We start from the raw sequence: 57,671 nt of genomic DNA on the forward strand, positions 1-57,671 counted from the left end.
GCATCTTGCCTGTGAAATCCTTGTGGCACAGGCATCTTGCCTGTGAAATCCTTGTGGCACAGGCATCTTGCCTGTGAAATCCTTGTGGCACAGGCATCTTGCCTGTGAAATCCTTGTGGCACAGGCATCTTGCCTGTGAAATCCTTGTGGCACAGGCATCTTGCCTGTGAAATCCTTGTGGCACAGGCATCTTGCCTGTGAAATCCTTGTGGCACAGGCATCTTGCCTGTGACTGAAGCTTGGGCGGGCAAGATGCCCACCCCACAAGAAATTCAGCAGAGGCTAAACTTCATACATTTGCCAGAAAAAAGGATATTCCTCTGGAGTCAGTGAAAGACCAGCTTTGACAGGATTTTGCCTAATATATTCCCAAAAAACCTGAAATTCTCGTTCATCTCTGACAATGTGGTCATGTCTCTCATCCTGCCAGACAGTACCAATATGCTTCATCACCTTGGGAATTTGTTTAGAACTGTAGCTTTTCATACTGTGCAGAATGCTGCTGAGCGACCAGAATTTATTATCCGACTTTGCTAAAGGCTGCATTAGCATATGCACATGATCAGGCATTACAACTAAGCAAAAGATTTTATACCTTTGCCTATCAAAAAACTGGCAAGCATTGAGGACAACTTTCCTCGCATCCGGAGTTAATTCCAGCTTTTCCCAAGTATTAAAAGTGATGAAATAGACCGCTCCTTCTAACTCCCAATGAGGTAAATTTCTGTAAGTAACTTTTAATTGAGCATCTCTGAGTTTAAGCGGCAGACTAGAAGCCTGTCCCACAAAAAACTGATATAGGCCTGTGGAGTGGGCATCCTTCCCGCCCAAATCCTGATTGCTTGCCTGACTAAAATTTTCGCGAATCATATCACTAAGTACAACCGCAACTTAGTATAAAATAGCCTAAAAAAAGCCAAATTTCAAGACCCTTACCGAGGTTTTTTGTAAAGTCTTTAAGTATTGTGGGGTGGGCCGAAGAGCCCGCCCCAAATATGCAAGTTAAATGGTCACAACTCCTCTCATATTCAAAATCTTCTCAGCAGCACTTTCAGATACCGGCATCACCGATAACCGATTGCCTTTCCTCACCACCAAAATCTCATCAGCGCTAAACTTTTGTTTCAGTTCATCCAAAGATATTAACTTAGCAAACTCCTCAACAAACTCAACTCTCACAGTTTGCCAGCGAGGAGCATCAAACGGCGATTTAGGATCGTAATATTCGCTATTCATATCGAACTGACTCGGATCAGCAATCCCAGCTTCCACGACGCGCACTAACCCCACGATTCCCGGTATTTTAGTATTAGAATGGTAAAAAAATACTAAATCTCCCCGACTCATTTCTCGCATAAAATTGCGAGCTTGATAGTTGCGAACGCCATCCCAAATGGAAGTGCGATCGTGCTTCAAATTCGCAATACTATAAACATCTGGTTCCGACTTCATCAGCCAATAATTCATACAATCAATTCGCTTGGGTTAGCCAAATATTCTTGAATATTATCTAAACACTGCTGCATAGCTTTTTGCATAAAAACCTGAACTAGCAACAACCCAAGCGGATAGAATACCGGAGAAGTCAGCATAAAATAAAACTCCCAATCAATCCGAGTTCCCTTTGCTGTAGCAGTGAAATTCCAATCTCCGCCACCAGACTCAATGAGTAGAGAAATCGGAAACTTAAACCCTCTAACCAGTCGGTAGCTTTGTCTTTCTGGCTTTTTGAAAGTAATGATTTCTTCCTCAATCACCGAAGTGTCGGAATTTTCTATCCGCCGCACGCCGCCTTCACGCATCTCTCCACCATCTGCCATCTCAGCTTTAATAATTGCTGGAATTGGGCCATATCCGCGAAAGACTTTGGGCAGATTTGACAGGGACGTAACAAAATCAAAAACTACTTGAGGCGATGCAGCAATTTCTACTACTGCGTTGGTTTTAACTAACATTTATCTCTCCCATGATCTAATTTGATAATGAACTGTGAGTTAAAAAGGCGTAATTTTAATTATAAAATATCCTTCCGCTTCTGCAACCACAGAGTCAACATCAAATAAACCAAAATATGCACGCACAAAATACCCCAGTTTAAACCCAAATTTTCCCAGGTTGGATCGTAAACAGGAGTAGGCTCAAACGGCTGGGGAAGCGTACTCCCATCCGGTAATATAGTAGGTGCGGGTACCATCCCATTCACATTAACTAAAGAGCCGTAAGCACCCACAGACCAGCGGCTTAACATCAGCCAAGAAAATGTGCTCGCCGCACCTTCCATCTTAAACAAAACTCCCGAAAAAATAATCTGAGGCAGCAATAATAGAGGCAAAGCGCTATTAGCTTGAGAGCTATTTTTAACAATCGCGGAAACGACTAATCCAAGGCTTATGCAGCTCATTAAAGTTAGGAAGGTGGTAATACTTGCTCCCACAGGCCAGGAAATAAAACTAGGTTCGGGGGATTTAAAAGCAATCAGAATAACTCCTACCATTAACAGTGTTTGCAATACTGCCAAACCAGAAAGTATAAAAATTTTTGAACCTAAATAAGCAAACAATCCTAAATTGACCAAACGTTCGCGCAGATAAATAGCAGATTCTTTGACAATTTCTTGCAGAGAAGTTGCCAGCCCTACCCAAATCGCCGCACAGGTAAATACAAATAAAACTCTGAGCGCCAAAGGTGCTAAAGTTGCCTCCGGCGCTCCAATTAACGGGTCTTTATCTCTGACGGCTAGCCGCAGCAAACTAATGCCGATCGGAGCCGTTAAAAGAGCTAAACTCAAGTTAACTAAGTCGCGGGAAACGAGTTGAAAATAGCGCTGCGCGAGCAAAACGAGTTGTTTTACAAAAGATTGAGATTTTGCTGCAGAAGGTGCAGAAGGTATTTTTGCATTAGCCTTGCCTGTGCTGAAGTGGTTGACAATATAGCGCTGATAGTAGGGAGATTTATTAAACTTTTCTGCCCAGCTTTGAACGTTGGTTTCTCCTGTTTCTAATTCGTTGTAAATGTCTGCAAAATCGCCAGTTTTGACATCGAAAAAATCGAGGGCTTCCCTAGGGGGGCCGAAGTAACAAAGGCGTCCGCCGCGACCCATAAACACAATACGATCGCACATCGTGATATTTGCCGTCGCGTGAGTCACCAGAATCACCGTCCGGCCTTGATTTGCCAACTTTCGCAGCAGTTGCATCATCTTCTTATCCAAACCCGGATCGAGTCCTGAAGTCGGTTCGTCTAAAAAGAAAAGTTTCGGGTCTGCTAACAGTTCGACTCCGATGCTGACCCGCTTTCGCTGTCCGCCGCTAAGCTGTTTTACCAAAGCCTTGCGACGGTGATTCATTTCAATATCTTCTAAAGTTTTTGCGACTACCTGCTTGACATCTGTATCGGGAGGTAAGCGCAATTTAGCTGCATAACTCAAGACTTCTTCTACGGTCAAATCTGCGTGTACAATATCATCTTGAGGCACGTAACCGATTTGATTGCGGTAAATATTGAAGTTTTGGCGCAGGTTGTCGCCGTTGAGAAACACAGCGCCGTTAGTAGTTTTTTCGATGCCTAAAAGCGTCCGCATTAAAGTAGATTTGCCAGCGCCGCTACCGCCGACTAAAGCCACAAACTGCCCGGGTTCGATCGCCAAAGTGATGTTATCCAAACGCTTCGGAATCACCAGACTGTCAGCATCCAAACGAATTTGATGGCCGGAGTCTTGCATCTGCAACTCACCGCTGCGGTAAGTTAGAGTAAACGGGCCGATCCGAATAGCATCTCCCTCGGACAATTGTACAGAATTTGTCACTCGCTGACCGTTAACAAAAACCCCGTTAACGCTGTAGTCTCGCAAAATATAATTACCGCGACTGTCTTGGTCGATTGTGGCGTGGCGTCTAGAAACAAGCGGCGCATCTAATTGCAGCGAAGCGTTTGGATCGCGACCCAACAAAACCGACCGATTCTTAAGAAGAATTGACTGCTTGCTAGGGACAGCAACCTGATTCGCCAGCGGATTAAAATAACTCAGCAAAACTTGATTTTGAGGATCGAGACCGATTTTAATTTCTGTGCCGTTTTTCAGACAATAACCGTCATTGGGAGTGATGCGAGTGCGATCGACAAATAAGCCATTAGTGCTCGACCGCTGGCCGTCACCGTCGTAAATCCAGTAATTATCCCCAATTTGGCGCAAAACAGCGTGAACGCCCGAAACTGCGCGCCAGGGTTCGGGAATGACTAAATCAGCACGAGTCCCATCGCGCCCCAATACGTGCTGCTGCTGTTTTAACTCTAACTGTAAAACCTCGCCTTGATTGCTTAATACTATATAAGGTCGATCGCTTAAAGCAGTCAGTTGTCCTATATTGCCTGTCATACTTCAATCGCGGTTTTTGCACTCACTTTTGTCAGCATATCAAAAGTAGGACAACAATACACTTATATTAAGCAAGTCTACTTAGCAACAACCGACAAACTACGAAGCCGATTAATTGCTGCAGCTAATTCAAACCGTCGAAACATGGCAAAATCCCCTTCAGGAAAAGGCGATAAAATATCCATGCCCTGCGCGTCAATATCTGCCATCACCAAATCTATGATTTCCGACAAAGTGCGTTTCCCGTCCATGTATTGCTGCTTAGCATAAACCATTGCCGCAGCGATCGCCCTTAACTGTCCGCTGTCCACAATTTGTTCAACAGCACCCAAATCAATCTCCTCAGTTCCAAAAGCCAATTCATCAACATCCCGCACCTTCACCCGCACATCTCGCCGTCCGCGACTCGGATCTAAACTAGCAGGAATCGGCACTCTTTGAGTAATCTCACCAAAATTTTCTCCCCCTTCAGCAGCACGGCTAATCGAGTAATTTTTAGCAATTTCTTTAGCTTCTTTCGTCACATTATATGCTTGAAAATTTTCCATTGCAATCACAGTATCCGCCACATCAAAATAATCGCCACTTCCGCCCATTACTAAAATAGTCGATACGCCATAATCTGCATACAACTGTTTAACTTTATCAATAAACGGCGTAATCGGTTCCTTATCCTTAGCGATGAGTTCCTGCATTCGGCGATCGCGAATCATAAAATTCGTCGCCGCCGTATCCTCATCCACCAATAAAACAGGCACTAAATCCTGTTCCTTTTTCCTTCTCTCCTGTTCCTCATTCCCTCTTCCTTCTTCCTTCTTCCGACTTCCATCGGACTGACATCCGTTAAATCCGTTACATAATCCGTTGCCGAACTTCCTTCTCCCCACTTCCAAAGCCTCAATAATATTAGCAGCTTGCGACGTGCTACCGCTCGCATTTTCTGTATAAAATTGTGCAGTATCTCTACCTTGTGGCAAGTGGTTAATAAAAGGCGAAATATTTACTCCCGCTACACTTCTGCCATCTTCTGCTCTAATTTTAACCCCGGCCGCACTTGTCACCACAAATTCCCGACCATCTCCCGGAATTCGGTTGTAAACTCCCAACTCAATCGCCTTGAGTAAAGTGGATTTGCCGTGATAACCGCCCCCAACAATCAAAGTAATACCAGCGGGAATACCCATACCGGAAATCCAACCGCGATTCGGACAATTAAACTCAACTTTTAACGACGGCGGCGATTGAAAAGCCACAGCATTATTTAACAAAGGGCGATGGTCAACACCGCTGCGGCGGGGTAAAATAGAACCGTCAGCAACAAACGCAACTAATCCGTTTTGAGCTAACTGCTGCCGCAGCCAGTCAGCATCTTCTACAGTTTCAACATGACGGCGACATTCAGCAGCATTTAAGTTAGCATACTTCAGAGAATTGCTGACAATTTGCGGAATATCTTCGCACAGCATTTCAGCAGCTTGTCGCCCTAAGATACTGCGCCCTCCCGCTGGAAGTCCGACGGCAAATCGCAGTTCAACTCCTCCTAAATCTCCGATATCGGATGTATTTGAGGAAAGGATAAATGCGGAAGTTCGTTCTAAAACTTCTTGTCCGAACCGAGTCACTGCAATCATACCGCTTTTGCCAGTGCCGCGTTTGCTGCTGATGCTGTGTGCTGCTTTGTCAAACTGGCGAGTTAGGTAATCTCGCAAGGCTATTTCTCGACTGCGAGAGTTAAAAAGTTCGCGGGGAATTTGAGCAATGTTGGGCGGAACTCTGACTCTAAATTTACTGGGAGATGCAAAGGGATCTCCCTGCACGTAATCAATAATTAATGTGAATTCAGAAAAGTCGTAATTACCTTGAATGTCTTTGTATGCTTTGTAGCCTCGATTGTCTAGTTGCAATAAATGCCGTTGCAGGCTTTCTTTGTTAGTCATTTGTTATTAATTATTAGTTATTAGTTATTAGTTATTAATTATTAGTTATTTAGCTGGTTCATAGGCTGTGCCTAGGAACCGATGTCCAGAGGCTCTGCCTCGCTTGCTTGGCGTGGGAAAATTGGAGGCAGAGCCTCCGGATATGCGTTACCAGGCAGAGCCTGGTAACGAGTAGATTACCGAATTTCCAATAATTTAGCCGTGGCATTAACAACAATTTGAGCAGAACCGGCGAAAAAAGCTCGATCGATAGTTGCTAATGTATCGCTAGATTGGTGATAGTGGGGCGATCGCAAATTTGCAGTATCCGTCACCAACACAGCACCAATTCCTTTATACCAGAAAGGCGCGTGGTCGCTGCGTAAAACATCGGGAGTCAGCAACCCTTTCAGGGGAACCGGTAGCGCCACCACGGGCGGCAAACCGGCTTTTCCAGACTCCGCAAAACTTTTCAATAGCAGCGGATGTTCCGCATCCCCAATCACAGCGATAAACTCGCCTTTGTCGGGAGATGTTACCCCCGATGCTTCTAGAAAAGGTTGCGCTGTCAATCCTTCGGGATATTGCTGGCATCCGGGCGTGCGGCAGGCATAACCTACCATATCCAGGACGATCGCTCCTTGCAAATTTTTTAACCGCGCCTCGCTACCGGTGAATGCTAAACTGCCTAAAAGTCCGATTTCTTCCCTGTCAAAAAATGCTACTTGCAGTGTCCGAGGCGTGGGGCGAGAACCCAGCAATCTTGCTACTTCTAAAACTACTGCAACTCCCGTCGCATTGTCGTCAGCGCCTGGGGAGTTTGGTACAGTATCGTAGTGTGCTGCGACTAAAATTGCACCGGCGTTTGAGTCAGTACCTTTTCTCTCAGCGAAGACATTAATTCCGCGATCGAACGGCTGGAACTCTTGGGAAATTCCTAATGTTTGCAGTTGTTTAGAAATGTAGTCTCTAGTAAAAGAGCGAGCTCGTTCTGCATCGCGTTCTCCTGCTAAAGTCTCGACGTGTTTCCACAACCGGGACTGGTCAATTTGGGGCAGATAAACTGCATTTTTTTCAGCAGGAAGCGGAAAGGGAGACGGGTTTTGGGAAGTGTGGATATTGCGATCGAGTCCAACTTCTGGTACAGCCGACAACCGCTGCCACGAGTGAGAACCCCAACCCGCCGCCGTCACCGCAACCACAATAAATAGCGCTATCCAAATCAATTGTTTCATTAGTAAGTCTATTGGAAATTTTAGACAGGGCTTACGCACTCCTCACTCCCATCTACCGGGTTTTTTAGCGGAAGCGATGGCTGCCACAAAGTCTTTTCGTAAAACCCGGTTCATGCGTCCAGAACTGTTATATTTTAGATTTTAGATTAACACCAGAGTTAAAAATAAACCTGTTTCAAAAAATGAAACTCAAAAATCTTAAAATTAGCTGCGCCAGAGGCAGTTTTGTACTTTTTATCTGAAAAAGCAGGTAAAAGCCTTGGGATGTTGCCGTCGAATCTGTCTTGCTTATTGGAGCATTCGACGGCGACATTCTAATCACTAATTTACATTCAAAATTAACAAAATAAAACTACTTTCTGTCCCACTCAATCTCCTTATTTTCCAATATCAACCCGCTGCTGCTGGGAACAGCGTAAGGAATAGTTGTGGCTGAAAATTTTACTATTTCAGTTGGTTGTTGAAACCACTCGGAATAACTGGGATTGAGTTGGTCGTACAGTGCTTTTAAAGCTTGGATTTCGGCCTCTAGCTGCGCTGCTGCTTGATTGATTCTGCGAGCTTGTGTTTGCAAGCGCTTTTCCCCGGTTTGAACTTTGTTTTCTAGTTCTTGCCAGTGCTGTCCTGCCGCCAATTTATCTATTTCAGCTTGTTTGTAGGACAGTAAAGCCTGTTTTTGTTGCAGTTGCTTTTCAGTAATTTTAGTCTCTCGGTCAATTTCCTGGATTTGCTGCAACCACTGCTCCCCAAAAGCAGCAGTTTGCTGGTGGAACTCGGCAATAGCTTCAGGAGTATTATTTTTGGGAAAACTGACTGCCACTCTGCACTCAGAGCGCTGTACGCCAAGTTTTTCCAGCGACTCTTGCAGGGCGGTAACTTCTGCTTGCAGCGCGCGGACTTCTTTTTGGAGTTCTGGGATGGTCTGACTCATGGGTTCAATTAGTGGACCTCTGCACCGATTTTAAGCTAATTGTTTATTTTTCTAACAAATCCCGATCGCCTCCTTGCGGGAATTATCTAATTTTAGCGCGCTCCCACCCGGTGTCTAGGCAGAATGGCGGATAATTTGTGGCACAATGGCTGATGACACATTTTAAATTAAATTAAGATTAAAATTATAATTAGTTATAAAGCTCAATTATTAGCTTGGTAAAATTTAATTTACAAATCCACATAAATTAATGGTGGCTGGGTTTTCCTATGGCCGAGAAAGTTCTGCTAAAGTTTTTTAGATTTATGGTTCCTCCAAAAAATATTTGGGAGTAGGAAATAGAGCAAATGAAAATAATTTTTCAATTAATGTTGGGATATTTCGCGGTTGCTATTTTTGGTGTGGAATGTGGCATTAATCCAAAAATATTACCGACAAGCCTAGGAGATGGGAACGGCAATCGCCCTGTAGAAGGGATTTTGATTGGCTATCAGAAACATAGCTATTTGCGATCGGCATCTCGCCCCCTTACTTCTGCAAGCGCCACATTATTTTTGGATAAATTATCCCAAATTGCACCAGTAAAAATACCTACTTACAATTATATACAATCTCAGGAAACTCCTAGAAAAGAACCTACTATTAGGTTAACAATAATCGGTTATTCTCTGGTTTGTATTTGTTTAGTAATCTCATTATCGATCAGGGGGAAGACAGTAAATAGCTTATCCAAGACGATGGGGTTAATCAAGCCGAAGTCTGAAACAGAGAATGACAAGCTACCAAAAGGAGAAAAAGTGTTGTATCCAAAAAAAGAACAGGATATCTGGCATACTATTGCCCAAATGACCCAAGATTTGCAGCAAACTGCCGAATATGCCCTCGATATTTGCGAGGAAATGAACGTCTCGATAATTGCGACTACCCCTGGCGGTCATATCCTGTCGTTAAACCAAGCTACCTGTCAACTTTTGGGATACTCTAAAAAAGAGTTGTTAGGCAAACCAATAGCCGGACTTTTTAAGAAAAGTGAATCACCTGCACAGGAGTTAGAGTTAGCAAGTTTAACAGCCGAAGGATCAGTCCACAACGTGGAAAAACTCTACCTTTCCAAACATGGAAAAAAAATAATTGTACTGCTTTCTATTTCAACTATTCGCGACGGCAAAGGCAAGGTCAGCGGCAAGTTATATATAGCACAAGATATTACTGATAGCAAGCGGGCTGAAAGAAATTTGCGGCGCAGTGAAAAAAAGTTTCGCCAACTGATAGAAACGGTTAATGCTGCTGCATTTATCTATAACCGCAGACAGTTGCGCTATGTCAATGCTCAGACAGAAGCTCTGACAGGATATACTCGTGAAGAATTGCTAGCGTTGGATTTATACGATTTAATTCATCCAGATTTTCGAGAAATAGTTAAAAAATGGGGTAAATCCAGCCATGCGCGCTCAACGGCAGGCTCAAAATATGAATTAATAATACTCACGAAAACTGGAAAAATGCGCTGGATTGAAGCAACGGTAGATATTATAAAATTTGAAAAAAAAGCCTCAATATTAATCACAGCGTTTGACATCAGCGATCGCAAATTAGCAGAGTTAGAACTAGAAACATCTCTTTCGTTGCTTCAAGCAACCATTGAATCTACTGCTGACGGTATTCTGGCGGTTGACAGTGGAGGAAAAGTTGTCAGCTTTAACCGTAAATTTGCCGAAATGTGGCAGTTGCGGGATTTGCAGGTGGATTCGAGAGATAACAACCCAATTTTGGGGTTTGGAATCAACCAGTTAAAATACCCGGAAATATTTCTCAACCGTGCTAAAGAATTGTCCGATCGCCCTGCAGCAGAAAGTTACGATCTCATCGAGTTGACAGATGGCAGAATCTTCGAGCGCTACTCGTTGCCCCAGCGCACGGGAGGCAAAATTACTGGTCGAGTATTCAGCTTTCGGGATGTAACGGAACGGGTGCAATCCGAAGAAAAACTACGCAAAAGCGAAGAACGCTTTCACCTGCTGACGCGGGCGACAAATGATGCCGTATGGGATTTTGATTTGTTAAAAAATGAGTATTGGTTGAGCGCAGAGTTTGAAAAAGTTTTTGGATACAAACTCAACGAAACTCAGACGATAGAATTAGAATCTTGGTGGCTAAATATTCATCCCGAAGAACGGGAAAGAGTGATGTCAAGCTTCTACGAAACAATGAGCTCAGACGCTCAATGTTGGTCGGAGGAATACAGCTTTCACCGCGCAGACGGGGGATATGTTTTTGTGCTCGATCGCGGCTATATCATCCGCAATGAAACTGGCAAAGCAGTAAGGGCGATCGGCACGATCATGGATATCACTCAGCGCAAGCAAGCTGAAGAAATTATTCGGTATCAAGCTGTTTATGACCAACTCACCGGTTTACCGAACCGGATACTTTTTAACGAGAGGCTGCTGGCGTCCTTAAAACAAGCTAAAAAAACCCAAAAGATGCTAGCTGTGATGTTTTTAGACTTGGACAGGTTCAAAAAGATTAATGATACACTAGGTCACGCTGCGGGCGATCGCCTGTTAGAAGGTTTTGCCGGACGCATCAGCGACACTTTGCGATCGACTGACACGGTTGCCCGCTGGGGAGGCGACGAATTTACCATACTGCTTCCCGACATCAATTGCTTAGAAGATGCAGTTAAAACAGCTCAAAGAATACTCAACAATTTAAAGCCACCATTTAAACTAGAAGGACAACCGTTTCATGTTAGCAGCAGCATCGGCATTGCCCTTTATCCCGATGATGGTGAAGATGCCGAAACTTTAGTCAAAAATGCCGATGCTGCCTTGTACTACGCTAAAGAAATGGGAAGAAATAACTATCAGTTATATACTTCCACAATTAATCCCCACGGCAGCCATTTACTAACTATAGAGCACAGACTGCACGAGGCTTTAGAACAGGGAGAATTTGAGGTTTTCTACCAGCCAAAAGTCAATATTACTACTTGGGAAATTCAGGGTATGGAAGCCCTGCTACGCTGGCAACATCCACAATTAGGTTTAGTTACTCCCGCGACATTTATTCCGATCGCCGAAGAGAACGGACTCATTGTACCTATTGGGGAATGGGTGCTGCAAACAGCCTGCACTCAAAATAAAGCTTGGCAGGATACTTTGCAGCCTGATTTGCGGGTAGCAGTCAACGTTTCGGCTCGGCAGTTCCAGCAATTTAATTTATTAGAAATGGTAGCGAAATGCTTGGAAAAAAGCGGTTTAGCACCCAAGTATTTAGAGTTAGAAATTACCGAGACTACAGCCATGCAAGATGTGGATTATACCACAAAAGTTCTCAGGGAGTTGCAGAATATGGGCGTGCAAATTGCGCTGGACGATTTCGGCACGGGTTATTGTTCTCTAAATTATCTCAAAAAGTTTCCCTTGAATATCTTAAAAATAGACAGGTCGTTTGTCAGCGGATTGACGACTGATCCGTGCGAACTGGCGATCGCCAAGGCTGTAGCGACCTTGGGGCGAGATTTGAACTTGAGCGTGGTAGCCGAAGGAGTAGAAACTAAAGAGCAGTTGGAGTGTTTGCGATCGCTCCACTGTCAAGAAATTCAGGGTCACTATTTCAGCCCTGCACTATCAGCCAATGATGCTAGGAAGCTATTGGTAAATTCTCAGTTGCAAAAAGTAAAAATTGCTTAATTAGTCATTAGTCATTAGTCATTAGTTATTAGTCATTAGTCATTAGTTATTAGTCATCAGTCAATTGTAGGGTGGGTGAGGCGCGGTTCAAGATTTATCTATTGGTGACAATAGTTAATCGGCGCGCCTCACCCACCAACAGGGATCAGGTGCTTCGTGCGCCCCCGAAAGTTATAGTTCTTGACCGCGAATCTTAGTCTCCCGACTTATTTTCCTGCGCTGCACCCCCAACATCATCACTGCTAGAGCGCTTCGGCGGGCCTAAGTTGTCGGGCAATTCGTTAAGATTCTTGCCCAAAGCGTGACACAGCGCTTTAACTTGAGGAATTGTCAGCTCAGGCACATCAAGCCCTCGCTCCCAATTGCTAATAGCCTGTCGAGTTAAAGTTTTTGCTCCTGTTTTATCGGGGATTTGCTTTGCTAAAGCAGCTTGGGGTAAACCAGCAGCTTCCCGCAAAATGTGCAGTGCTGGTATGTCTTTCGGGTCTTGAGCTTGTTTCTTTCTAGGCATCCGACTGGTTTTCCGGCGCGAGGCCATCCTCAACATCATCACTGCTAAAACGCTTCGGCGGGCCCAAGTCGTCGGGCAACTGATCGATTGAAATGCCTAGCGCTCTGCACAGTGCCTTTATCTGAGGAACTGTTAGCTCTGGCTCATCTTTGCCCGTTTCCCAGTTACTGATAGCTTTTTGGCTTAAAGTCTTTTTTCTGGTTTTGTCGGGGATTTGCCTTGCTAGCGCAGATTGAGTTAGCCCAGCAGCCTCCCTCAGTATTTGCAGTGCTGGCATCTTTTCTGGATCTTGAGTTTGCTTCTTTCTAGACATACGATCGCACAAGTTAGAAGCATACTTCTTGACAGCCGAGCCATTAAGAAGTATGCTTCTAAATAGGCACAACAAAAGGCGGCAGGGCGGGCCTGACATTGGGTGTTTAGCTTGCTAAAACCGCCTTAACAATAGTGTCTCCCATTAGTGCAAGTGTTTTGACATGAAACACCTGCACACCCCTTAACCTGCTGGGGTTTGGACTTGCAGAACCAAGCCCCTTTCTCTCACAAGCCTTAAATCAGGAGTGAAAATCCAATGAAATCAGCGGCACAAAATCAGGTACTGCATCAGCTCAAGCTCATGGAAACCAACTTGCGCGAAATTCAGTGCAAGCTAGTTAAAACCTCCGTTTTAAACTTGTGGCAAATAGTTTTGCCCGATGGAAAGAGAATTTTGCTGGAACACGCGGGCGGCGGACACTGGATTTTTCGGTCTAACGGTATTGAGAAATCTCATCCAGAAGTGCGAAAAGCTGTTTTGCGGGCGATCGGCATTTGCTCGGCCCACCGCAGTTAAGGTAACAGCCGATCGCCCCCCGCAGCTTAAAACTTAAAATAGTGTGCAGAATAACGGACTTGTACCTAAAGACAGAGGAAAATATCGCTACCCCAACATAAATGCTTTGTCTATGCAGCCAATTCGCACATTTAACGTTTCCCCCTCGCTACCGACAATTCTCGAACCCCTACGCAAGCTTGCCTACAACTTGCACTGGGACTGGAACGTCGATACCAAAGACCTCTTCCGCCGCCTCGATCGAGACCTCTGGGACTCCAGCAACCAAAACCCGGTGCTGATGCTCGGAACCATATCTCAAGAGCGACTGCAAGAAATGGCAGAAGACGAAGGCTTCATTGCCCAAATGAACCGAGCAGCCCAGCAGTTAGACGATTATCTCAAAAACCGCGCCTGGTATCGCAAACAGCGCGGCACCGAGCAACAAGAATGCTACGCTTACTTTTCGATGGAATTCGGCTTAGTTAAAGCCCTACCCATCTATTCAGGCGGTTTGGGCGTGCTCGCAGGCGACCACCTCAAATCAGCTAGTGATTTGGGCTTGCCCTTAGTCGGTGTCGGCCTACTCTACCAAGAAGGTTATTTTTCGCAGTATCTCAACGCCGACGGCTGGCAGCAAGAACGCTATCCGCTCAACGATTTCTACAATATGCCGCTGCACCCAGAACGCAATCCCGACGGTTCGGAATTGCGGATTGAGGTGGACTATCCCGGCCGCAAGGTGTATGCCCGGATTTGGCGAGTACAAGTGGGAACGGTTCCTTTGTACCTGATGGATACAAATATTGAACCTAACAGCCGCTATGACCAAGATATTACCGACCAACTGTATGGCGGTGATAAAACTCTGCGGATGCACCAAGAAATCATGCTGGGCATCGGCGGCGTGAAAATGCTCAAAGCATTGGGGCTGACAGTTACGGCTTATCACATGAATGAAGGCCACGCAGCTTTCATGGCTTTGGAACGCATTCGGATGCTGATGGAGGAATATCACCTGAGTTTCGTAGAAGCGGAACAGGTGGTGGTTTCGAGCAGTATGTTTACGACTCACACGCCGGTGCCTGCTGGGTTTGACTTGTTCGAGCCGGATATGGTGATGCACTATCTAGGTCAGTATCCCAAGATGTTTGGCTTGTCGCAAGATCAGTTTTTAGGATTGGGCAGGGAGAATACTGGCGATTTGTCCGCACCTCTGAATATGGCAATTTTGGCAATTAAAATGTCGAGTTTTGTCAACGGGGTGGCGGCTTTGCACGGCGTGGTGTCGCGCCCGATGTTTCAGGGTTTGTGGCCGGGTTTGCCACAGGAAGAAGTACCGATTACTTCGATTACCAACGGGGTGCACGCTCGCAGTTGTGTGGCGAAGTCTACTCAGGAGTTGTACGATCGATACCTCGGCCCGGATTGGGAAATGACTCGCAAGGACGATCGACTCTGGGATCGGATGTCGTCGATTCCTGATGAGGAACTGTGGCGCAATCACGAACGCTGTCGATCGGAGTTGGTGGTGTTCGCGCGGGAGTGGCTGCAAAAGACTTTGCGCGAGCGCGGTGCGGCCCAAACGGAAATCGAACACGCGCGGGAGGCTCTCGATCCGAAGGTGCTGACGATCGGGTTTGCCCGCCGCTTTGCTACTTACAAGCGGGCGACGCTGTTTTTGCGCGATGTCGATCGAATTATGCGGATCATGCGGGACAAAAACCGCCCGGTGCAGTTTGTGATTGCTGGGAAGGCTCACCCGATGGATATTCCAGGTAAGGAATTGATTCGGGATATCGTTCACTTCATCCGCGAACACGACACGATGAGTTCGATGGTGTTTTTACCGAACTACGACATTAACGTCGCTCGGATGATGGTATCGGGCTGCGATGTGTGGTTGAATACGCCGCGCCGCCCCCGTGAGGCTTCGGGTACTTCGGGGATGAAAGCTTCGATGAATGGTTTGCCGAATCTCAGCATCCTCGACGGATGGTGGGATGAGGCTGATTATGTTCGCACCGGTTGGCCGATCGGACATGGCGAGTTTTACGAAGATACTAAGTATCAGGATGAGGTAGAGGCTAATGCTTTGTACGACTTGATGGAGAAGGAAGTTGTACCGCTGTTTTATAACCGGGATGCTGATGGCATTCCCCGCGGTTGGACGGAGAAAATGAAGGATTCAATTCGCTTGAACTGTCCTTTCTTCAATACTGCTCGGATGGTGAAGGATTACGCGCGGCGGGCATATTTCCCCGTGAGCGATCGCTACCACACCATGACTTCGGATAATTGCGCTCCCGCCAAGGAGTTGTCTCACTGGAAGAAGCACGTTCTCGCGAAGTGGCACGATATTAAGATTGAGGCTGTTGATATTTCCCAGGATAAGGAAGTTAAGGTCAATCAGTCGATCGCTGTTAAATCTCGGATTAATCTGATGGGATTGACCCCTGCGGACGTGCAAGTCGAACTTTATCAAGGTTCGGTTGATGCTAACGGAAATATCATCGGCGGCGTACCCGTAGTGATGGAGTATTTGGGAGAAGATTCTCACAATGCTAGCCTTTATACGGCTGACATTACTTATACTTCTAGCGGTTTGCAAGGCTTGTCGTTGCGCGTTTTGCCGAAGCACGATAATCTCAGCAGTCCTTATGAAGCTGGCGTGATTCTCTGGGCACATTAGTCAGTAGTCAGTAGTCAGTAGTCAGTAGTCAGGAGAATAAAGGAATATTTTCCTAATTCTCCCTCTCTCCGACTCTCCCACTCTCCTTATCGAACTTGGGGAATGACTATTTAGCCGATTGTGCGATCGCCCAATACCACATTCCGCCTATTCCCCAGTACCAGCAGTGATATCATGTCCGATCGAGTTACCGCGATTAAAAGCGATTAAAAGGGCGGGTTTTTGAGATTGTCAATTATTGGCAAATATTTTTCGTGAACCCGCCCCTACCGTATTAGGGGTAATCGACCGGACATAATATGAGCGCGTATATAAGCGTATAGCAAGGCATCTCGCTGTTCTTTTAAGGCTTTGAGGGTGGCAACACGGGTGGGGCTTTCGGGGAGGTTTGAACCACCGATGAACGCTGATTCTTATGCGGAATATTTGCGAAATTCAGACTGGGTTCGAGGATTGATAAATATCTACAATATACTGGCAGAATTTCATCAATTAGAGTTGACATTCTGCCAGTTTTCCTTATTTTTGGTGTTGCTGAATACAGGTATAAATTCAAGATTTCGGAATTTTTATAAGCCCAGTATGGTGAGTTTTGTAACATCAAGTGAAAAGTTGATTAATACCGTGAATCAGCAAGGCCCAGAATCTATATCCATCCATAGGAAAGCCGCCGAACAAAATAGTGGTTGCACAATAGTCACACTTTTTCATACTGCGATTTCATAAAATTGAAGGGAACCTTGAGACACCTCTATAGCGCTTCTCAAAAAAGTGAGGTATGCGCTATGCCCTATGCGCTATGCCCTATGCCCTATGCCCTATGCCCATGAGTACCTCATCTTTCTGAGAAAGGCTATAGTTTAGCTTATTTACCAACACCCGCTGGCTGCTGACGGTTTCGCACTTCCAGAAAAATCAACAAAGCATTAACATCAGCGGGATTTACCCCACCAATTCTGGCCGCTTGGCCAATCGTCAGCGGTTTCACCTTAGCCAACTTTTCCCGCGATTCTTTCGAGAGAGTTGTAATTGCCATGTAATCCAAATCTGCAGGCAATTGTCGGCGTTCATGTCTGACAATTTCATCAATTTGATTTTGCTGTTTTTGCAGATAGCCCGAATATTTGATATCAATTTCCGCACCATCTTTCTCAGCCAACTTCAGACTAGAATTGCCTAAATTGTACCGTTCCAAATCGACATAATGAAAACCCGGACGACGCAACAAATCAGCCAGAGTAATCGAACCTTTAATCGCTTGTTGAGTATCAGCCAAAATTGCCTTGCCAATCTCCTCGTGTTCTTTCACCCGCGTCGAGTACAAGCGTTCCTTCTCTGCCACAATATTAGCTTTTTTCCGCTCAAATAACTCCCAGCGGCGATCGTCAATCAAACCAATTTCCCGTCCCAGCGGCGTCAAGCGTTGGTCAGCATTGTCCGATCGCAATAATAGCCGATATTCCGATCGCGAAGTCAACATTCGGTAAGGTTCCCGCAAATCCTTCGTACACAAATCATCTATCAGAGTCCCGATATAACTTTGCTCGCGAGGAAACACAATCATCTCCTGATTTTTCGCAAACCTGGCCGCATTAATCCCCGCCACGAGCCCCTGTGCAGCAGCCTCCTCATATCCAGTTGTACCGTTCACTTGACCCGCGCAAAACAGCCCTTCGATCTTCTTAGTCATCAGCGTTGGAAAGCACTGAGTTGCCGGCAAATAATCATACTCCACCGCATAAGCAGGGCGCATCATCTCGCACTTTTCCAAACCCGGAAGAGTCCGCAGCATTTGCAACTGCAAATTTTCCGGTAAACCAGTAGAAAATCCTTGGATATAAAGTTCAGGAATATCTCTACCTTCCGGTTCAATAAAAATCTGGTGACTTTCCTTATCCGCAAACCGCACAATCTTATCTTCAATACTCGGACAATAGCGCGGCCCCTTCGCATCAACCCAGCCGCCGTAGACTGGAGAAAGGTGCAAATTGTCTCTAATTAACTGGTGAGTTTCCGGCGTAGTTCGAGTTAAATAACAAGGCATCTGTTCCCGTTCGATCCAAACTTCTGGATCGAAACTAAACCAGCGAACCTCTGCATCTCCCGGCTGCGGTTCCAGGTTAGTGTAATCGAGAGTACGTTTGTCAACTCTTGCCGGAGTTCCTGTCTTCAATCTGCCTGTTTCAAAGCCCAAACGATTGAGAGTTTCCGTCAAGCCAACGGCGGCAAACTCTCCCGCACGTCCGGCGGGCATCGACTTATTGCCCACCCAAATCGTGCCACCTAAAAAAGTACCTGTAGTCAGAATTACTGCTTTGCATTCAAAAGCGACGCCGAAGTATGTTTCAACTCCGATTACTTCTTCGTTTTTGCCCAAAACTAAGTCTGTTACCATCGCTTCGCGGATGGTCAAATTCTCTTGATTTTCGACAATATTATTCATTACAGCGGCGTATTCCCGCTTGTCTGTCTGTGCTCGCAGGGCCCACACTGCGGGGCCTCGTGAAGAGTTGAGGATGCGCTTTTGTAGATAAGTGCGATCGGCCATTTTGCCAATTTCCCCGCCTAACGCATCAACTTCGTTAGTAAGTTGGGTTTTAGCCGGGCCGCCGACAGCCGGATTGCAAGGTTGCCACGCAATTTTGTCGAGGTTGAGGGTGAGGAGAAGGGTGCGACAGCCGAGGCGAGAAGTGGCGAGGGCGGCTTCGCAGCCGGAGTGTCCGCCACCTACTACGATGATGTCGAAACTGTCTTGGAATTGTACGGATGTTTGTGCAGTCATTCGATTTTAGATTTTAGATTTTAGATTTTAGATTGAAGGATTAATTCCCTCTTGAGTCGGGGAAGTAATTAATCCGGGAGCTTGTTTATTGGATACCATTATATAGTATAATTCAAAATCACTCGTCAAATACAGACATAAGCAGCAGTTACGCCTGCCGTTTAAAGGAAATAACGAAAATGAAAATGGAAAATCAACTATTTTACGGTGACAATCTTGATGTCTTACGCAGACACATCAAGGATGACTCAATCGATTTGTGCTATATTGACCCGCCTTTTAACTCAAAACGCAACTACAACCAAATCTATAATAACATTGGCAAGGAAGACCAAGCCCAAGCACAAGCTTTTATTGACACTTGGACTTGGGACGATTATGCAAATCAGGGTTTAGCTGAAATCTTGGAAAATTACCAAGGAAAATTTACATCACAAAGTATTGATTTAATCGCTGGTTTAACCAAGGTCTTAAGCAAAGGCAGTTTATTGGCATATTTAATCCATATTACCTTACGAGTAGTCGAAATTCATAGAGTCTTAAAACCTACTGGTAGCTTTTATCTGCATTGCGTTCCTACAGCAAGCCATTATTTAAAATTAATTTTAGATACCATTTTTTGTTCCCAGGGTGGTGATTTCAGGAACGAGATAATTTGGTGTTATCGAGGCGGCGGTTCTCCTAAAAAAGACTTTGGGAGAAGGCATGATGTCATATTAAGATATTCAAAAACTAATGAATATGAGTTCAATAAAAATGCAATTAGAATACCATATCAAGCTGAAGGAATTGGTAGAAAAGATGATGCAATGTGGGGCAAGCATAAAGGAACTAATAAAGTATATAAGCCTCATCCTTTGGGCAAAATCCCTGAAGATTGGTGGCTGATGAATATCTTAAATGCTAACGATCCAGAACGTCTTGGCTATCCTACACAAAAACCAGAAGAATTATTAGAACGAATTATCAAAGTCAGTAGCAATGAAGGCGATGTAGTTTTAGATGCTTACTGCGGTTGTGGTACTACTGTCGCTGTATCTCAACGCCTCAACCGTCAATGGATAGGAATTGACATTACTTATCAAAGTATTAGTTTAATTCTCAAACGCCTTGAGGATTCTTTTGGGAAAGGTGTACTTGAGCAACTTAAGTTAAATGGCATTCCTAAAGATCTGGAAGCAGCAGTTGCCCTGGCCAACAAAAAAGACGATCGCACTCGCAAAGAATTTGAAAAATGGGCAGTGCTTACCTATACTAATAATAGGGCAATTATTAACGCCAAGAAAGGTGCCGACAAGGGAATAGATGGCATTGCTTACTTTCAAGGTGACAAAGATGAACCAGAAAAGATTATCGTGCAAGTCAAGTCAGGGAAGGTTCAATCAGGAGACATTCGCGATTTGCAAGGGACAATTACCCTGGAACAAGCAGCCCTGGGTATTTTTATCAGTTTAAAAGAGCCAACTAAGGACATGATTAAAACTGCCAAATCAGCAGGAATATATCAAAGCAGATATATGAATCAAAGTTCAGATAAAATACAAATTGTTACTATTAAGGAAATGTTAGAACAGAAAAAACGGCTAGATGTTCGCTTGAGTTTGGAAGTTGTGAAATCAGCCGAAAAACAAATGGAAGTTAAAGGGAAGCAGTTAGAACTAGATATTTAGAAAAGAGTGATCGAGGTAAATAAGTGCGATCGCCTCCCCCAAGCTTCCCAAGAAAAATGCCATAATTGAGGTATATTAACCGAGATTAAGATGATGCGATCGACTGCAAACGACCAAAGAGGCAAAATTACCGCAACCCTAACCGTTACGAACCGCTTAAAATCGATGTACGGCAAGTCCCTATCCCCTAACCTGCCACCAACCCTACTAACACCATGACACAGATCGCCCTTTCCGACCTTCCCGAAACCATCCAAGCCCTACTCACCCAAGCCATACAAACAGGCGAACCCCTCACCATCGCCCAAAACGATCGGCCTGTTGCCATTATCTCCCCCATCCAAAAAAGTAAACGAGCAGCCTTCGGATCTGTCAAAGATAGCGGCAAAATTATCGGAGATATCATCGAGCCAACCTCTAACATCGTAACTTGGGATGTCCTGTCATGAAACTCTTACTAGATACCCACATTTGGCTTTGGTATCGTCTTGGGAATCCTCGCCTATCAACCACTTTACAAACGGCGATTGCTAACGAAGAAAACGAACTTTGGTTAAGTCCCATTAGCATTTGGGAAACCCTACTACTCGCCGAAAAAGGAAGATTAACCCTAGAACCCACACCAGAAAAATGGATTCAAAAAAGCCTACAAGAACTCGACACCAAAGAAGCAATCCTCACCAATGAAATTGCGATTCTGAGCCGTCAACTAGATATAATACACCAAGACCCCGCAGATAGATTCATTGCCGCCACCGCCGTTCATTACGAACTAACCCTCGCCACCGTCGATCCCAACCTAACCCAAGCTACTTGCCTAAATACTCTCAGCTAATCCAAAATTTTGCACACCGCAAACGACTTTGAAGACTCGATCGCTCTCACTAAAAAAACGGTGTTCCTCCATTAAAACTCTTCCTCTCCATTAGTGTAGCTGCTTTCTTCAAACATTGATGTTAATCCAGTAATTTTTACGGGGGGTCGATCTTTGAATTCTACGACAAATGACAACTCCCCCCCCATTGCCGCAATATAACTTTGCAAAGTAGATACCAACAAATCCGCACGGCGTTCGAGTCGCGAGACATTTTCTTGACGCATATTTAATAATTCTGCCATGCGAATCTGAGTAAATTTCCTTGCTTTTCGTAAGTCTTGCAATGTCATTTCTTCAGCCATTAATTCAACCGATCGCTTTTCGACTATTGCTCGTTGTTCGGGAGGCAAATTTTCCATAATAGTCTTCAGGCTAATTGTCATCTGTTTCTTGCTCCATTAACTTATTCAAATGGTCGGCAAATCTACTATCTGCTATCTTAATTATTTGCTTGTAAAATCGCTTCTCACTACTACCCGATTTGTCCCCAGCTACCAACAAAATCGCTTCTCTGCGGGGGTCAAAGGCAAAAGCGACTCGCCAAACTCCATCAGCCGCCTGAAACCTAAGTTCTTTCATATTGGTGTAGGTAGAACCATTGAGAGTATCGACGTGAGGACGCTTGAGGTTTGGGCCAAATTCTTGTAACAGTGTGAGTTTTGCTAAAAGCTCTAATCTGACATCAGTGGGGAATTCGGTAAACTCAGAGTAAAAATCAAAGTGAAACTCAATGTTCCATGTTATTTGGATCAATTATGCCTTACATAGCATATTATAGGCAATAGTCGATCGAATAACAATATTTATATGCACCCTTCGCGTCTTCGCAGTTCAATAATTCCGTACAATTGCAGTTTTGCGTTATGTTAGACAAAAAAATCTCAACAAGCGTACACAAGTGAAATACTTCTTCTTATCCGACGGCTGGAAAGTTGGGCGCGTGTGGGGCGTTGGCGGCGAGTGGACTCACGCCGCCTGGAGACGCCAGCCAGACATCCAACAGCTCAACCTCTGTCTTTCCGATCGCAACGAAAAAATGTGGCTCTACCGCGTAGAAGACGCTGTACTCATGGTAGAAGTCCAACCTGCCGTCTCTCCCGATCCTGCCGATCCCGCCAAAAATATCGGCAACGTTAAGCTCACCAGACTGATCGATGCCGAGCAAGTCCTCGAACGCCTCGGGACGATCGCCGCCCGCTGCGAAATGGGAAACCCGCAACTAATGTAATGCTCAACATATTGCAATCGGTTCTAACACTCGATACACTTCTTTAAATAACTTTCATTTTTATGCCTCCACCTTTGAAGGTAGATGGCAGTCGGCAAAAGGCAGAGTTTAAACCCTGCAGGTAACTGCTGGGGATTTAGAATCTGATTTTTCCGTAAAAATAGACATCATCACTTACACCTTGGAGAACCGCAGTCAATGGGACTACCCTGGTATCGCGTACACACAGTCGTCTTAAATGACCCAGGCCGATTGATTTCTGTACACTTAATGCACACTGCCCTCGTGGCAGGTTGGGCCGGCTCAATGGCCCTTTATGAACTAGCAGTTTTTGATCCCACAGACCCAGTTCTGAACCCAATGTGGCGTCAAGGGATGTTCGTGTTGCCCTTCATGACTCGCTTGGGAGTTACGGGTTCTTGGGGCGGTTGGAGCATCACTGGCGAAGGTAACGTCGATCCGGGCTTCTGGTCCTTTGAAGGCGTCGCCGTCGCTCACATCGTCCTCTCTGGCCTGCTGTTCTTAGCAGCAGTTTGGCACTGGGTATTTTGGGACTTAGAACTTTTCAGAGACCCTCGCACCGGTGAACCGGCCCTCGACTTGCCAAAAATGTTTGGCATTCACCTGTTCCTCTCCGGCTTGCTTTGCTTCGGCTTCGGCGCATTTCACCTTTCGGGACTTTTTGGCCCAGGAATGTGGGTGTCCGACCCCTACGGCCTGACCGGTCACGTCCAGCCAGTGGCGCCTGCTTGGGGCCCTGAAGGCTTCGATCCGTTCAATCCGGGCGGCATCGTGGCTCACCACATTGCAGCGGGCGTAGTCGGCGTAATTGCCGGTTTGTTCCACTTGACAGTGCGGCCGCCGGAACGTCTTTACAAAGCCCTGCGGATGGGGAATATCGAAACTGTACTTTCTAGCAGTATCGCTGCCGTGTTCTTTGCAGCCTTTGTGGTTGCCGGTACGATGTGGTACGGTTCTGCTGCAACTCCGATCGAACTTTTTGGCCCGACTCGCTATCAGTGGGACAGTGGCTATTTCCAACAAGAAATCGATCGCAGAGCTCAAGCTAGCTTGGCCGGTGGCGCTAGCTTCCAATCCGCTTACGAACAAATTCCCGAAAAATTGGCTTTCTACGACTACGTGGGCAACTCTCCTGCTAAAGGCGGTTTGTTCCGGGCCGGCGCGATGGTCAATGGCGACGGTATTGCTAAATCTTGGCTGGGCCATCCAGTATTTACTGACAGCGAAGGTCGGGTATTGTCGGTTCGCCGCCTCCCCAACTTCTTTGAAACCTTCCCAGTAATTTTGACGGACAAAGATGGGGTCGTTCGCGCTGACATCCCCTTCCGCCGTGCTGAATCAAAATACAGCTTTGAACAAAGCGGAGTTACCGTCAGCTTCTACGGCGGCGAACTTAACGGTCAAACCTTTAATAATCCTCTAGATGTTAAGAAGTTTGCTCGCGCTGCTCAAAAAGGTGAAGTATTTGAATTCGATCGCGAAACCTTGAATTCTGACGGGGTGTTCCGCACTTCGACTCGCGGTTGGTTCACATTCGGACACGTTTGCTTTGCTTTGCTGTTCTTCTTCGGCCATATCTGGCACGGTTCTCGGACTATTTTCCGCGACGTGTTTGCTGGAGTTGAGGCTGACCTGGAAGAACAAGTCGAGTGGGGCCTGTTCCAAAAACTGGGCGACGTGACCACCAGAAGAGAAGAACCTCTCTAAATTTCGCCAGCCTCTGGGTAGGGGGGAAACTTCCCCGCTACACAAAAACCCGGTTTCTTTAAGAAACCGGGTTTTTTTAGTTAAGAATAAAACCAGCAATTAACTACCAGCCGGGAAGTTCCGGGCGTATATTTAGAGGGGATTAATCTGAGCGCTGCGCGAATTACCCCGTTGGGAATTACTCCTTGGGATGAAAGGCTCGTCGGGTTTCGGTACCGAAACCGACAATTATTCTTTTAAACCCCAAGATGATCGGGAAATACTCTGATACTATATTAGCAAGTGGGGGTGGAACTACCTCACTATAAAAAGCCTTTGAAAAAAAGGAAAAAGAAGCCTGCGGTCTAACTGTACTCAGTTGACCGTCAGGTTTGTTCACGATAAAATAATACGGCAAGGGAAGATAGGGAAAATTTAACATGGAAAGTGTTGCTTACATTTTGATTCTGGCTTTAGCCATAGGCGTACTATTTTTTGCGATCGCATTTCGGGAACCTCCCCGGATTGGCAAATAATTAGCTATACGCCTGCGGTAAGTCCAAAATATCCTGAACCGGACTGCGGTTAGCCCGCATCATAGTGATCTAATTTGGTGCGGGACTCTTTCACCGCTGTGTGCTAAGTGATTTTTCTAGTCCAGCCATTCATCAGACCCCAAGCGGTTAGATGAATGGCAATTTGCTGGCAATGCCTGTTAAAATCAGCAATCATGCGCTGTTCCTCCTGCCAACACACAAATAGCCGCGTTCTAGAATCGCGTTCAGCCGAATCAGGTCAAAGCATCCGTCGGCGGCGTGAGTGTTTGAACTGCCAGCACCGCTTCACAACTTACGAACGCATAGAATTTGTGCCGATTACGGTGATCAAGCGGGACGGCAAGCGCGAATCTTTTGACAGGTCAAAATTAGTTCGGGGATTGATTCGGGCCTGCGAAAAAACCGGTTTGTCTTCCGGGCATCTCGAAACTCTCGCCGAAGAAATCGAGGCCCAACTCCAAGGTCGATCGCTCCGAGAAATCGCCAGTTCAGAAATAGGGGAACTGGTGCTGTTGCACCTGCGGCCGCTCAGCGAAGTCGCTTATGTCCGTTTTGCCTCCGTATATCGGCAATTTCGAGGCATCCGAGATTTTGTAGATACCCTAAATCACCTTCAGAATCCCCTCAACGAAGCTGAAGTTACAGAAACTAGACCGAATTTTGACGCAGATTTGCCGGATTCGGAATCAGTCGATCGAGAAAGCCCAGCATCCTGCGCTACTCCCAGCTAAGCTCGCTTAAATTAATTTAGAGAAATATTCGCTTGAGATGGAAAACCGTGTCGCGAGGAAGGCCCAGAGGAATAGCGACTCAAGGGACTCTCATAAAAAACACTCGGTAAGTGGGAAACTCAGTGGCTTCAGCCCGCTCGTGGAAAACGACCCGGCGATTTCAATCGCCTTGAATCCCCTTTCGGGGTTGGAGGGGTATGGTTGCCCCTCCGACGAGGTATGGTTGCCTCAGTTTCCCTTGCGGGGTAATGTTAGCTTCGCCAAGGTTATAAAGGCTTGTTAAGCTGGCAGCACTGTCTCAGGGACTTTAAGACTGTTTAACTACCAGCGACAGAGCGAGGGACTAGCTTCGCATCCCAGGGTGTCGTGACCTTAATAACGTAGCCCGCGAAGGGCTTAGGCTGGTCAGTACAGCTTGTTCGATTTCTCTTACAAGCTCAGTGGCTTAAGCCCTGAGTTACTGACTCGAGCGAGTGTTCTTTTTTCTCAGTAACAGTGCTGGGTGTGATATGATCGTCATCGGTCTAAAATAGAGTATAACTAGACAACGTAAAAACTTAACTGGATTAGTTGAGTGCGTAGTCACACCTAACGGTGTTGCAGTTTAGGAAAGCTCGCATTTGAACAAAACCTAACTAAAGATCGGTGCCTAATTAAATACGGTAGGGCATACCGAAATTTACGCTTCTGGAGAAACCGACCTCTACTTAGACGGGAGTAATCCTGTCGCCAGCAAGTCGGCTCGTTGAACGAAGAATCTCAGTTTATTTATACCTGAGAGTGTCAAAATAGTCTACTTGACTCGGAATGTTAAGATTCAACGTTTTAACACAGAGTATGGAGTAACAGTAATGGCAAGCGCTGGTGTGCAGTTGCACCTGGCAAAAGTTAGCAAAAACTGACTTTAGTAAAAGATTTTGAAAAAAGTTAATCGCTTTTTCACCAAAATCTCTAATATCTGCCGGCACAAACGAAAAACATGAAGGAGAGAAATCCTAGGAAACTATTCGCATGGTCAATCTCAAAACCACAGTCAAAGACATCGGCTTTACTCACGAAGATTTTGCAGCCCTACTTGATAAATATGACTATCACTTTAGCCCGGGCGATGTAGTAGCGGGTACAGTTTTTAGTATAGAACCGAGGGGCGCTCTGATTGATATCGGTGCTAAAACAGCAGCGTACATTCCCATTCAGGAAATGTCGATCAATCGAGTCGAAAGCCCTGAAGAGGTATTGCAATCTAACGAAACCAGAGAATTTTTCATTCTAACCGATGAAAATGAAGACGGACAATTAACCCTGTCCATCCGGCGCATCGAGTATATGCGGGCGTGGGAAAGAGTGCGACAACTGCAAGCAGAAGATGCCACAGTACGATCGCAAGTATTTGCCACCAACCGCGGCGGCGCACTCGTGAGAATAGAAGGCTTGCGAGGCTTTATTCCCGGTTCTCATATAAGTACCCGCAAACCGAAGGAAGAATTAGTCGCCGAAGAATTACCATTAAAATTCTTAGAGGTAGACGAAGACCGCAACCGCCTAGTGTTGAGTCATCGTCGCGCCTTAGTTGAGCGCAAGATGAACCGCCTCGAAGTCGGGGAAGTCGTCATCGGTACAGTACGCGGTATCAAGCCTTACGGTGCCTTTATCGACATCGGCGGCGTCAGCGGCTTGCTGCACATCTCGGAAATTTCGCACGATCACATCGATACGCCTCATAGCGTCTTCAATGTCAACGACGAAGTGAAAGTGATGATCATTGACTTGGATGCCGAGAGGGGCCGGATTTCTCTCTCCACCAAGCAGTTGGAACCGGAACCGGGCGCGATGGTCAAAAATCGCGAATTGGTATACGAAAAAGCTGAGGAAATGGCAGCTAAGTTCCGCGAGAAAATGCTCGCTCAAAAGCAAGCTAAAGCAGGCATAGACATTCCTGTAGACTCAACTGATGCTGATGATGACCTCTCCGACGAAATACTCGAAGATGTACCCTCAGCAATGGAAGAGGATCTGCCGGAAGTAGCACCCGAAGCAGCACCAGAAGCAGCACCAGAAGCAGCACCCGAAGCAGTATTAGATGTAGAGGAAGAAATCCCTCCTGCGACGGAAGAATAACAGCGCAGTTAGTGTGATTAAAAGAGGGAAAACTCCCTCTTTTTTTTTAGTTAGTCATTAATTATTAGTCATTAGTCGCTGCTGGGTGGTTGACAGTTCAATACGGTTCAGTGAAGCTCGATCACCCTGGCGCAACCGGGCGGGCACGGGGGCACCGCCCCTACAAGGGGGGGACAAGAACTTACTCTTGCGTCCCCCAACAATCAGGGGGATTTAGGGGGATATCGCCCGGAATAAATAGTTTTAACCCAAGCGTATTGGTTTAGAATTCTCAATTGCCAATTCCCCATTTTTAATTACCGAGATTTAATATCTTTCTGTAGGCCGATGCACCGATCGCACTTTGAATTAAAAAAATTGGCAGCGCGATCAATCTGCCTAAATAGGCATGGCCTTCATCGTGCTAATTTGTTAAGATTTATAAAGGTTAGAGACATCGGCACAGGTGCAAGCTCATCAGAATTCTCACGGCAGAACCAACAAGAAGAGCAAATTCTACAACAAAATTCTTATAAATTTCTTGCCCTGACGGTCAAAGGCAAGTGGATTATGAACATCGAACTATTAAAAGAAAAATTAGAACAGCTAAAAAAACGTCCCAATTGTAGCAAAGGAACGATCGACCAAATTGAAAACTGGTTAACCGGTTCCCACATTTTGCAGAGATTGAGAATTAATCCTTACTATGTAGCAGGCGATACAGTCAAGAATGTTAAAAAAATTACTTCCGAATTTCTGCACGGAGTGAAAGCCGGCGCCTTCGACTTGCACTGGGATATTCACTGCCCCCACTGCAACATGATTACAGAAGAATTTAAGGAGTTGGCAGACACATCAGAAATGTCTTTTTGCCCGATGTGCGAGCGCGAGTTTAAAATTGATTTGCTCGATCGTGTCGAAGTTACTTTTTCCCTAAACAAAGAAATCGAAGACCCGCAACTGCGGCCCGTCTGTGCTCCCCCTCCCGTACTCCAGAGCAAACTGCAACTGGTAACGCCTTTATACTGCACCGAATCAGAGACTGTTAGCTTAGAAGAAGGTCGATACCGCTACTGCTGTCCCCTGACTTTAGCTAAAGGGATTTTAAAGGTTGAAGGCCCAGAAACAGAAGCCATACAAGAAATTAAACTCAAGCAGTTGGCCGGCCCAGATTTTGACAAAAAAGAGCTGGCCGTGCGTCCGGGGAAAGTTAAGTTAGAATTAACTAATACCGAACACAATTTGTCCGGGCTGATTTTGCATTCAGATGAATTGCCCGATGAATTGACAGTAGAACAACTGCCCCTGCGGCTGTCAGGAATGCAACTGCTTCATCACCCGGATTATAAGCGTTTGTTCGGCAATCAAGTAATATCGGAAAGAGAGCGAGTCAAGATTCGGGCAATTACTATTATGTTTACTGATATTACCGGTTCTACCAGAATGTACGAAACACTGGGAGATACTAAAGCTTACAATATTGTTCGCGATCATTTTGAAATTTTCTTTGAGTCGATCGAGAAATTTGGCGGTAAAGTTATTAAAACCATCGGCGATGCGGTCATGGCTTCCTTTATCAGCAACGAACAAGCAATTATGGCTGTCGCTGATGCTGTAGGTTGTTTGAGAGAGTATAACTCAACTCGCCAACAACAAGAGTGGATTCAAGTCAGAATTGGCATTCACCGAGGTACGGCTTTGCTGGTAAATCTTAATAATTCGATCGACTATTTTGGCTCTACAGTCAACAAAGCCGCCCGCATTCAAAATCTTTCTAAAAGTGACGAAGTTTCCTTTTCCGAAGATGTTTACAGCGACGAAGCATTTTTAACAGCATTAAAAGCTGCTGGAGTTTCCGAAATTCAAAAACGAGTAGAAGATTTAAAAGGAATACAAGGCGCACAAGTCGCTTATACTGCTAGAATTAATACAGAATCAGTAATCCCGCTGTCTCCTACACTTGTCGCTGAAAAAAGCTAGGTACAAACGCTGATATACTACTTGGTTATTGCCAGCCTATTGTTGCGATCGCCCCAACAGATAACGGGTAGGGACACTCCAACAGATAACGGGTAGGGACACTCCAAGAGCCTTTCGTCGTGTCAACAACCAGGTAGAACCAATAGTCCGACAGTCCGACAGTCCGGCAAGGGTTGAAACCCCTGCCTCAAAGCTAAAGTCCTCTTAAGAGGACTGAAGAACTCATTAGTCCTCTTAAGAGGACTTTAGCTATTAGACAGGGAATTCATTCCCTGGCGGACTGGAGGGTGGGCGTGAGGATTTGCTGGACTGACAGCTTAAGTTGACACGACGAAAGGCTGTTGGAGTTTCCCTACTTAAAAGCCACATCTCATCCTTAAGCTACCAGCCTTCTGGTGATAACCTAAGCTCTGATAAAAATAGTCTAAATTAACCAGCCACACGCTTACCAATATGTTGGCTCCTAAATAACTGAAGTCAAGGACTTCACATCATGACTTCTCCTCAATTACCTCCAGAAAATACACCCGAATCGATCGCACCAGTCGCCCTCGATTCCGAACAATTAGCCGAAACCGATGCCCCGTTTCCCATTGTTGGGATTGCCGCCTCAGCAGGAGGTTTGGCAGCATTCATGGGGTTACTGAGCAATTTACCAGCCGATACGGGTATGGCGTTTGTGCTGATTCAGCATTTACATCCCGATCACAAAAGTCTGCTGAGCGAGATTCTCGCGAGAACGACGCAAATGCCTGTTAATGAGGTAAAAGACGGCGTAGCTGTAGAACCCAATCAAGTCTACGTTATTCCGCCCAACACCAAGATGGTGCTATGTAAAGGCACGCTGCAACTATCACCGCGCGAGAAGATTTATGGCAAATATCTGCCGGGAGATGCGTTTTTTAGCTCATTGGCGATCGATCGCGGGCACAAAGCAATCGCCGTAGTTTTATCCGGGGGAGACGGAGACGGTTCACTCGGGCTCAAGGCAATCAAAGCAGCCGGAGGCATTACTTTTGCTCAATGTGAAGACACAGCAAAAGTCGAGAGTATGCCGAATACCGCTGTTGCGACAGGCAATGTTGATTTCATTATGTCCCCGGAAAAAATTGCCGAGGAACTGGCAAACTATAGTCGCAGTCCGTTTCTGACTAGCCCGCTTCCCCTGACAAAAGTTGAGGAATCGCCCGAACAGGGAGATGCCCTGGCAACTATTTTTGCAGTGCTGAAATCGAGCACAAGCATTGATTTTAGCCAGTACAAACCCACCTCGATCGCTCGACGCATCCAGCGACGGATGCTGTTGTACAAGCTCGAAAGCTGGAATGATTACGCCCAAAATCTTCGACACAATTCGGCTGAAGTCACAGCCCTGTATGAAGAAATCCTGATCCACGTTACCAGTTTCTTCCGCGATCCCGAAGCCTTTGAAAAGTTAAAAGACGTGGTTTTCCCCACGATTACCAAAAATAAATCGGTAGAAGCTCCGATTCGGATCTGGGTGGCGGGATGTTCGACAGGTGAAGAAGTTTATTCGATCGCGATTTGCTTGTTAGAGTTTTTGGGCGATCGAGCTATCCAGCCACCGATTCAGATTTTTGCCACGGACATTGGCGAACAGGCGATCGATAAAGCGAGGTCTGGCGTCTACTCAGAAAACCAGATGGTAGAGGTTTCACCAGAGCGCCGTACTCGCTTCTTTATTCCCGAAGCAAGAGGTAGCTATAAAATCAGCAAGGCAGTCCGTGAACTTTGTGTATTTGCCCGACAAGACTTAGGCAGCGACCCGCCTTTTTCCAATATCGATTTAGTTAGCTGTCGCAATGTGCTGATCTACTTTGGAGAGTCATTGCAAACAAAAGTGATGCCGATTTTCCATTACAGTCTCAACCCAACGGGCTTTCTCTTGTTAGGCACTGCTGAGAGTACCGGAGATTTTTCCTACTTGTTTACTTCATTGGATAAAAAGTATAAAATTTATGCCAAAAAGTTGACTGCGACTCGTCCCAATCTTTCGTTTACGCCGAGTTCCTATCCCATCGCTAAAGCACGTGAACGGCAGCAAGAGAAGGACAAGTTTAGGAATAGCTTTGATTTACAACAACAAACTGACCAACTGATTTTAAATCGATATGCCCCACCCAGTGTGGTAGTCAACGAGCAGATGAAAATCCTGCAAGTGCGGGGAGACACCGATCCTTACTTGAGAGTGGTAGCCGGAACGCCCAACTTAAACTTGCTGGCAATGGCAAGGGCAGGCTTGGTGGTTGAGCTTCGCACCGCGATTTATGAGGCAGAAACGCAGAACGTAACGATTAGGAAAGAAAGGGTATTGCTTGAATCAGCCGGACGATCGAGTATCGTCAATTTTGAGGTGATTCCCTTCCGGCCACAGGCCGTCGAAGGACGCTACTTTTTGGTGCTATTTGAAGAAGTTTCACCCAGTGTGCTTAACCTCAGCACCCTTACTTCGGAAAGCTTAGATCAAGCTGATCTATATTGTGAAATTGAGCTGCTGAAGCAGCAACTTGCAGCCGCTAACCAAGAAAAAGCTGTGGCTCAAGCCCAACTGCAAGCTGTGGTCCAGGATCAGGAAGGTCTCCACCAAGACCTCAAAGTTGCGAACGAAGAAATCCTATCGAGCAACGAGGAGTTGCAAAGCACCAATGAGGAGTTAGAAACTGCCAAAGAAGAGATTCAAGCCACTAACGAGGCACTCACTACCACTAACGACGAACTTCGCAGCCGGAATATTGAACAAAGCCTGGTCAATAACGATCTGATAAATTTGCTTTCCAATATCAATATCCCTATCTTAATGCTGACAAACGATTTACAGATTCGACGCTTTACGCCAGCGACACAGCAAATTTTTAGTGTGATTCCCACAGATGTTGGACGACATTTCAGCGACATCCGCTCAACTCTGAACCTTCCTGACTTGGAACAGATGATTTTGGAGGTGATTGATACTCTCCAGACGAAAGAACAAGAAGTTCAAACTTTATCGGGATATTGGTACAACCTCCGCATTCGTCCTTACCGGACAACGGAAAACCAGATTGACGGTGTGGTGATGGTTTTGCTCGATATTGATGCTCTTAAACGCAGTGCCAAAACCTTGCAGGATGCCCGAAATTATGCTGAAACCATTGTGGAAACTGTGCAAACGCCTTTAGTCGTCCTAGATGCTGATTTCCGAGTGAATAAAGCAAATCGCTCGTTCTATGAAATGTTTCAGGTTTCACCGTCAGAAGCAGCAACATCTTCGCTGTTTGAGCTAGGCAACGGGCAGTGGAATATCCCCCAAGTGCGATGGATTCTGGAAGATATTCTGGTTAGTGATGTTCAGCTTCAAAATTATGAGTGGACTCACCTGTTTGATAATATCGGGCCCAAAACCATGTTGCTGAATGCTTGTAAACTTGAACCAGAAGATCGAGCTTTAATGATTCTGTTGTCGATCGAGGATATCACGGAGCGCAAGCAGTTTGAGACTGTACGATCGCAGTTATTATTGCAAGAACAGTTTGCCCGCCACGAGGCAGAAACAGCCAACCGTAGTAAAGATGAATTTCTGGCGGATCTCTCCCACGAATTACGCAATCCCCTGACTCCGATCCTGGGCTGGGCAAAAATTCTGCGTTCCGGGAAACTGAAGGAAGCAGACGTTAGTAAGGCTTTAGAGGTGATCGAGCGCAGCGCGATGGCGCAATCTCAGTTAATCGAAGATATCCAGGATATTTCCCGGATTACGACTGGCAAGCTTCAACTGTGCATTTGTCCGATCGATCTGCGGTTAGTGGTGCAAGCTGCGCTGGAGGGGGTTGAATTATCAGCCGAAGCAAAAAACATTCAAATTGTTTCGGAGTTGATTTCTACGACTGTTTTAGGGGATATCAATCGCTTGCAGCAAGTTGTGTGGAATCTTCTGTCGAATGCGATTAAGTTTACTCCGGCGGGGGGACGAGTGGAAATCATGCTATCGACGATCGAGGATCATGCTCAACTTCAAGTCAGCGATACGGGAAAAGGCATTGAGGCACAATTTTTGCCGTATATTTTCGATCGTTTCCATCAAGCCGATTCCAGCAGCTTTAAAGGGAATCAAGGGCTGGGATTGGGTTTATCGATCGTGCGTCACCTGGTTGAATTGCACGGGGGAACGGTGCAAGCCGAAAGTCCGGGTGAGGAACAAGGAACTACAATGACTGTGAGATTGCCGTTGCGATCGCTGCCTCAAGAGTTGACATCGGCGATCGATTTAAAGTCAAGTGCTTTGGTAGGGCCTTTAAACGCCTCTAGCGATCGCGTCCCCTCTCTAAAAGGCTTGCACATCTTAGCCGTAGACGATGATATCGATACGCACGAGTTCTTACAATTTGTGCTTGAAGGCTATGGGGCGGAGGTTTTGGCAGTTGCATCTGCCAGAAGTGCGATCGCTGCTTTGACTGAAAATCCCGGCAGATATGACGTGCTAATCTCCGATCTCGGAATGCCAGAGGAAGATGGGTTTTTCTTAATTCGAGAAGTGCGAGCTCTTGCTGCCGAAGCCGGAGGAGAAATCCCAGCCGCGGCGCTGACTGCCTATGCGGGCGATAAAGAACGCGAAAGGGCGATCGAAGCTGGTTTTCAAAGGCATATGGTTAAGCCGATCGAGCCGGTTGTACTAGGATTAATGGTGGCTAATTTAGTAGGACGATTTTAAATATTTTGTATGATATCATGTCCGGTCGATCGATCGTAATATCCGGCCGGGGCGGGTTTATTGAATTTGGGATTTGTGTTGAAGATCAGGGTGAACCCGCCCCTACAGAAATCATGTCAATTGATCGTGATTCTTTGAGGGGCGGGCGATGCCCTGAGTGTAGTCGAAGGGTTCACCAACAATACCTGCCAATAATTGACAATCTCAAAAACCCGCCTCGGCCACTGATATGATCTCCGGTCATCAAGCGCGATTTTCGTAGGGGCGGGTTCACCAACAATACCTGCCAATAATTGACAATCTCAAAAACCCGCCCCGGCCGCCATATTATGGTTCAATACTCTTCTGTAGGTGGGCTCCAAGCGTAGCGCACCCTCCGTTTCACGGGCCCAACCTACGCACGATCGGTTTTTTTCACACTAACCCAAGCGTATTGTATTATGGTTAATCGATCGCACATGATATTGTAGGGACACAACATTGTTGTGTCCTGATATAAATATTACGGAGTTCAGATTCTTGGTAACTATTAAATGTCGGGGCATTACCTTCTCTAATATCCAAGCCGTAATCTTTGACAAAGACGGCACTCTAGAGGATTCTCAGGAGTTTTTGAGATTGTTGGGGATGAAGCGATCGCGCCTCGCAGACGCTCAAATTCCGGGCGTTGGAGAGCCTTTACAAATGGCTTTCGGCATCGAACCTGGCAGCATCGACCCCACAGGCTTGCTAGCAGTCGGTAGTCGCAGGGAAAATGAGATTGTTGCAGCGGGATACATCGCCGAAACCGGCAGGGGATGGCTGGAATCTTTAACTATTGCGCGCCGCGCTTTTGACGAAGCTGACGAAATGTTTAAAAATAGTGCTGTTTCTCCTTTATTTGTCGGCAGTTTGGAAGTGCTGAAATATCTTTCGGAAGCGGGTTTAAAGCTGGGAATTCTTTCGGCTGCTACGACAGAGGTTGTGCAGAAGTTTGTGAAACACCACGCATTAGCAGAGTGGATTCAGTTAGAAATGGGAGTTGATTCAACGGTTCATAAACCAGATCCGAAGTTATTTTTGCAAGCTTGTGAGAAACTCGGAGTAAATCCCGCAGCAACTTTGATGGTGGGAGATTCAGCGGGCGATATTCAGATGGGTAAAAATGCGGGCGCGGCTGGCTGTATCGGGATTTGTTGGGGAAAGGCCCAGGTTAGTCATTTGGAAAATGCTGATGTGGCGATCGCATCTTTGGAGGAAATTACAATTTTAGCAGATTGAGGTAGGGAAACGGCATTGCCGTTTCCTCCAAATTAGGACACGGCATTGCCCATTGGTGACAACTTAACGTACAACCGATAGTCCGGCAGGGAATGAATTCCCTGCCTCAAAGCGAAAGTCCTCTTAAGAGGACTCAGAAGAAAAATTTAAGATTCATTAGTCCTCTTAAGAGGACTTTCGCTATTAGACAGGGAATTCATTCCCTGGCGGACTGACGGGCGGACGGAAGGATTGGGCGGACTGACAGTTTAAGTTGACACCAATGGCCATTGCCGTTTCCCTACAGACAGCGCAAACCCAGAATTACGACATCTCTTTCAAGGCCGTCAAGTTCGGCAACTTGTGGCAGATATCCCCAGCGCTGAAAGCCAAATTTCTCAAACAATCTTACACTCGGCTGATTGTGAGCAAAAATTATTCCTATGAGAGTTTTTAGCTTCAATTCTGGACTCCGCACAATTGCCGATTGCAATAATTTTTGTCCGATTCCGCAGCGTTGGCGATCGGGTGCGACGTAGATGCTAACTTCTGCTGTATGCTGATAGGCGGCGCGTCCGTAGAAAATCTGCAAACTCAGCCAGCCAACAATATTTTGTTCTGATTCCATTACCCAAATCGGCCAGGAATGGGAGGAGTGTTCTCTGTACCACGGGAGGCGGCTTTCGACTGAGACTGGTTTTAAATCTGCTGTGGCAATTCTGCCCGGTATTGCTGCGTTATATATTTCGACAATTGCTGGCAAATCGCTTTCTTCTGCGTCGCGGATTTTCATCGTTTGGTTGACTGTTGACTGTTGACTGTTGACTGTTAACTGTTGACTGTTGACTGTTGTTATTAGTTATTGGTTATTTGTGAGTTAGTACCAATGCCCAATGCCCAATGCCCAATGCCCAATGCCCAATGCCCAATGCCCAATGCCTAATGACTCTTGTACAGTTCCATAATATCGCTGAGGGCCATTCTTGAATTTGCTCCCAAAGTCAGCGGCGATGTGTGTCCTCGCTGCAAGTGTTCTGCCGCCGCACAGCCAATCATTGCTGCGTTGTCTGTACAATATTTTAATGGCGGAAACAATACCCGCAAGTTGTGTTTTGCTGCTGCTGCTTGTAAGTGTTTTCGGAGTCCGCTGTTTGCTGCAACTCCCCCGCCGACTACAATAGTGGTAAGCCCGAAATTTACCGCGCAGTCGATCGCTCTTTTTGTTAAACCCTTAGCTACAGTTTCCTGAAAGCTGGCCGCAATATCATTAATTGTAGAGGCAGACAAGATGCCTTCCTCGCCCACATTGTTATTTTGTTTCTTGAGTTTCTGTACTAATTGCAAAACAGCAGTTTTCAACCCGCTAAAACTGCTGTCGTAGGGGTGATAGCCACCACCAGGCAAGGAAATTCTGCCTTCTGGTAGAGGGTATGCTTGGGGATTGCCAAGGGCGGCCAATTTGTCAATCAGCGGCCCGCCGGGATATCCTAGCTGCAACAGTCTCGCGACTTTATCAAAAGCTTCGCCGGCGGCGTCGTCGCGTGTTTGCCCTACTGTTTCATAAACGCCACAATCTTTGACGTAAATAAAGCTAGTGTGTCCCCCGGAAACTAACAAACACAAAAACGGTGGCTGCAAGTCGGGTTCGGTAAGGTAAGAAGCGTAGATGTGTCCTTCGAGGTGGTGGACGCCTAAAAAAGGTTTTTGATGGACTATTGCCAAGCTTTTCGCCGCTGTCAGCCCGACTAACAATGCACCTACTAAACCGGGGGCACAAGTCGCTGCAATGCCGTCAATTTCTGACCAACTCACGTTTGCTTCACCGAGACACTGGGCAATTACCTGATTGAGCATTTCTAGGTGACTCCGCGAAGCCACTTCCGGCACTACCCCGCCATACTGCTCGTGGATTTTAATTTGTGATGCTACAACATTGCTGCAAACTTGACGATTCTTAACAATTGCTGCTGCTGTTTCGTCACAACTTGTTTCGATTGCGAAAATGGTTGCCATTAACTGCTAATTTTATTTGATAGGTTAGTTATTGCTAGCTTAACTAATTCGGCGCAAGTCCCCCGCTCAACCTGTACTCAGGTTATTGTTAAGGGATTTTTGCCCGATCGACAGCTAAGGCCATCATCGGATGCAATGAAGGAATATCCTCGCGGTATTGCTAGCTCAGCATTGACCTATGAAAACGGGAATCCCTCATTCTATTGGGCTTTGCCGCATTAATGGTGGATACTTTACACTGTCAACAAACACGGTAATCTGGATTCCAGATCGGCAAGTTGAAATGCTTGTACAAAAACTTATTGTTTTGTAACAAAAGGAAACAATTCCATGCGACGATTGTTTGCTGCAATTTTAGTGTTGAGTGTCTGGATCAGTTTTGCTCCAGTTGCTTCGGCTTACAATTTAGTGCCGTGCAAAGACTCTCCCGAATTCAAGGAACTGGCTAAAAATGCACGTTCTACCAATGGCGACCCCGCATCTGCGAAAGCAAGATTCGATCGCTATTCTCAAGCTATGTGCGGCCCGGAAGGATACCCGCACTTAATCGTAGACGGCAACTTGAGCAAAGCAGGGGACTTTTTGATTCCTAGCATACTGTTCTTGTATATGGCTGGTTGGATTGGTTGGGTAGGCCGTTCTTATCTGCAAGTTACCAAAAAATCAGCAACCCCAGAGGAAAAAGAGATTATTATCGACGTTCCTTTGGCAATCAAATGTATGCTGAGCGGCGTTTTATGGCCTCTGGCAGCTCTCACATCAATCACCAGCGGTGAAATGTTTGCCAAGGACGACGAAATTACTGTTTCCCCCCGCTAAAATTGGGAAATGGAGAAGAGCTAATAGCTAACAGTTAAGTAATTAACTAGAAATTAGCAATTAGCGCGCTTATCGATCGGCAATTACCCACTGTCTCGAATTTTCAGGAGCAGAATTCATGCAATACTTTGTCAAGTTTCTTTCGACCGCACCAGTATTGGCTATCCTTTGGCTATCTATTCAAGGCGCGGCTTTAATTGAATTTAACCGCTTTTTCCCCGACCTGCTTTTCCATCCGATGCCTTAAGATTTGAGGGAAATTAGGTTGCAAAACCTAGGAGGAAAAAGTTGAGAGTTTTGAGTTTTGAGTGATGAGTTACAGGTTAATTTAAAGCTCAAATATCAAAACTCTCAAACCAGATTAGTTGGTGCAAAGCCAGCCCCTAAATGGGAAAAATCCACGGATATCAACTATTTAGTTATCAAATTAGTTACTAATGACTATTGACTAATGACTAATGACTAATGACTAATGACTAATGACTAATGACTACTGACTACTGACTAATGACTACTGACTACTGACTACTGACTAATATTTTGAATCGATGAAGTCTTATCTCGCCGCAGCAATTCAAATGACTAGCTTGCCTGACCTGCAAAAAAATTTGGTTCAGGCAGAGGAATTAATCGACCTGGCAGTGCGTCAAGGTGCGGAGTTAGTTTCCTTACCAGAAAATTTCTCGTTTATGGGCGAAGAGGAGGAAAAGATTGCTTCAGCAGAGGCGATCGGGCTCCTGAGCGAAAAATTCATCAAAACTATGGCCCAGCGGTTCCAGGTAACGATTCTGGGCGGCGGATTTCCAGTGCCGACGGAGGGGGGGAAGGTATACAATACTTGTTTGCTTGTAGACCCAAACGGCACGGAAGTGGCAAGGTACAGAAAAGTACATTTGTTCGATGTGAATGTGCCAGACGGCATTACTTACAGGGAATCGAACACTGTGAAAGCTGGTGAAGATTTGCCACCTGTTTATGTGTCGCCGGATTTGGGGACGCTGGGACTTTCGGTGTGCTATGACGTGCGGTTCCCGGAAGTGTACAGGCATTTGTCATACAAAGGGGCTGATATTTTGTTCGTGCCGGCGGCGTTTACCGCTTACACTGGCAAGGATCACTGGAAGGTTTTGTTGCAAGCTAGGGCGATCGAGAATACTTGTTATACGATCGCCCCGGCACAGACTGGACACCACTACGGCCGCCGTCAAACACACGGTCACGCGATGATTATAGACCCTTGGGGTGCCATTTTGGCGGATGCTGGAGAGGAACCGGGTGTGGCGATTGCAGAAATTAATCCCGATCGACTAGAACAAGTCCGCCGCCAAATGCCGTCGCTGCAACACCGGGTTTTTCTTTGAAGGAATTTTGAGACCAATTGGTCTCAAAAATTCGGAAATTAATCCCGATCGACTAGAACAAGTCCGTCGCCAGATGCCCTCACTGCAACACCGGCTTTTTCTCTGAAGGAATTTTGAGATTAATTGGTCTCAAAAATTCGGAAATTAATCCCGATCGACTAGAACAAGTCCGCCACCAGATGCCCTCACTGCAACACCGGCTTTTTCTCTGAAGGAATTTTGAGACCAATTGGTCTCAAAAATTCAGTCCCCGTCAGGGACAACACCTGAAGAATTTTGAGCCAAACATATTGTTTAATGAAGGTTCAATGACCGTGCACTTCTGCTAAAAGGCGAATTGGCGAAAGTAGAATTGCACGAAATGCGTCTTTTTTGAAGAAATGAAACACACTCTTTCGGTTTTAGTTGAAGATGAAGCGGGTGTCCTCACTCGAATTGCTGGTTTGTTTGCCCGTCGGGGTTTTAATATTGAAAGTCTGGCCGTTGGCCCGGCGGAACAAGGGGGAGTGTCTCGGATTACGATGGTTGTACCCGGAGATGACCAGATTATCGAGCAGTTGACAAAGCAACTGTACAAGTTGATTAACGTGCTTAAAGTTCAGGATATAACGGAAATTCCCTGTGTGGAACGGGAGTTGATGTTGCTGAAAGTTAATGCTGTTAGCGGAACGCGATCGGAGATAATTGAGTTAGCTCAAATTTTTAGAGCGCGAGTGGTGGATATTGGTGATGATACGCTGACATTGGAAGTTGTCGGAGATCCCGGTAAAATGGTGGCGATCGTCCAGGTTCTGAATAGATTTGGGATTAAGGAAATTGCTCGTACTGGGAAAATTGCCCTGACGCGGGAGTCGGGGGTAAATACTGAGTTTCTCAAGTCTTTGGAAGCGAAAGTTTAAGTCAGGAGTCAGGAGTCATTAGTCATTAGTCATTAGTCATTAGTCATCAGGGCTGTTTCATTCTCACCAAAAACATGAATTTTGTAGGGGTAGTGCCCCCGTGCCTACCCCCGACCTAGACGATTCGATCGGCTGATCAGACCAAGAGGGCCGGCACGGGGAGTAGGGGTAGCACGGCCCCTAGGTCGAATGAAACAGCCCTGTTAGTCATTAGTCAGAAAGAATGTTTTAACTTTTAACTTTCGACTTCTTATTGCCAATTATCAATTACCAATGACTGATGACTAATGACTAATGACTAATGACTCCTGACTCATTACCATTTGGGTTGACTTTCTATCAAAAGTGTGGCTGCAATGCTGTCTATCGGCTTTGAGAAAAAGTATCCTTGTCCGTATTCGCATTGCAGCGCTCGGAGTAAATTAAGCTGTTCGATGGTTTCGATGCCTTCAGCAATTACATCCATGCCTAAATGACTGGCTAAAATTAAAATAGTCTGTACAATCGCTTCGTTGCCTTCATCTTCAGTCATGCGACTGACAAAAGCTCGATCGATTTTTAAAGCATCAGTTGGAAAAGTGTGCAGGCGGCTCAAAGAAGAATAGCCAGTGCCGAAATCGTCAATATATAATTGAATTTCTAAATTTTTTAATTCCGCGAGGATAGCGACTGCTGATTCGGCATTCTCCATGATGACGCCTTCAGTAATTTCTACCTTTAAAGTGCGGGGGTCAAGCTGAGTTTCTTGTAAAATTTCACGAATGCGATCGATTAAATCCGGTTGTTTAAATTGTTGGTTAGAAAGGTTGACGCTGACAGTCAACGGCGGATTTGCTGGGAATTTTTGGTGCCACTCGTGGATCTGACGGCAAGCCGATCGCATCATCCACCAGCCCATAGGTATAATCAATCTAGTTTCTTCAGCTACTAAAATAAACTCGCCAGGAGATACGACACCCCGCTGCGGGTGATACCACCGGATCAGCGCTTCAAAACCGCTGATTCTACCAGTAACTAGAGAGACGATAGGCTGATAGTAAAGCTGAAATTCCTGGGAGTCTAAAGCGCGTCGCAGGTCGTTTTCCAGTTGCAAAAGGGCGACGGCGCGAGTGTGCATACTTAAGTCAAAAACTTCGTGGCGAGCTTTGCCCAATCCCTTAGCATGATACATGGCAGCATCTGCATCTCGGAGCAGTTCTTCAGGCCGATCGTACAATATGGACAACGGGGCATTGGGAACAGGAGAGTCAGAAGATAAGCAAGACAAAGAACTTTCCCGATCGATATTTCCGAGATTTTCGGGGCTCGACAGTTTGCTGGTTTCCCTTTGATACGGAGGAAAACCAGAACAAACAATCCCAATGCTAGCACTGGTAAAAACTTGATATTCGTTAAGGTAAAAAGGCTCTGCCAGTTCCGCTTGCACTCGTTCGGCAATCTGGATCGCATCCTCGGTGCTTTTGATATTTTCCAGCAAAATAGCGAATTCGTCGCCGCCGAGACGGGCAACGGTATCTCCAGCGCGCAAACAGATTCCCAGGCGCTGCGCGATCGCGATCAGCAACCGATCGCCCACTAAATGCCCCAAACTGTCGTTAACAACCTTAAAGCGATCGAGATCGATAAACAGCACCGCAAACAAAATCTCGGGGCGGCGTTTTGAAAGATCGATCGCGTGCCCCAAGCGATCCATAAATAAAGATCGGTTGGGCAAACCGGTTAGCATATCGTGCAAAGCATCGTGTACTAACTTATCTTCTGCTATTTTGCGGAGGGTAATATCTTCGACAGTGCCTTCGTAGTAAAGTAAATTTCCGTCAGGATCGCGAACTGCGCGGCCGTTCTCGGAAACCCAGATAGTAGTGCCGTCAGCGCGGTAAACTTGGGACTCGAACTCAGACACAAAACCCTGTTTTTCGATCGCGCGCAAAAACTCGACGCGGCGGATGGGATCGAGGTAAAGTTGGCGGTCTATGTCTTGGATATTCGCGATCAATTCGGCGGCCGACTCGTAGCCGTAAATTCTCGCCAAAGCAGGGTTAGCGCTGAGGTAGCGTCCGTCGGTCGTTGTCTGGAAAATGCCTTCGATCGCATTTTCAAAGATACTGCGGTATTTCTCTTCCGCCTGTTGCAGCGCGAATTCTGCCTGCTTGCGATCGGTGATATCGGTCAACGTGCCGAGATAGCCTAGAACTTCCCCGCCTTGGGTCATTTCTGGCACTGCTTGCCAAAATACCCAGGTTGTGAAGTCACCGTTGCAAAAGCGGTACTCTAACTTACAGGGCAACTTGTCTGTTACAGCGCGATACCACTGGCTCAAAACACGATCGCGGTCTTCGGGATGCAAACTTTGGGCCCAACCTTCGCCTAGTGCCTTGGGCGCAGTCAGTCCCGCCATCTCCAAAAATCGCTCATTGACGTACAAGCAATCTCCAGCAGCGTCGGCGCGGAAAATCCCGACCGGCAGTATTTTTGCCAAGGTGTAATAGCGGTATTCGCTTTCTAGCAGCGCGCTGGCAGCTACTTTAGTCTCGGTGATGTCAAACATTGCGCCTTGAAGGATAACAGACTTGCTTGCTTCATCGCGAACTGCGGTCGCTTGATCCCGGAACCAGACGACTCGGCCGTTGCGGGCGATCGCGCGGTATTCTGAAACCAGCGACCCCTCGCAGAAGATATCTTCTCCATCGCTGAATTTCTGTGTGGCGTTTTCCACTAACACGCGGTCACGGTCTTCTGGGTGAACGAGTTTCAGCCACAGGTCGGGATCGGCTCTCCATTCAGCTACAGAATAACCTAGAAAAGTCTCGATTTGCGGGCTGATGTAAAGTTTTGCCGCCTTGCGGTTGAGGGGAGAAATGTAGGTGACAGCCGGCATTTGTTCTACCAGGGCGCAGTATTTCGCTTCTACAGTGGACAGTGCTGCTTCTAGGCGCTGCCGCTCTAATTCGGCGGCTGCCCGTCCCGCAAAGATGCTGAGAATTAATCGGAATTTGGCAAGATGTGCTTCCACCAAAGGTCGATCGTGGAAAATACAAATAATGCCTAAAGGTTCGCCGTAAGAGTTTTTCAGCAAAACTCCCAGAAAACTGCGCGCACCTGTAACTACCGGTCTGCGGTCTTCTGGAAAGGTTTCCCAGAGGTTGTCTGGACAGGAATACATTCCCCCCTCCAGCACCCGCGCTTCGGGAGTATTGGCGGTGTCGCACTCAAAGTTTGGCTGCTGTCCGTCGCTCCAAAAACTGATAACTTGCAATCTATCAGCACCAGCATCGGTGCGTGCCTTCGACTTAATCGATTTGGCAGCGACGGCGGTGCGAACTCCGAGTGCTGAGGCTAAGTGGCAAACTAAGGCATCAAAGAATTCTGCTCCCCCCGGCGAATCAGTACCTGCTAGGATTTCGCCCAGTAAATCTTCCTCTAATTGCGCGGAAGCAGTAACTTTGGGAGGATTCTCGGCATTCGGGCGATCGGGATTTTGCCCCATCGAACCCGCAATGCTCAGACTTAGCGTTTTGCTATTTCCAGGCCCCAGAATAGGCGAATAATTCACACTTAGGCGCTGTTGCTTAGCCAAGAATACAGCGCGACCCATACCTAAAACTTTACCCAAGAAGCTGTCAGTTGCCGGCAACCGATTTGAGTTGGGAAAAATCACAAAGTTTTTCCGAATTTTCAATCCGGCAGATAAATCATCGTTTAATTGTGGCAACTGCCGTTGCTCTTCGGCCGGCGGCAGACGAGGGGGCATTGGCTGCCACTTAAGATAAATCGCGGACACCACGGCTAAAGTCGTCAATAATCCCAGAAGATATGCAAGAATCTCAAAGTAAAAAAATAAATCTCGATCGAACATCGATTAGCACCGCTCGACAATTATTGTAGTTATCTGAAGCCAATCTATTTAAAAATAACTAAGTATCGTCACGGATGGGTAACGAATACAAGGTCAGATCGCCCTGAAAGCGACAAGAGAGTTAACAGTTCACAAAAAACCTGGCAATACTTGACATTACCGAACTTTTTGTATTTTTTTTCGTACAGGCTGAAACCGTACAGGTGAAATTGTAAACACATATATACGATTGTGGCACTCCTCTAAGGGGGTGAGTTTACGTTTACTTTTCTAATCATAATTAACGCTGCATTCACATCAGCATTAATCCGACTTTCATTCCAAGACCGAAACCACCCGCGTTTATCGATCTTACCCTGATAAGAGTCTTGCTTACCGACAGGCTCTAAATCCCCTAATCTGCACTTATTTGTATAATATGCTTGTGTAACTATTATGTTGATACCGACTAGCTCAGTTTTGTAAATAATAAACTTTACGATTTCGGTATGAGGAATTACACCCAAAATTTGATGCTTTTTTTGTAATTTTATATTGTGTTTATTTCTCACATTTGTGTCAATAATGAACTGAATTATTTTCCGAGCCACCAACCGCTTGATAATCAAAATGCTGGTTTTATCTTGGTAGTTTTCTAATCGTTTATTTCGTTTAAAGGTGATTTGCTGAATTTGGCGCCTGGTAGATTTTCCCTGCTCAATCTTTGACAGTAAAAATGCTTGGCGCTGATTGAAACATTGATTGATTGATGTGAGATTTTTTTGAGAATCATAAATAGTTGGAATAAATGTTGGCTTATTGGATGCCACAGCTACGAGGCGATCTATCCCTAAATCTATACTTGCTCTAAGGTGGCAATTTAAATTCACCAACGTTACAAGCTTTTGATGGGCAGCCTCAACAAAGTAGAGCGCTGTTGCAGGAACTATTCTTACCTTTATGACATCTTGGGACTTTGTAGAAATTATTATGTCACTTGGAGAGAAATGAAGTAGTCCCTTATTGGAGTCGCTCCCCCTTTTTTTTATGGATTGGTTATCAGAACTGAACAAGTTACCTGTACAGATTCTATGTTTGTATTGGGGGATGCTGGGGAGAAATGAAAATTTAGGTATATCTCGGTCATACGCTATTCTTGACTTTTGGCAATACTCCCAATCGTGAACAACTTGTTTGAAAACTTGCTTGCTACTAATATTAGCAGGGAATGATTGAGAGAAGTCTCTAGGTTTGAAGATGGCAAATAACTGTCTGATAATTTTAGTGCCACCAACTTTAGAACCCGAAGTGAAAAAGTGTGTCCTCATAAATATTTACCACGATCGTAGAGATTTTTGAACAGAAATGATAAGCCATCAAACTGTTTATAAAACTGATGCTGCCGATCTATGTAATGCCTTTCAACAACCCTCATAAATTTTGGGATAAACGAAAAGTTTTTTGTTGCTTTGCTAAGCAATGTACAATAAAGTCTAGGGATTATCTGATCTAGTGTAACACTCATGATGAAAGCGATCGTTTTTCAAACCCCCGGAAGCCCGTCCGTATTGAAAGTGCAAGATATCCCCGCCCCTACTATACAAAGAGAAACTGAAGTTTTGGTGCGGTTGCGAGCGGCGGGTATCAATCCGATAGATACTAAGTTGCGATCGCGCGGCACTTTTTACCCCGATAAAGCTCCTCACGTTTTGGGGTGCGACGGTGCTGGAGTCGTAGAGGCTATCGGTGCTGGTGTGCAAAGTTTCCAAGTGGGAGACGAGGTTTTTTTCTGCAATGGCGGTTTGGGCGGATCGATCGGGACTTATGCCGAGTTTGCCGTTGTAGACGAACGCTTTCTCGCCCTCAAGCCTGCTGCTTTAAGTTTTGCCGAGGCGGCGGCGGCACCGTTAGTTTTAATTACAGCTTGGGAATCGCTGTACGATCGAGGGCGCTTGCAAGCCGGTCAAAAGGTGCTGATTCAAGCTGGTGCCGGCGGTGTCGGCCACGTCGCGGTACAGTTGGCAAAGTTGCAGGGGGCAGAGGTTTGTACGACTGTTAGTTATGAGGAAAAAGCCAATTTTGTCAAGCACCTAGGTGCAGATTCAGTTATTTTATACAAAAACACCAATGTTGTCGATGAGGTTTTGACTTGGACTCAAGGACAAGGAGTTGATTTGGCTTTCGATACAGTCGGGGGAGAAACTTTTTACCAAACTATTCCGGCGGTGAAAATTTATGGAGATTTAGTAACAATTTTGGAACCCGATCCAGCTTTGGGCAATTTGAAAACAGCGAGAATGCGGAATCTGCGAATTAGTCTGGAATTAATGTTGACACCGATGCTAGAAGGTTTGGTGGAGGAACAGGAACAGCAGGCTCATATTTTGCAGAAGTGTGCTCGTTTGTGCGATCGCAACTTGCTAAAAATTCACGTCAGCAAAACTTTCCCTCTCGAAGAAGCGCAAGCCGCTCACGAACTGTTAGAAACAGGCTCAGTAACTGGTAAAATAGTGCTTGAAATTGGGGGCTAAAAATACGGATTGTTAAATTTGCGGGTTGAAGAATCGCGGGCGATCGCCTCAAGCGACGGGGCCATCCGTTCCATTGTCAATCGGAACACTTTTGGGCTTGGGGGCAGTTGGGGAAAGCGATCCACTCAAGCGATCGACTCTACCTCAAGCTGTGATTCGCGAAGTTGCCCGGGCTCGAACATGGACTATCGGCGGCAGAATGGCTCCAAGACTGAACCCAAGCTAGATAGTCTTCGTGCAGTTAGTTTGAGCGGATGAGGCGTGGCTGTAGACGGAGCGAGGCGATTCACTCACTCGTGAGAACCTGCGATATACCTCCATCGTGGGACTAATTCGGTAAGTCAGCGACATCTGGAATGGAATCTAATAGCACGGATGCACCCGAAATGTGAAATTTCTTACCTGTATACAAGATCGGGCTAAAAGTTGAGCAATCAAGCTCTTTGTCATTAAGCAGCAATCACATTACCATCCCGATCAATCACATTACCATTCCGATCAATCATATTACCAGCCTGATCAATCCATATACCGCCGCTCAATCGCTCAATATGATTTTTGGTATTTGAAGAAATAGCATTATATATGATAGAATCCTCTATAGAATCCTCTATAATCTCATAAAAAATATTACATTTTATGGGAAATAATTGTACATGAATAGAGTTAGGAACAATAAGTTCTCTAACGCTCGGCCAAGGCGCATTTTCAATCTCTACTACATACTTAAATCCATAAACCTTGTCATAATCTGGATGGTCTGATTTGTTGGTATTATAAAAATTGACAAAATCACGTAAAGCATTTTTAAGTGGTTCTTCTACGTTATAGTTGTGAGACCTATTTGCTGCGCTGGTTAGGGGGACAAGATTGTCTGTTACTCCTTGACCACCAATCTCCTGATTCCACATATGTCCTTTGATAAAATTGTACTCTGGATATTTCATCCGTAAGAATATTGTAATTGGTTCAAGTTGATCCTGTCCTGGGACACTACCTCGTTGATTAAAAGCTCCGGGCAAAAGTATCACTGACACTTTATCACTCATAAGACCGCTACTGTTGTTACCACTACTATCGGTAAAATCATATTGTCTTGTTGAGAAAGTCGCGCCAAAGTAGGGAGGAAATGTGTATAACGGTGGTCGTTTCCGCCTGTTACTGCAACGGTTTTCTTGTGCCTTTTGGATATTCTTTTGAATTTTACTTAACATGATAAATTCTCCTGCCTAGCGATCTAAATTTATTTGTGCGAACATACTCAGTTTTCTTGTTTTTTTTGGGGAGAATGGAGTTTGATGCACTATTCAGTCTAGCAACTTTAGCAAACAGGACTAAATCACCGAATCGAAACCCCCGAAACCTTTATTCCCCAGTTACCCACTGAACGGGTACATTCAATCAGATAGGTTACCTATGAAAGGGGATTGATACCGAAGTATTCTTGCAACTTCGGGAACAAATCTTTTGACAGATCTCCTTGGTAGTAGATTTGCCCATTTCGCTTGGACACAAACAGCATTTCATTATGACCCCAGCCACCTCCAGCCACTCCATAGACAAATAAGCGATCGCCAACTTGATAAGTCCAGTCTCCGAGTAAATCATTGAAGTCTTCGTTTGAATCAGCGATCGCTAGCAACCCCCTACTAAGACGGAGTATCCAACCGCCAGAACCAAGGAAAAAGGATGCCAAAAACTGTTCCGCTTCCTTTAACCCTTGCAGTGCCTCCATCGCCATGTTGCAGCCTTCTTGGCTTTGTATTTCATATACTGTAAATACTTGTGCAGATACACTATCTCTGATAATTTCCTGTCTTTTGCTAATAATCCTATGGCCTTCGGGTGAATCCTTTAGTGCTCCATCCAATAAACCATTTGCAAAATTAACAATTGATTTTGAGGGTAAACGAATGGGCGTTTTTGGTGGTTGTGTAGGCGCATCAGGCTCGTCAGGCTTAGTAGGGGTTGGGATACCTAAGACCGATTCTACAGGCCCTAAATCCTTTGTAGGCCATTTATCAAGAGCACCTTTCAGCACATCTATGGCTCGCTGTATTTGTTGTGAAACCTCATCGGCTTCACGCTCACATTCTTTTTGTTCCTCCTCATCACCATCATCATTGTCAGGATCTAGATCTTGACCTTCTGAAGGATTTTGCCGTACAAACCACTCCAGCAAAATATGTGTCTGGAACAAAGTAATCATTGAGAAGAGCGGTACAAATACCCAACCAGCCACTCCCCCGATCATCAACCCAACCAGCCCGACCAATCCGGCGACTTTATCCTTGAGATCTGTTAAGACGCTTAGAGGGTTTGGACTATCTACATATCTTTTTGCGGTTTCCTCTATCTCAATCCACAATCCAATTATTTTATCTTTATCGTCCTTTGGGATTTCTTCGCCCTCTGTTTTTCCAGCTTCCTCGAAAAATTTTGTGATTGCTTCTACCAAACTTGGATCGACAAGCAAGCCTAATCTAGATGTTTCCTTTTCTCGTCCTTGTGCTATCTCAGCCGCGAACTCGTTTGTGTAGCTTCCGATACGTTCAATGAGCGGGGTGAGTATATCGCTTGGCACAGGTGTCTTCCCACTTGGAGGCAATGCCGGTCTGCTTTCTGGGTTACCTGAGTTTCTGTAAAGGGCTTTAATGATGCTCTTACCCTCTTCCCAAACATCATTGGAAAGTTCCCAAATAATCACTCCCTGCGCTCCCACATCCTTTAAGAAATTCAGTTTGCTAACAGCAGTGTCTGGAGTTTCAAAGTAGATATTGTGAGTATACGGGTAATTTCCTGAAGCAGAGATAAAAGGAGGTCTAGGTGTACTTCCCGACACTTTAATATTGCCATTGGCAGCCCTATGAGCATCTGGAAATTGAGCCAGGATATCTTTGTACCGAATAGATTTATACCCTGGAGGTACTTCACCACTCAGGTCATCAGGATCTTTCCCGTAGGCAAAGTCATAGCCATAGATTGGAACTCCTCCCGCTATCTTATCTCTGGGTATATTTTGTCCCTTACCTTGCCAGTTCACAAATAATGGGTTCGTCCAGTACCAGAGAGTATCTTCCACAGAAAGAATCGGATTATTGACGGGGCCTTGATCTTGATTTTGGGGATCGGGCCACTTCCCCTGTTGCTCTCGCAGATAAGACTCTTGATTGCGTATTTTAAGAAGCGCTGACTGAGGTCCGACTGGAGACGCATTCCACGAACCCGTCAGATCATAGGTCATAATCGCAAGCCAATCAGTATAGTCTGCTAATTTCGGATCGTAGTTATTGCCATACCATGAGGTGCCAAAAATAGCTGCGGAAACCAGTTTATCAGGCATCGCTTGCTTTAATTTTTGAGCAAATGAAGTTAATGCAAATCCTGCTGGGTGGGGGCCATCCGCTTTTGCTCTTCCTCCCATATCTCCTTGACCGGGCTTACCCCACCAGCACTCTAAATCCAGGTCTACGCCATCGAGATTGTTTGACTTGACAAAATTGACTACATTTTGTACGGCGAGATCCAGAAGTGGATTATCGGGATTATTTCCTATAGAAGTCATCAAATTGAGAAATCCATAATCAACTGCACCTCCCAGTGCAATTAAGATTCTGGTGCCGTTTCGATGTCCAGTGTTGACCACATCTGAGAGGACTGCCTTAACCTCCTCCAAGGACTTTGGTTCAAACTCACCGAGATTTACCTCACTAAACATGAGAAACGAGACGATGCCGTGGGTGATGTATCGATACATCTCATCATTGGCATAGTTAAATCCCTCTTTCTTTCTCCAAGTAGGAATATAGGCAATGATTTTAGCTTGTGCGGTCGGCGTGTGAGGTGTTAGATCGTACAACTCATCGTAAAACCGCCAACCATTATGATCTGCATCCCCTACCCCTGGTTCTGAAGCCTCGAAGTTGGCATAAAAGATATTGCCTTGGTATTTGACCATTGCTCCTGTCTGGTATCCTTCGCTTTTAGCTACCCAGTCAGGAACGTTTGAATAATCTGTAGAAATTCCCATTTTTCAAGTTCTTTCGCTAAATATAAATCCAGGGGTTGGTATTAATTACAGAAGGTTAGTTTGAGTTACTAACCTTCTGTATCCTCAATAACTGCAATTAAAATCAGCTATTCCTACGGCGATTCAGGTTTATGGAATTTGAGGTGTTTGCCCAACTTGTAATTGATTGGGCTATCGAGCGTTACTAGGGTGTGCCAAACACCTGAGTCCAGTAATGCTTGTAGTTGACGCTACCCTGATCGTTTTCCAAAAAGTAGTAACCGACCCCAAGCTCTCGATAGGTAGAATTCAGAATGTTGTCACGATGTCCTGAGCTATTCATCCAGCCTTTAATGGCATCTTCTGGTGTAGAGTGGCCAGCAATAATGTTTTCCGCCACTCGTGAGTAATGATAACCTTCCGCTCTGACCCGCTCCCCCATTTGGCGGTGATCAAAAAAGTCCTGCATTGCCATGCTCCGGCTGTGTTTCTGTGCAGCAGCAGTCAGTTGGGAATTAAGTGTGAGCGGAGATAAACCCACTTTACCGCGCTCATTGTTTGTAAGGTCTAGGATTCTTTTCAGAACATCATTATCTGAACCAGTTGAATTACCTACTCCCACTTTTTTAAATGACGAGATAGTATCATTAAGTTCATTGTTGAAGCTGGGATATTCGCCTGGTCCAAGTCGGAGGCTTCGTCCCTGGAATTTTGAATGTTCAAAAAAGTCCCAAGTGCCGGAGTAAACTTTAATCGAGGATATTTTGTCGTTCCAAAAATCTCCAATCCAGGAAGAGTCCTGCTCAAGAGAACCGGATTTAGTTCCAGAGAAATTGGAATCTGTAAAGATTTCGACTGACATAATTAACGCTCCAAAAATTGAAAAATAGTTATCTCTGGCTTCTTCGGGTCAATATAAATCCCTTGGCAAGTGTTAGTTGCAGAAGGTCAGTTTGATTGGCTAACCTTCTGCACTCTTAATAACTGCTATTAGCAGTGGTTAGTTTGACAAGCTTTCCAAATCTGTTAAGCAGGAATTTGAAGTTTCTGACCAATTTGCAAACTTGTAGGGGAAACGCCAGGATTTGCACCTGCAATTTTGTTCGCGTTCGCATCGCTACCATCACCATAGTAGGCAAGTGCAAGATTGGAAAATGTATCTCCAGACTCTACAGTATGTTGACAGGGGGGTTGACCTTGTTTACTGGACATATTTTTTTCCTTGAAAGATTATTGACGTAGTTGTGTTAGATAAGTAGTTAGACAGAATTAACTACACAAATACATAAATGCAATCATCCTAAATTAGCGACGGGTGCATCTACTAATTTAGTCTTTCGCCTCACAGCACCTCTTTCAGGACACTTTGGCAGAATTTAGGAGAATTTGTGGCGAGGGCGGGCGATTGACAAAAAAAACCCGGCCAAAATTGGTCGGGAGTTAGATCCCGTCTCTGGATTCAATTTAAATGCGTAGCAGCTTATATACAGCGTATTCCAGGTTTATGAAATACACCTAGAATACGCTGTATATCAAATCCGTTGGCATCGGAACGATTCATCTGTCTCTTCCGTTTCTCTGTATCCTCTGCGCCCTCTGCGGTTTAATTCGGTTCTATAAACAAGAGCGAAAACCGCATAGAGAAAATGCCATTGTCGATCGACAAATTAGGGCGTCAACTGCTCAAGTTGACACGACGAAAGGCACGGCGCCGTGTCGTAATTGGGGGTAACTAACGGCGATTAACTTGTAACCAAATTTCCAGCGTCACCAGCAGCCACAACTTCAGCCCGTAGCGGGGAAAAACTTCGCCCCGATAGTTTAGCCACTCGCGGATTAGTGTTTGATCGAGGTAAGGCGCGATCGCCGCATGACGATTCAGCAACAACGATCGCGCTTGCCGCTGCCAATCCCTCAAAAACCACTGCTGCATCGACATCACCATCCCACTTTTCGGACGGTTGACAATCACATCGGGTAGCAAATCCGCCACAGCAGCCTTGAGAACCGCTTTTTCCTGCGCGCCCGAAAGCTTGTACTCTGGCGGAATTTGCAAACTCAGTGCCACCATCCGCGCATCGAATAGGGGCGATCGAGCTTCCAATCCCGCCGCAGCCGTGAGATTATTCACTTTGGTCAAAATGTAATCGGCTCCCTTAAACTCAATATTGAGCCGCATCAACCGATTCAAAAACGTCGTTTCTGTCTGTTGCAATTCCTCAGCAAAGACGGAAGGCGCATTCTTCACCTTTTCCCAAACCTCCGGCTTCAGCAAACGTGGCAAATCCACATAGCATTTCTGAAACGAAGTCAAGTAAGCTGCGATCGGATCTGGTTTACCCTGAATCGAACCATACAAACTATTCAGCAGCATCGGCTTATTTTTCGGCCCGCCAAAGCACGGATCGCCGCCTTCGCCATTCAGTACCACATCTGCGAATTGCTTTGCCGATCGCCCCAACAGCAAATTGGGAACCGTCAAGCCTTCCCCCACCGGATCATCCATCGCCGCCAGCGTTTCCGGTAGCAACTCCCAAATTTGCTTTGGCGAAACCTCTAAAATATGGTGCTCAGTACCGCAATGTGCCGCAACGAGGTTGGCAAATTCAATCTCGCTGGGATATTGAGCGCCAAAGTGCATCGAAAAAGTGTGCACCGGGCGATCGTGCAGTCTTGTGGCGATCGCCGCGACGCAACTTGAATCAATACCACCCGAAAGATATGCTGCGACTGGTTCGCCCGCTGGTAGCGCTTCCTGCACCAGTTGTTCCAAAAGCGATCGCACTTGTTGACTATGCCATTCCAAAGGGCGATCGGCGTTAGTAATTTGCTCCTGTGGCTGCCAGTATCTCTGGGCCTCAATATCCGGTAAGTACAGGTAGCTACCGGGCCGCAACTCTCGCACGGCTTCCCACAGCGTTTGTGCTCCGGGTACAAATGCACAGCACAAGTAGTCGCGCAAAGCAACTAAATCAAGTTCTCGATCGTGATACGGATTGAGCGATCGCAGTCGAGGCGCAATCCAGCGAGTCGTTCCTGTACGGGTGTAATAGAGGGTTTTTGCTCCCACGCGATCGCGCCCCAGACACAAGGTTTGCTCGTCTCGATCCCACACAGCAAGGGCAAATTGTCCTGAGAGCAAGCTCAGTGTTTTAGTACCGTACTGTTCCCATAGCCGCGCGACGATCGCCAAATCGGTCAATCCCTCGGTATCAATCTGTTGTTTGAGCATTGGGGTGCGATCGAAGCAGCAGTCACCTACCAGCACAAATCGCTGATTGGGGCTGAAGGTGGGTTGAGCTCCGATTATGGCAAAACCGGAAGTTGCCCAAGTTGCAGGGTGCGATCGGACTTCTGGGCCCCAAGCAATGACCCAATTCGGGTAGATAGACTTCTGAGTCTGCATTTTAAATAAAACATCTCCCATAATTATTGTGGAACAGGCATCTTTCCTGTTCAAAACAGGCTTTTCTACAGGTGACTATTAGCTTAAAAAATATTAGAAAGTAACTTATAAATCAATCTAAAAATAGCTGTGCCAGCGATCGCACCCAAAGCACCCAACCATCCCACAAACAACACGCCAGTGATCGGAGAATTCGGATAAATCGCACCTGCAGCCGTCTGTAAAACCGGGAAAAACCACAGCAAAGCCACAGTACCAGCGCCAATAATCAACATCTCAGTTTGTTCGATCGCCCTGCGATACTGGCCGTAAATCAAACCCGCCACAATCATCCCCAACAATCCGATACTCAAGCCCGGAGAGGGCAGCAAACTCGTCAGGGCGATCGCCAGCACCCCCGCCTCAAAACCCGTAAACGCCGCCCCCGACAAAACCTCCCAAATCGAAAAAGTCGCTCTCTGCGAAGGTTGCAGCCCTCCGGGAGGTGTTGCAGGAACCCGTACAGGAGGCTGCTGAGTCGGTGGTAGCTGCTGAGTCGGTAGGGGAGTCGGAGTCCGTAGGGTCGGCGGCTGCACGACGATGTTAGGCTGTTGAGGCCGAGACATCAGAGCCGCTTCCACCTCACTGGCAGATTGAAACCGCTGGCTGGGAGCTGATAATAACATTCGATCGAGAACATGAGCCAAACCCGAACTTACCTGCACCCGCGACTGCCAATTCCACTCATTTCTGTAACTATCAAAAAGCTCCGTCGGTTGCAAACCACTCAGCAAAGTAATACAAGTCACAGCCAAAGCATACAAATCCGTTGCCGGATAAACTTCTTGCCCGCTCATCTGTTCTGGCGGAGCATAACCCAAAGAATAAATACCAGTCGAAGCTTTTACACTTCCAACACTTTGTGTTACTTGTTTAACCGCCCCAAAATCTAATAAATAAAGCCGACCGTTTTTACCCCGCATAATATTAGCAGGTTTAATATCCCGGTGAATCGAACCGCGAGAGTGTACAAAATCGAGAACCTTCAAAATTTCCCGCAGCACCTCCACCGTTTCCGCCTCCGAAAATCGGCCTTTAACAGCTAGTTCATCCTCCAAATTTTTACCGTCAATAAATTCTTGAACCAGATAGAAAAACTGATCGTTTTTTCCCGGCTGCAAACTCGTAACAGTCAGCTCAAAAAACGCCAGCAAACTCGGAATTTGCGAATGTTCGTTTCCCAGTTCTTCCAGCACCGCCGCTTCCCGTTCAAACAGAGTTTGAGCGATTTTTAGCTGGGGCGGAGTCAGACTTACCGACGGCTGCAAAAGTTTAGCAACGCACTGCCGCATCGCCGGAGTATCCCGGTCTCTGGCCAAAAACGCCGCCCCAAAACCGCCTTGACCCAACAACCTCACGGGCAAATAGCGGCCCCTCAAAATCATGGGCATCCCGCAAGCGGTGCAAAACTTTTGCTGCACCGTTTTCAGCCGCGAACTGTCATCGAGGTCGGGAAAAGAGTTTTGAGGGCGCGGGCAGCCCGGGCGGGTGCAGTAAACTTCCATTTTTGTTTGCTAAGAAGAGGGAAGAAGGAAGAGGAAAGAAGGAAAAGGGAAGAACGAAGAAAAAGTGATGGTTAAACCAGATTTCGATTTCTCAACTAACCGCGAACTGCTAACTGCCAGCGACCTAAGAGATTAACTTCCCGCCGAGTTGGGAGTTCCTATTTCTATGAATCCCAAATCGAGCGCCGGGGGTTCTTTCTTCTCCAGGATGGTCGAATAAGTAGCAAACTGAGGCAAAATTTCATTGCTGAAAGCCTCTGCTGCTTTAGAACGGTAGCGGTTCGGGTTGTAAATCAGCGACAAAATCCGAGTTACCAAAACTTCGTCCATTTGAGATTTGTGCAAGACGCCCATGAGCAACTCTTTTTCGATCGCCGAAACCGAGACAAATGCAGCTCCCAGCCCCGACTGAACGGCATTTTTAATGGCTTCGATCGAATTTAGTTCCATCTCTATTTTCAAGCGGCGCGTGTCAATGCCGCAGCGAGTCAGTACCTGATCGATTACTTTGCGGATCGTAGACTGCGAATCGAGGGATATAAACTGCAATTTGTAAAGGTCTTCTTTTTGGATAGTTTCTTGTTGTACCATCGGGTGAGATGGAGGAAGAATCAGAGCCAGTTCGTCCTCAGCGTAAGGAACAATTTCTAAAGCTTCTACAAGTTCGGTAGGAATTTCTCCGCCAACAATTGCCAAATCGATTTGCCCGTTGGCCACACTCCACGCCGTGCGGCGGGTCGAGTGAACGTGAAGCTGTACTGCTACATCCGGGTACTTTTGGCGAAACATCCCAATCATCCGGGGCAGCAAATAGGTTCCCGTTGTTTGAGAAGCGCCGACGATCAAAGTACCACCTTGGAGATTTTGCAAGTCTTCCAGAGCTCGACAAGTTTCCTGGCAAAGCGATAAAATTTTCTCGCCGTAACTCAGCAGCAGGTGTCCGGCTTCGGTTAGTTGCGCCCGCCGCCCCCCCCGGTCAAACAGTGGCACGTCCAATTGTCTCTCTAAGTTTTGCACCTGCAAGCTAACTGCTGGCTGGGATACATAGAGGCTGTCCGCGGCGCGTTTGAAGCTTCCTTCAGAGGCGATCGCCTTGAGAATGCGTAACTGGTCTAAAGTGAAAGGAAGGTCAGACATATATCTAAATTGTCAGTTGTCAGTTGTCAGTTGTCAGTTGACGGTTGACGGTTGACTGTAGGCAGCGAACAGCAAACAGCGAACAGTCAACAGCGAACAGTCAACAGCGAACAGCGAACAGTCAACAGCGAACAGTGAACAGTTAACTGACTGATAACCGCTGAATGCTCCCATAGATACTTTGTGACACAATTTGGCCGAGAATCAATAACTTTTCTTAATATTTGCAATGACGATCGACTTGGCGCTCGACTCCCACTTAGTTATTCTGGGCTTGTTACTGGTTTTTGCGATCGCCCACAGCGGTTTAGCAGCCCTCCGGCCCAAAGGTGAAAAGCTGATCGGGCCGAGACTTTACCGCGTTTTGTTTGCCCT

At 46.1% G+C, this 57,671-nt stretch carries 44 protein-coding genes (1 of these 44 running past the window's edge); 20 read left to right on the forward strand and 24 right to left on the reverse strand.

Going from position 1 to position 57,671, the window contains the following annotated elements; genetic code table 11:
- The 8 genes from QUB35_RS01705 to QUB35_RS01740 all read right to left on the reverse strand — a co-directional run.
- Positions 1-221, reverse strand: a 221-nt coding sequence (locus QUB35_RS01705) for a hypothetical protein (protein WP_333138768.1), incomplete at its 3' end; no start/stop codon positions are given.
- A 61-nt stretch (positions 222-282) separates the two neighbouring features.
- Entirely contained in the window at positions 283-870 is a 588-nt protein-coding gene (locus QUB35_RS01710) for an REP-associated tyrosine transposase (RefSeq protein ID WP_333138770.1), read from the reverse strand.
- Positions 871-1,002: 132 nt separating this feature from the next.
- A complete protein-coding gene (locus QUB35_RS01715) occupies positions 1,003-1,467 on the reverse strand; it encodes an EVE domain-containing protein (protein WP_333138772.1) in 465 nt (154 codons plus the stop codon).
- Positions 1,464-1,955: an SRPBCC family protein gene (locus QUB35_RS01720; RefSeq protein ID WP_333138774.1), complete on the reverse strand. Its 492-nt coding sequence runs from the start codon at positions 1,953-1,955 to the stop codon at positions 1,464-1,466. The genes QUB35_RS01715 and QUB35_RS01720 overlap by 4 nt, the downstream gene beginning before the upstream one ends.
- Positions 1,956-2,014: 59 nt before the next feature.
- Positions 2,015-4,375, reverse strand: coding sequence for an FHA domain-containing protein (locus QUB35_RS01725; RefSeq protein ID WP_333138776.1), 2,361 nt, complete (start codon positions 4,373-4,375; stop codon positions 2,015-2,017).
- Between the two features lie 77 nt (positions 4,376-4,452).
- A complete protein-coding gene (locus QUB35_RS01730) occupies positions 4,453-6,312 on the reverse strand; it encodes an ABC-ATPase domain-containing protein (RefSeq protein WP_333138778.1) in 1,860 nt (619 codons plus the stop codon).
- Between the two features lie 176 nt (positions 6,313-6,488).
- On the reverse strand, positions 6,489-7,526 hold the full coding sequence (locus QUB35_RS01735) for a M20/M25/M40 family metallo-hydrolase (RefSeq protein WP_333138780.1): 1,038 nt from the start codon (positions 7,524-7,526) through the stop codon (positions 6,489-6,491).
- A 352-nt stretch (positions 7,527-7,878) separates the two neighbouring features.
- Positions 7,879-8,457 carry a hypothetical protein gene (locus QUB35_RS01740; protein WP_333138782.1) on the reverse strand — a complete coding sequence of 193 codons (579 nt, stop codon included), beginning with the start codon at positions 8,455-8,457 and terminating at the stop codon, positions 7,879-7,881.
- A 347-nt stretch (positions 8,458-8,804) separates the two neighbouring features.
- On the opposite strand from QUB35_RS01740, the gene QUB35_RS01745 reads away from it, so the two are divergent.
- On the forward strand, positions 8,805-12,152 hold the full coding sequence (locus QUB35_RS01745; protein WP_333138784.1) for an EAL domain-containing protein: 3,348 nt from the start codon (positions 8,805-8,807) through the stop codon (positions 12,150-12,152).
- A 193-nt stretch (positions 12,153-12,345) separates the two neighbouring features.
- On the opposite strand, the gene QUB35_RS01750 is transcribed toward QUB35_RS01745, so the two are convergent.
- Positions 12,346-12,663 carry a helix-turn-helix transcriptional regulator gene (locus QUB35_RS01750; RefSeq protein ID WP_333138786.1) on the reverse strand — a complete coding sequence of 106 codons (318 nt, stop codon included), beginning with the start codon at positions 12,661-12,663 and terminating at the stop codon, positions 12,346-12,348.
- Positions 12,656-12,976, reverse strand: a complete 321-nt coding sequence (locus QUB35_RS01755; RefSeq protein ID WP_333138788.1) for a helix-turn-helix transcriptional regulator — start codon at positions 12,974-12,976, stop codon at positions 12,656-12,658. Before QUB35_RS01755 ends, QUB35_RS01750 begins: the two co-directional genes overlap by 8 nt.
- Positions 12,977-13,234: 258 nt before the next feature.
- Here QUB35_RS01755 and QUB35_RS01760 point away from each other — a divergent pair, with 258 nt between their 5' ends.
- Positions 13,235-13,495 (forward strand): hypothetical protein, encoded by a 261-nt coding sequence (locus tag QUB35_RS01760; RefSeq protein WP_333138790.1) that lies wholly within the window; start codon positions 13,235-13,237, stop codon positions 13,493-13,495.
- A 112-nt stretch (positions 13,496-13,607) separates the two neighbouring features.
- The gene (gene glgP, locus QUB35_RS01765) at positions 13,608-16,166 is read left to right on the forward strand and encodes an alpha-glucan family phosphorylase (protein ID WP_333138880.1); all 2,559 of its coding nucleotides are present in this window, start codon (positions 13,608-13,610) and stop codon (positions 16,164-16,166) included.
- An 865-nt stretch (positions 16,167-17,031) separates the two neighbouring features.
- Here the strand turns inward: glgP and mnmG are convergent.
- Positions 17,032-18,948 carry a tRNA uridine-5-carboxymethylaminomethyl(34) synthesis enzyme MnmG gene (gene mnmG, locus QUB35_RS01770; RefSeq protein ID WP_333138793.1) on the reverse strand — a complete coding sequence of 639 codons (1,917 nt, stop codon included), beginning with the start codon at positions 18,946-18,948 and terminating at the stop codon, positions 17,032-17,034.
- Between the two features lie 179 nt (positions 18,949-19,127).
- On the opposite strand from mnmG, the gene QUB35_RS01775 reads away from it, so the two are divergent.
- The 3 genes from QUB35_RS01775 to QUB35_RS01785 all read left to right on the forward strand — a co-directional run bounded on the left by QUB35_RS01775 (position 19,128) and on the right by QUB35_RS01785 (position 21,453).
- Positions 19,128-20,618, forward strand: a complete 1,491-nt coding sequence (locus QUB35_RS01775; protein ID WP_333138795.1) for a DNA methyltransferase — start codon at positions 19,128-19,130, stop codon at positions 20,616-20,618.
- A gap of 215 nt (positions 20,619-20,833) precedes the next feature.
- The gene (locus QUB35_RS01780) at positions 20,834-21,067 is read left to right on the forward strand and encodes a type II toxin-antitoxin system Phd/YefM family antitoxin (RefSeq protein ID WP_333138797.1); all 234 of its coding nucleotides are present in this window, start codon (positions 20,834-20,836) and stop codon (positions 21,065-21,067) included.
- Entirely contained in the window at positions 21,064-21,453 is a 390-nt protein-coding gene (locus QUB35_RS01785) for a PIN domain-containing protein (protein WP_333138798.1), read from the forward strand. The genes QUB35_RS01780 and QUB35_RS01785 overlap by 4 nt, the downstream gene beginning before the upstream one ends.
- Before the next feature lie 71 nt (positions 21,454-21,524).
- On the opposite strand, the gene QUB35_RS01790 is transcribed toward QUB35_RS01785, so the two are convergent.
- Positions 21,525-21,878 carry a transcriptional regulator gene (locus QUB35_RS01790; RefSeq protein ID WP_333105480.1) on the reverse strand — a complete coding sequence of 118 codons (354 nt, stop codon included), beginning with the start codon at positions 21,876-21,878 and terminating at the stop codon, positions 21,525-21,527.
- Positions 21,868-22,248 carry a type II toxin-antitoxin system RelE/ParE family toxin gene (locus QUB35_RS01795; RefSeq protein WP_333138800.1) on the reverse strand — a complete coding sequence of 127 codons (381 nt, stop codon included), beginning with the start codon at positions 22,246-22,248 and terminating at the stop codon, positions 21,868-21,870. The genes QUB35_RS01790 and QUB35_RS01795 overlap by 11 nt, the downstream gene beginning before the upstream one ends.
- A 145-nt stretch (positions 22,249-22,393) precedes the next feature.
- Between QUB35_RS01795 and QUB35_RS01800 the strand changes: the two genes are divergently transcribed.
- From QUB35_RS01800 to QUB35_RS01835, 8 genes are all read left to right on the forward strand, one after another.
- On the forward strand, positions 22,394-22,723 hold the full coding sequence (locus tag QUB35_RS01800) for a hypothetical protein (protein WP_333105475.1): 330 nt from the start codon (positions 22,394-22,396) through the stop codon (positions 22,721-22,723).
- Positions 22,724-22,921: 198 nt separating this feature from the next.
- Positions 22,922-24,451 carry a photosystem II chlorophyll-binding protein CP47 gene (gene psbB, locus QUB35_RS01805; RefSeq protein ID WP_333138801.1) on the forward strand — a complete coding sequence of 510 codons (1,530 nt, stop codon included), beginning with the start codon at positions 22,922-22,924 and terminating at the stop codon, positions 24,449-24,451.
- 419 nt (positions 24,452-24,870) lie between these two features.
- A complete protein-coding gene (locus tag QUB35_RS01810) occupies positions 24,871-24,966 on the forward strand; it encodes a photosystem II reaction center protein T (RefSeq protein ID WP_006635641.1) in 96 nt (31 codons plus the stop codon).
- Positions 24,967-25,160: 194 nt separating this feature from the next.
- The gene (nrdR, locus tag QUB35_RS01815; protein ID WP_333138882.1) at positions 25,161-25,718 is read left to right on the forward strand and encodes a transcriptional regulator NrdR; all 558 of its coding nucleotides are present in this window, start codon (positions 25,161-25,163) and stop codon (positions 25,716-25,718) included.
- A gap of 1,011 nt (positions 25,719-26,729) precedes the next feature.
- Positions 26,730-27,836, forward strand: coding sequence for a 30S ribosomal protein S1 (locus tag QUB35_RS01820; protein WP_333138803.1), 1,107 nt, complete (start codon positions 26,730-26,732; stop codon positions 27,834-27,836).
- Between the two features lie 549 nt (positions 27,837-28,385).
- A complete protein-coding gene (locus QUB35_RS01825; protein WP_333138804.1) occupies positions 28,386-29,795 on the forward strand; it encodes an adenylate/guanylate cyclase domain-containing protein in 1,410 nt (469 codons plus the stop codon).
- A 493-nt stretch (positions 29,796-30,288) separates the two neighbouring features.
- Complete coding sequence (locus tag QUB35_RS01830) at positions 30,289-34,503, forward strand: chemotaxis protein CheB (protein WP_333138806.1); 4,215 nt, start codon at positions 30,289-30,291, stop codon at positions 34,501-34,503.
- Positions 34,504-35,022: 519 nt separating this feature from the next.
- Positions 35,023-35,763: an HAD family hydrolase gene (locus tag QUB35_RS01835; RefSeq protein ID WP_333138808.1), complete on the forward strand. Its 741-nt coding sequence runs from the start codon at positions 35,023-35,025 to the stop codon at positions 35,761-35,763.
- A 280-nt stretch (positions 35,764-36,043) separates the two neighbouring features.
- On the opposite strand, the gene QUB35_RS01840 is transcribed toward QUB35_RS01835, so the two are convergent.
- Together QUB35_RS01840 and tsaD are read right to left on the reverse strand one after the other, a co-directional pair.
- Positions 36,044-36,535: an N-acetyltransferase family protein gene (locus tag QUB35_RS01840; RefSeq protein ID WP_333138810.1), complete on the reverse strand. Its 492-nt coding sequence runs from the start codon at positions 36,533-36,535 to the stop codon at positions 36,044-36,046.
- A gap of 146 nt (positions 36,536-36,681) precedes the next feature.
- Complete coding sequence (gene tsaD, locus QUB35_RS01845; protein WP_333138814.1) at positions 36,682-37,755, reverse strand: tRNA (adenosine(37)-N6)-threonylcarbamoyltransferase complex transferase subunit TsaD; 1,074 nt, start codon at positions 37,753-37,755, stop codon at positions 36,682-36,684.
- A gap of 330 nt (positions 37,756-38,085) precedes the next feature.
- Between tsaD and QUB35_RS01850 the strand changes: the two genes are divergently transcribed.
- The 4 genes from QUB35_RS01850 (at position 38,086) to ilvN (ending at position 40,834) form a co-directional block, all read left to right on the forward strand.
- Positions 38,086-38,574 (forward strand): Photosystem I reaction center subunit III, encoded by a 489-nt coding sequence (locus QUB35_RS01850; protein ID WP_333138816.1) that lies wholly within the window; start codon positions 38,086-38,088, stop codon positions 38,572-38,574.
- 118 nt (positions 38,575-38,692) lie between these two features.
- Positions 38,693-38,821, forward strand: a complete 129-nt coding sequence (gene psaJ, locus QUB35_RS01855; protein WP_106151078.1) for a photosystem I reaction center subunit IX — start codon at positions 38,693-38,695, stop codon at positions 38,819-38,821.
- Between the two features lie 301 nt (positions 38,822-39,122).
- A complete protein-coding gene (locus tag QUB35_RS01860) occupies positions 39,123-39,935 on the forward strand; it encodes a carbon-nitrogen hydrolase family protein (protein ID WP_333138818.1) in 813 nt (270 codons plus the stop codon).
- A gap of 380 nt (positions 39,936-40,315) precedes the next feature.
- A complete protein-coding gene (gene ilvN / locus QUB35_RS01870) occupies positions 40,316-40,834 on the forward strand; it encodes an acetolactate synthase small subunit (RefSeq protein WP_333138820.1) in 519 nt (172 codons plus the stop codon).
- 316 nt (positions 40,835-41,150) lie between these two features.
- On the opposite strand, the gene QUB35_RS01875 is transcribed toward ilvN, so the two are convergent.
- Positions 41,151-44,690: an EAL domain-containing protein gene (locus QUB35_RS01875; RefSeq protein ID WP_333465112.1), complete on the reverse strand. Its 3,540-nt coding sequence runs from the start codon at positions 44,688-44,690 to the stop codon at positions 41,151-41,153.
- Positions 44,691-44,932: 242 nt separating this feature from the next.
- On the reverse strand, positions 44,933-45,997 hold the full coding sequence (locus tag QUB35_RS01880) for a transposase (RefSeq protein ID WP_333138824.1): 1,065 nt from the start codon (positions 45,995-45,997) through the stop codon (positions 44,933-44,935).
- Positions 45,998-46,195: 198 nt separating this feature from the next.
- Here QUB35_RS01880 and QUB35_RS01885 point away from each other — a divergent pair, with 198 nt between their 5' ends.
- Positions 46,196-47,200: a zinc-dependent alcohol dehydrogenase family protein gene (locus QUB35_RS01885; protein ID WP_333138884.1), complete on the forward strand. Its 1,005-nt coding sequence runs from the start codon at positions 46,196-46,198 to the stop codon at positions 47,198-47,200.
- 449 nt (positions 47,201-47,649) lie between these two features.
- On the opposite strand, the gene QUB35_RS01890 is transcribed toward QUB35_RS01885, so the two are convergent.
- The 7 genes from QUB35_RS01890 to QUB35_RS01920 all read right to left on the reverse strand — a co-directional run bounded on the left by QUB35_RS01890 (position 47,650) and on the right by QUB35_RS01920 (position 57,296).
- Entirely contained in the window at positions 47,650-48,414 is a 765-nt protein-coding gene (locus QUB35_RS01890) for a hypothetical protein (protein ID WP_333138826.1), read from the reverse strand.
- Positions 48,415-48,614: 200 nt separating this feature from the next.
- On the reverse strand, positions 48,615-51,230 hold the full coding sequence (locus QUB35_RS01895; protein ID WP_333138828.1) for a glycoside hydrolase family 18 protein: 2,616 nt from the start codon (positions 51,228-51,230) through the stop codon (positions 48,615-48,617).
- Between the two features lie 184 nt (positions 51,231-51,414).
- Positions 51,415-52,071 (reverse strand): CAP domain-containing protein, encoded by a 657-nt coding sequence (locus QUB35_RS01900; protein ID WP_333138830.1) that lies wholly within the window; start codon positions 52,069-52,071, stop codon positions 51,415-51,417.
- A gap of 164 nt (positions 52,072-52,235) precedes the next feature.
- Positions 52,236-52,421 carry a LysM domain-containing protein gene (locus QUB35_RS01905; RefSeq protein WP_333138832.1) on the reverse strand — a complete coding sequence of 62 codons (186 nt, stop codon included), beginning with the start codon at positions 52,419-52,421 and terminating at the stop codon, positions 52,236-52,238.
- Positions 52,422-52,941: 520 nt separating this feature from the next.
- The gene (locus tag QUB35_RS01910; RefSeq protein ID WP_333138834.1) at positions 52,942-54,669 is read right to left on the reverse strand and encodes an asparagine synthase-related protein; all 1,728 of its coding nucleotides are present in this window, start codon (positions 54,667-54,669) and stop codon (positions 52,942-52,944) included.
- A gap of 29 nt (positions 54,670-54,698) precedes the next feature.
- Positions 54,699-56,159 carry a serine/threonine-protein kinase gene (locus QUB35_RS01915; protein ID WP_333138836.1) on the reverse strand — a complete coding sequence of 487 codons (1,461 nt, stop codon included), beginning with the start codon at positions 56,157-56,159 and terminating at the stop codon, positions 54,699-54,701.
- A 132-nt stretch (positions 56,160-56,291) separates the two neighbouring features.
- Positions 56,292-57,296 (reverse strand): LysR family transcriptional regulator, encoded by a 1,005-nt coding sequence (locus QUB35_RS01920; RefSeq protein WP_333054398.1) that lies wholly within the window; start codon positions 57,294-57,296, stop codon positions 56,292-56,294.
- 229 nt (positions 57,297-57,525) lie between these two features.
- Between QUB35_RS01920 and QUB35_RS01925 the strand changes: the two genes are divergently transcribed.
- On the forward strand, positions 57,526-57,671 hold the start of the coding sequence (locus QUB35_RS01925; RefSeq protein ID WP_333138838.1) for an NnrU family protein. Its footprint extends 568 nt past the window's final position; 146 of the gene's 714 nt are visible here — the first part of the coding sequence; the start codon lies at positions 57,526-57,528; its stop codon lies off the right edge, out of view.

Source organism: Microcoleus sp. B13-B6 (assembly GCF_036705405.1).
In the GTDB taxonomy this organism is placed as follows: domain Bacteria; phylum Cyanobacteriota; class Cyanobacteriia; order Cyanobacteriales; family Microcoleaceae; genus Microcoleus.

Coding starts and splice junctions, on each gene's coding strand:
- QUB35_RS01710 (WP_333138770.1), bottom strand. CDS start 870: ATGATTCGCGAAAATTTTAGTCAGGCAAGCAATCAGGATTTGGGCGGG.
- QUB35_RS01715 (WP_333138772.1), bottom strand. CDS start 1,467: ATGAATTATTGGCTGATGAAGTCGGAACCAGATGTTTATAGTATTGCG.
- QUB35_RS01720 (WP_333138774.1), bottom strand. CDS start 1,955: ATGTTAGTTAAAACCAACGCAGTAGTAGAAATTGCTGCATCGCCTCAA.
- QUB35_RS01725 (WP_333138776.1), bottom strand. CDS start 4,375: ATGACAGGCAATATAGGACAACTGACTGCTTTAAGCGATCGACCTTAT.
- QUB35_RS01730 (WP_333138778.1), bottom strand. CDS start 6,312: ATGACTAACAAAGAAAGCCTGCAACGGCATTTATTGCAACTAGACAAT.
- QUB35_RS01735 (WP_333138780.1), bottom strand. CDS start 7,526: ATGAAACAATTGATTTGGATAGCGCTATTTATTGTGGTTGCGGTGACG.
- QUB35_RS01740 (WP_333138782.1), bottom strand. CDS start 8,457: ATGAGTCAGACCATCCCAGAACTCCAAAAAGAAGTCCGCGCGCTGCAA.
- QUB35_RS01745 (WP_333138784.1), top strand. CDS start 8,805: ATGAAAATAATTTTTCAATTAATGTTGGGATATTTCGCGGTTGCTATT.
- QUB35_RS01750 (WP_333138786.1), bottom strand. CDS start 12,663: ATGCCTAGAAAGAAACAAGCTCAAGACCCGAAAGACATACCAGCACTG.
- QUB35_RS01755 (WP_333138788.1), bottom strand. CDS start 12,976: ATGTCTAGAAAGAAGCAAACTCAAGATCCAGAAAAGATGCCAGCACTG.
- QUB35_RS01760 (WP_333138790.1), top strand. CDS start 13,235: ATGAAATCAGCGGCACAAAATCAGGTACTGCATCAGCTCAAGCTCATG.
- glgP (WP_333138880.1), top strand. CDS start 13,608: ATGCAGCCAATTCGCACATTTAACGTTTCCCCCTCGCTACCGACAATT.
- mnmG (WP_333138793.1), bottom strand. CDS start 18,948: ATGACTGCACAAACATCCGTACAATTCCAAGACAGTTTCGACATCATC.
- QUB35_RS01775 (WP_333138795.1), top strand. CDS start 19,128: ATGAAAATGGAAAATCAACTATTTTACGGTGACAATCTTGATGTCTTA.
- QUB35_RS01780 (WP_333138797.1), top strand. CDS start 20,834: ATGACACAGATCGCCCTTTCCGACCTTCCCGAAACCATCCAAGCCCTA.
- QUB35_RS01785 (WP_333138798.1), top strand. CDS start 21,064: ATGAAACTCTTACTAGATACCCACATTTGGCTTTGGTATCGTCTTGGG.
- QUB35_RS01790 (WP_333105480.1), bottom strand. CDS start 21,878: ATGACAATTAGCCTGAAGACTATTATGGAAAATTTGCCTCCCGAACAA.
- psbB (WP_333138801.1), top strand. CDS start 22,922: ATGGGACTACCCTGGTATCGCGTACACACAGTCGTCTTAAATGACCCA.
- QUB35_RS01810 (WP_006635641.1), top strand. CDS start 24,871: ATGGAAAGTGTTGCTTACATTTTGATTCTGGCTTTAGCCATAGGCGTA.
- nrdR (WP_333138882.1), top strand. CDS start 25,161: ATGCGCTGTTCCTCCTGCCAACACACAAATAGCCGCGTTCTAGAATCG.
- QUB35_RS01820 (WP_333138803.1), top strand. CDS start 26,730: ATGGTCAATCTCAAAACCACAGTCAAAGACATCGGCTTTACTCACGAA.
- QUB35_RS01825 (WP_333138804.1), top strand. CDS start 28,386: ATGAACATCGAACTATTAAAAGAAAAATTAGAACAGCTAAAAAAACGT.
- QUB35_RS01830 (WP_333138806.1), top strand. CDS start 30,289: ATGACTTCTCCTCAATTACCTCCAGAAAATACACCCGAATCGATCGCA.
- QUB35_RS01840 (WP_333138810.1), bottom strand. CDS start 36,535: ATGAAAATCCGCGACGCAGAAGAAAGCGATTTGCCAGCAATTGTCGAA.
- tsaD (WP_333138814.1), bottom strand. CDS start 37,755: ATGGCAACCATTTTCGCAATCGAAACAAGTTGTGACGAAACAGCAGCA.
- QUB35_RS01850 (WP_333138816.1), top strand. CDS start 38,086: ATGCGACGATTGTTTGCTGCAATTTTAGTGTTGAGTGTCTGGATCAGT.
- psaJ (WP_106151078.1), top strand. CDS start 38,693: ATGCAATACTTTGTCAAGTTTCTTTCGACCGCACCAGTATTGGCTATC.
- QUB35_RS01860 (WP_333138818.1), top strand. CDS start 39,123: ATGAAGTCTTATCTCGCCGCAGCAATTCAAATGACTAGCTTGCCTGAC.
- ilvN (WP_333138820.1), top strand. CDS start 40,316: ATGAAACACACTCTTTCGGTTTTAGTTGAAGATGAAGCGGGTGTCCTC.
- QUB35_RS01875 (WP_333465112.1), bottom strand. CDS start 44,690: ATGTTCGATCGAGATTTATTTTTTTACTTTGAGATTCTTGCATATCTT.
- QUB35_RS01880 (WP_333138824.1), bottom strand. CDS start 45,997: ATGAGGACACACTTTTTCACTTCGGGTTCTAAAGTTGGTGGCACTAAA.
- QUB35_RS01885 (WP_333138884.1), top strand. CDS start 46,196: ATGAAAGCGATCGTTTTTCAAACCCCCGGAAGCCCGTCCGTATTGAAA.
- QUB35_RS01890 (WP_333138826.1), bottom strand. CDS start 48,414: ATGTTAAGTAAAATTCAAAAGAATATCCAAAAGGCACAAGAAAACCGT.
- QUB35_RS01895 (WP_333138828.1), bottom strand. CDS start 51,230: ATGGGAATTTCTACAGATTATTCAAACGTTCCTGACTGGGTAGCTAAA.
- QUB35_RS01900 (WP_333138830.1), bottom strand. CDS start 52,071: ATGTCAGTCGAAATCTTTACAGATTCCAATTTCTCTGGAACTAAATCC.
- QUB35_RS01905 (WP_333138832.1), bottom strand. CDS start 52,421: ATGTCCAGTAAACAAGGTCAACCCCCCTGTCAACATACTGTAGAGTCT.
- QUB35_RS01915 (WP_333138836.1), bottom strand. CDS start 56,159: ATGGAAGTTTACTGCACCCGCCCGGGCTGCCCGCGCCCTCAAAACTCT.
- QUB35_RS01920 (WP_333054398.1), bottom strand. CDS start 57,296: ATGTCTGACCTTCCTTTCACTTTAGACCAGTTACGCATTCTCAAGGCG.